This window comes from Stenotrophomonas sp. S4 (assembly GCF_054187805.2).
In genome coordinates this window covers 283,413-339,028 of record NZ_CM196188.1, presented here as the reverse complement: position 1 = coordinate 339,028, position 55,616 = coordinate 283,413, and the positions used below count along the sequence as shown (strand labels likewise).

Genomic DNA, 55,616 nt, shown 5'->3' with positions numbered 1-55,616 from the left:
AACGAATGAACGCTTCTGCCGAGCTGTTGAAGGAACTCCGTATCGACCGCAAGTCGCCCCCGCCGGCCTCCGGAGGCAATGGTGGTGGCCGCCGCTGGTTGTGGATCGCGATCATCGTGGTCGTGCTGCTGATCGCCGCGGCCGTGGCCTTCCTGTTCGGTCGCGCACCGGCCGTGGAGGTGGAAACCGCCCCCGCCGTGGCCATCCAGCAGGGCAGCGCCAGCAGCTCGGTGCTCGACGCCAGCGGCTATGTGGTGGCCCGTCGCATGGCCACGGTGTCGGCCAAGATCACCGGCAAGGTGCGTGAAGTGATGATCGAGGAAGGCATGCGGGTCGAGGCCGGCCAGGTGATGGCCACGCTGGACCCGATCGATGCGGACGCGCAGCGCAGCCTGTACGCCTCGCAGCTGCAGGCTGCACGCAGCCAGGTCGCCGGGCTGGAGGCCCAGCAGAAGCAGGCCGCCGCCGAAGCCAGCCGCCTGCAGGCGCTGGTCGGCCAGCAGCTGGTGTCGCGCTCGCAGTACGACCAAGCCGTGGCCCAGCGTGACAGCCTGCGCGCGCAGCTGGATACCGCGCAGCGCAACGTCAAGGTGGCACACGACCAGCTGTCCATCGCCGACCTCGGCGTGGACAACAACATCGTGCGCGCACCGTTCTCCGGCGTGGTCACCGCCAAGGCGGCGCAACCGGGCGAAATCGTTTCGCCGCTGTCGGCCGGTGGCGGCTTCACCCGTACCGGCATCGGCACCATCGTCGACATGGACTCGCTGGAGATCGAAGTCGAGGTCGGCGAGGCTTTCATCGGCCGCGTGCAGCCGAAGATGCCGGTGGAAGCCACGCTCAACGCCTACCCGGAATGGAAGATTCCCGGCGAGGTGATCGCCATCATCCCCACCGCCGACCGCGGCAAGGCCACGGTGAAGGTGCGCGTGGCGCTGAAGGTGAAAGACCCGCGCATCGTGCCGGAGATGGGCGTGCGCGTCAGCTTCCTGGAGCAGGCGCAGCCGCAGGCGGCCGCCAAGCCGCAGGGCGTGCGCGTGCCGGCGGGCGCCGTGGTGCAGCGCGAGGGCGCCTCGGTGGCCTTCGTGCTGGGTGACGAGAGCCGCGTGCAGCAGCGCTCGGTCGAGGCCGGCCAGGCGATGGGCAAGGACCGCCAGATCCTCAAGGGCGTGAGCGCAGGTGAATCGGTGGTGGTGAACCCGCCGGATACGCTGCGCGATGGCGCCAAGGTGCAACAGAAACAAGCGCAGTAACGGCCTGGCGCCCACGGGCGCCGCCGGCAGCACCGCTCGACGCACGCCTGCGGCCCCCGCCGTGGCGCTTCCCCGTTTCCCGCCTTCCGTGGAGAACCACCCATGTCGACCCTGGTTTCACTGCGCAACATCACCAAGACCTACCAGCGTGGCCCCGAGAAAGTGCAGGTGCTGCACGGCATCGACCTGGACATCGCCAGCGGCGACTTCGTCGCGCTGATGGGCCCGTCCGGCTCGGGCAAGACCACCCTGCTCAACCTGATCGGTGGCCTGGACAACCCCAGCGGCGGCGAGATTAGCATCGAAGGCGAGCGCATCGACCAGATGAGCGGCGGCCAGCTGTCGACCTGGCGCAGCCACCACGTCGGCTTCGTGTTCCAGTTCTACAACCTGATGCCGATGCTGACCGCACAGAAGAACGTGGAGCTGCCGCTGCTGCTGACCCACCTCAATGCCGCGCAGCGCCGCCGCAACGCGGAGATCGCGCTGACCCTGGTCGGCCTGGCCGACCGCCGCAGCCACCGCCCGAATGAACTGTCCGGCGGCCAGCAGCAGCGCGTGGCGATCGCGCGGGCGATCGTCTCCGACCCGACCTTCCTGATCTGCGACGAACCCACCGGCGACCTCGACCGCCAGTCCGCCGAAGAGATCCTCGGCCTGCTGCAGCAGCTCAACCGCGAGCACGGCAAGACCATCATCATGGTCACCCATGACCCGAAGGCCGCCGAGTACGCCACGCACACGGTGCACCTGGACAAGGGCGAGCTGGCCGACGCGCCGCTGGCCCACTGACGGAGGCCACGGCGATGAAATACTTCTCGTTGGTGTGGGCGCAGCTATTCCGCAGCCGAACCCGCACGTTGTTGACCCTGCTCTCCGTGGTCGCGGCGTTCCTGCTGTTCGGCATGCTCGATTCGGTGCGCGTGGCATTCACCTCCGGCGGCAGCGTGGAAGGTGCCAACCGGCTGGTCGTGGCTTCGCGGCTGTCGATCACCCAGTCGCTGCCGATCCGCCTGGAAGCCCAGGTGCGGCAGGTGGCCGGCGTGCGCGACGTGGCCTATGGCATGTGGTTCGGCGGCATCTACCAGGACCCGAAGAACTTCTTCCCGAACTTCTCGGTGTCACCCAACTACTTCGATGTCTACCGCGAGCTGCAGATCGACCCGGCACAGCTGGAAGACTGGAAGCAGACCCGCACCGGCGCCATCGTCGGCGAAACCCTGGCCAAGCAGTTCGGCTGGAAGATCGGCGACACCATCCCGCTGCAGGCAACGATCTTCCCGCGTGGCGGCAGCAACGACTGGCCGCTGGTGCTCAAGGGCATCTACCGCTCCAAGGACCGTGCATTGGCCGCCAACGAAGAACGCCAATTGATGATGAACTGGAAGTACTTCGATGAATCCAACGACTACATCAAGAACCAGGTGAGCTGGTACACGGTGACGCTGGACAACCCGGACCACTCCTCGCGGGTGGCGCAGGCGATCGACGCGATTTCGGCCAACTCGGACCACGAAACCAAGACCCAGACCGAGTCGGCGTTCCAGCAGGCCTTCGTCAAGCAGTTCGCGGATATCGGCATGATCGTCACCTCGATCATGGGCGCGGTGTTCTTCACCCTGCTGCTGTTGACCGGCAACACCATGGCGCAGGCCGTGCGCGAGCGCGTGCCGGAGCTGGCCACGTTGAAGACGCTGGGCTTCAAGGACAGCACCGTGCTGACCCTGGTGATGGTGGAGTCGGTGCTGCTGATCGGCCTGGGTGGCCTGATCGGCATGGGCCTGGCCGCCCTGATCCTGCCGGCCATCGGCCCGAAGAGCATGGGCATGCTGCCGCCGCACGTGCCGACGCCGACCTGGCTGATGGGGCTGGGCCTGATCGTGGTGATCGGCATCATCGTCGGCCTGTTGCCGGCGCTGCGTGCCAAGCGCCTGAAGATCGTCGACGCACTGGCCGGCCGCTGAGGAGAACACAGACATGTTCAAGAGCAAACTCAAGAAGTGGCTGGGCAACGGCGTGACGGTGCTGCTGCTGGTGATCGGCCTGGTGCTGTGGATCAGCCTGCCGTGGATCGGCGTGCTGGCCGTGGCCGTGCTGGTGGCACTGTGGCTGCTGCTGACCCGCGGTGGGCGACTGGCGCTGGCCGCCACCCGCATCGGCGTGGCCAGCCTCCCGCAGCGCTGGGGCGCCTCCTCGGTGATCGTGGTCGGCATCGCCGGCGTGGTCGGCGTGCTGGTGGCGATGCTGGCGATGGGCGAAGGCTTCCAGGCCACGCTCAACAACACCGGCGATGACACCACTGCCATCGTGCTGCGCGGTGGCTCGCAGGCCGAGACCAACTCGGTGATCACCCGCGAGCAGGTACCGATGCTGTCCACCCTGCCCGGCATCAGCCGCGATGCGCAAGGCCGGCCGCTGCTCTCGCCGGAGCTGTCGCAGGTGGTCAACCTGGTGTCGAAGTCCGATGGCACCGACGTCAATGCGCAGTTCCGCGGCGTGGGCCCGCAGGCGTGGGCGGTGCATGACAAGGTCAAGATCGTCGAGGGCCGCAAGTTCGCCACCGGCCTGCGCGAGATCGTGGTCGGCCAGGGCGCCAAGGGCCAGTTCCGCGATATGGAGGTCGGCAAGACGCTGACCCTGGGCAACCAGACCTGGACCGTGGTGGGAGTGTTCGCCACCGGCGACGCGCATGATTCGGAACTGTGGACCGACGCCGATACGCTGGCCACCACCTACCAGCGCAGTGCCTGGCAGTCGATCAGCGTGCGCACCGATGGCAAGGCCGGCTTCGAGCAGTTCAAGACGGCCGTCGCTGCCGACCCGCGCCTGAAACTGGACGTGGAAACCACCCGCGTGTACTACAGCAAGCAGGGCGGCGGCCTCACCAAGCTGATCGACATCCTCGGCAAGGTGATCGGCACGATCATGGCGGTGGGTGCGGTGTTCGGCGCCCTCAACACCATGTATGCAGCGGTGGCCACGCGTGCGCGTGAGATCGCCACCATGCGTGCGATCGGCTTCCGCGGCCTGCCGGTGGTGACGGCGGTGATGCTGGAGACGATGCTGCTGGCCCTGCTCGGCGGCCTGCTCGGTTGCGCAGTGGCGTGGCTGCTGTTCAATGGCTACAGCGTGTCCACCATCGGCAGCAATTTCAGCGCGGTGGTGTTCAAGTTCCACGTATCGCCGGAACTGCTGTGGACCGGCTTGAAATGGGCATTGGGCATCGGCCTGGTCGGCGGCCTGTTCCCGGCGCTGCGCGCGGCACGTTTGCCGATCACCACAGCGCTGCGCGAAACCTGAGCATCACGCAGCGACAGACTGCGCATCACGCAGGGGGACGGAGCGAAAGCTCCGTCCCTTTTTCGTTGGCGGGGTCAGATCCCGGTGCAGTAGATCCACGCCATGCGTGGATGGATGCATGCGTACATGCGCTGCTACAGATTGCAGGAATTCCGCCGCTATCGATGCCTCTGCCCATCGCAAACGCAGCGCACGTGACGCTGCGCACAGCGCATCTGTGGATTGTTGGTTGCGATTCATTTTCGCGCACATCGCACAGCGCGGAGACAAACAGTTACGAATGGAAACATTCTAGAATCGCGCCCCCCACGTTGGTTTGCAGCACCCCACGCGCCCATAGAACGGGCGCTTGTTTTTACTGAAACACGAGATTTCACGGATGTCCCTGAAAACCAATCCGCTGCGCAACGCGATCGTCATCGCGCTGGCCGCCAGCTGCACCACCCCCGCCTTCGCACAGAGCGCCGGCGATACTCCGACCAACCTCGACCGCATCGAAATCACCGGCTCCCGCATCCGCCAGGCCAGTGTCGAAACCGCACAGCCGGTGGTCGCGCTCAACCGCGCCGAGATCGAGAAGAAGGGCTACGTCAACGTCGCCGACATCCTGCAGGACATTCCTGCCGCCGGTGCGCCGAGCATGAGCCGCGCGTCTTCGCTGACCTCTTCGCGCGATTTCGGCGGCATGTACGTCAGCCTGCGCAACCTGGGTCCGGAACGCAGCCTGGTGCTGATCGACGGCCGTCGCATGGGTGTCAGCGCCGGCGGTTACTCCGACCTGGCCTCGATCCCGTCGTCCATCGTCGAGCGCGTGGAAGTGCTGACCGACGGCGCCTCCGCGCTGTACGGCTCCGATGCCATCGCCGGTGTGGTCAACATCATCACCCGCAAGAATTTCGATGGTGGCGAAGCCAGCGTCTATGTCGGCCAGTACGGCCAGGGTGACGGCCAGAAGCGCGCCTACAGCGCGACCTTCGGCAAGACCTTCGAGCGTGGCTGGTTCAGCGTGGGCGCCGAGCGCACCAAGGAAGACGAGGTGCTGGGCAAGGACCGCGAGTTCAGCCGTTACACCAATGGCCCGCGCCACCCCAACGATGGCCTCAACGGCAACACCCCGTGGGGCTACGTCACCGTCGGTGGCAAGAACCTGACCGTGGGCCCGGGCGGCGACCCGAGCAAGGCCGGCAACTTCCATGCGCCGGATCCGGCCGATGGTGCCAACACCAAGTCGAACATGAGCCTGCTGACCGGCCTGGAGCGCACCTCGGTGTTCGCCAACGGTGGCTTCTCGATCACCGACAACCTGCGCATCGTCGCCGACGCGCTGTACAGCAAGCGCGAGTCGACCAAGCACCTGGCCGGCTACCCGTACTCGGTCAGCGCCGCACAGGCCCGCAATGGCAGCCGTGCCGCCCTGTCCAAGGACAGCGCGTTCAACCTGTGGGGCCAGGATGCGCTGTTCGCGCACCGCACCGAAGAACTGCCGCGGGGCACCGAGAACAACCTGGAAACCAAGCGCGCCAGCATCGGCCTGGAAGGCAGCTTCGAAACCGGTTCGCGGTACTGGGACTGGAACGTCAACTACATGTACAACCGCAACGAAGGCGAGCGCATCGGTACCGGCAGCATGTACCAGCCGCACGTCAATCTGGCCGTCGGCCCGTCCTTCATGGACGGCAACGTGGCTCGTTGCGGTGCGCCGGGCGCGGTGATCGCCGGCTGCGTGCCGTGGAACCCGGCCGCCCCGATGGGTTACACCGGCCCGGGCTCGCTGAGCAACCAGGATGTGCAGGACTACCTGTTCACCCGCTTCGTCGACAAGATGCAGAGCACCACCAAGGTCGCCAGCGGCAACATCTCCGGCTCGCTGTTCACCCTGCCGGCCGGCGACATCCTGGCCGCGATGGGCTTCGAGCACCGCAGCGAGGAAGCCAGCTACACGCCGGACATGATGGTGCAGAAGGGCGAGATCGCCGGCACCGGCGGCCAGCCGACCCGCGGCAACTACTCGCTCAACGAGGTCTACCTGGAACTGCAGGTGCCGCTGCTGGCCGACCTGCCGTTCGCCCGCGAACTGTCGCTGGACGTGGCCGGTCGCTACTCGGACTACAACAACTTCGGTTCGACCACCAACAGCAAGTTCGGCCTGAAGTGGAAGCCGATCGACAGCCTGCTGGTGCGCGCCACCTACGGCACCGGCTTCCGTGCGCCGACCGTGGATGACCTGTACGGCGGCACCGTCAGCAGCCGCGACTCGTTCACCGACCCGTGCGATACCTCCTTCGGTACCGCCGCCACCAGCCCGACCGTTGCTGCCCGTTGCCAGGCGCTGAAGGTGCCGGCCAACTTCCGCCAGCTCAACAGCGATGGCAGCGTGGCCACCAAGCCCGGCCAGCAGGCCACCACCGATTTCAGCTCGGGTTCCAACCCGAACCTGAAGCCGGAAACCGCCAAGACCTGGACCGTGGGCCTGGTCTACAGCCCGGACTTCGTGCAGGGCCTGGACGTCAGCCTGGACTGGTGGAAGATCCGCATCGACAACGCCATCGTCGGTGAGTCGGCCACCAACATCCTGGAACAGTGCTACGTGCAGGGTTCGGATGCCGCCTGCGGCCGCTTCACCCGTGGCAGCAACGGCCAGGTCAACGCGCTGGACCGCTCGCTGGTCAATGCGGGCTACCGCGAAACCGCCGGCTATGACATCAACGTGCGCTACCGCCTGCCGGACACCGCGTTCGGCAAGTTCGCCGTCAACTGGAACACCACCTACACCGACTACCTGGAGCAGCGCAACGACAGCGCCGCCACCACCCCGGTGGAACAGCGTACCGGTTGGGCGGGTGACTTCCGCGTGCGCTCCACCTTCAACCTGGATTGGCAGTACGGCGACCTCGGCATCGGCTGGACCGCGCGCTACTACTCCAGCATGAAGGAGAAGTGCTCGTACATGGACGAGTGCAACATGCCGGGCTTCAACTCGTCGTACACCAGCGCATCGCCGACCAACAAGGTGGGCTCCAACACCTTCCACGACCTGCAGGTGCGTTACAGCCTGCCGTGGGATGGCACCGTGTCGCTGGGCGTGAACAACGTGTTCAACCACCAGGGTCCGATCATGTACAGCCAGCCGAACAGCAGCTTCACCTACTACGGTGGCTTCGACATCGGCCGCTTCATGTACATGAAGTACCAGCAGCGCTTCTAAGCCTGCAACCGCGTTCCCGCCACGGCCATCCCTCTCTCCTGGCCGTGGATGGAAGCAGAACGGCGCCCCTCGGGGCGCCGTTCTTTTTTCGGGAAGCGGGGTCGGATCCCTTCGCCCCGCGAAGGGCCCTGACCCCATTCCATGCGACCCCCTCCCGGTCAGCGCCTCGCGGCGCGCATCGTGCGGATGTTGTCGCCGACGAACAGCACCAGGCCGGCCCAGATCGCGGCAAAGCCGATCGCCTTGGCGGTATCGAACGCTTCGTGGAAGAAGAACACGCCCAGCAGCAGCTGCAGGCTCGGCGCGATGTACTGCAGGATTCCGACCAGCGACAGCGGAATGCGCTTCACGCCGTAGGCGAAGCCGATCAGCGGCACTGCGGTCACTGCGCCGCCGAAGATCAGCAGCAGGTCATTGCGCCAGCCCCAGCCATGGAAGAACGCACCGCCATGGCCGTTCTCGGCCCAGATCGCGAAGGCCAGCGCCGGCAGGAACAGGTACATGCTTTCCACGCCCAGGCCGGCCACCGGGTCGACCGAAACCAGCTTGCGCAGCAGGCCATACAGGCCGAACGAGCAGGCCAGGCCCAGCGCGATCCATGGCGGTGTGCCGGCGTCGATGGTCAGCCAGGCCACGCCCACCGCCGCCATCGCCACCGCCACCCATTGCAGCCGGCGCAGGCGTTCCTTCAGCACCAGCACGCCCAGCAGCACGTTCACCAGCGGGTTGATGAAGTAGCCCAGGCTGGTCTCGATGACATGGCCGGCGTTGACCGCCCAGATGTACAGGCCCCAGTTGAAGGCGATGGTCAGGCTCGACACCAGCAGGATCGGCAGCGCGCGCGGCTGCGCGGCGATCTTCTGCCACCAGCCCAGGCGCGAGCTGATCAGCAGCCAGCCCAGCACCAGCACGGTGCTCCAGATGATGCGGTGGGCGATGATCTGGAACGAAGGCACCTCGTTGAGCAGATGCCAGTACACCGGCACCAGGCCCCAGATCACGAAGGTGGACGCGGTGACCAGCAGGCCCCGGCGTTGTTCTTTCTCGTCCATGCTCATTTCTTTCTCGTCCTTGCCATCGTCAGCACCACCACACCCAGAAGAATCACCGCCATCGCCAGCAGGTCGCGCCAGCCGAAGCGTTCACCGTTGAGCAGTGCGCCCAGCAGCACCGCGATCACCGGATTGACGTACGCATAGCTGCCGGCCAGCGCCGGGCGCACGTTCTGCAGCAGCCACACGTAGGCGGTGAACGCGACGATGGAGCCGAACACGCACAGGTAGGCCATCGCCAGCAGGCCGCCGGTGTCCGGCAGCGTGGTCGGGCGCTCGCCGAGCGCCAGGCCGATCAGCACCAGCAGCACGCCGCCGCAGATCATCTGCCCGGCCGCGGTCATGAACGGGCCCGGCAGGTCCAGCCCGCGTGCCCACACCGAACCGAACGCCCAGCCGATCGGCGCGATCAGCAGCAGCACCAGCCCGGTCGGCGAGGCGGTCAGGCTGCTGCCGGCGTTGAGCCAGACCACGCCCAGGAAGCCGATGGCGATGCCCAGCCACTCACCGCGGCTGGCATGCTGCCCGCGCAGTGCCGAGAACAGCGCCATCCACAGCGGCACCGAGGCCACCGCCGTAGCGGCCAGCCCCGAAGACACCTCGCGCTCGGCCAGCACCACCATGCCGTTGCCCAGCACCAGCATGGTCACGCCCATGATGACCAGGTTGCGCCATTGCCGCAGGGTTGGGTTCGGCAGCTTCCAGAACAGGCGCAGCGCAAGGAACATCAGGCCGCCGGCAATGATGAAGCGGCTGCCGGAGACCATCGTCAGCGGCAGTGCGCCGCCGTGCAGGGCCTTGGCGATGCCCAGGTAGGTCGAACCCCAGACCACGTAGACCAGCAGCAGTGCCAGCGCGACAAGGCCACCCCGGGGGGCAGCCGCAGACGAAGAGGGGGGAGCCGACATGACACACCAGGGAGCCGGGGGAAGGCGGATTCTAGGACGTTTTGAGTATGGTCCGGGACCCCAGACGGTGGCACGCTGTCATCCATCCATGCACCCTGCTCTGGTCTGCTACCCCGTGTTGACGGTCGATGCAGTACCAAGAGGGCTGCCCGGCCGCGCCGCCCCAAGGCCGGGCGCCGTTTTCCCTGCGCACGGACGCGCCGCATCGAGGATTCCCACCCAGATGAGCACCACGTCCCAACCCGCCGTACCCGCGAACGACCGCGCCGCCCTGCGCCGGTCGATCTCCAACACCCTCAAAGGCTCCGCCGGCAACCTGGTGGAGTGGTATGACGTCTACGTGTACTCGGTGTTCGCCGTGTACTTCGAATCGCAGTTCTTCTCGCCCGACGACAAGAACTCCACGATGTACGTGTGGGCGATCTTCGCGGCGACCTTCCTGATGCGCCCGATCGGCGCCTGGTTCTTCGGCCGCTTCGCCGACCGCCATGGCCGCCGCCTGGCACTGACCGTGTCGGTCACGCTGATGGCGCTGTGTTCGTTCCTGATCGCCATCACCCCCACCGCCGCCAGCATCGGCATCTGGGCCGCCGTCATCCTGCTGTTCGCACGCCTGCTGCAGGGCTTCGCCACCGGTGGCGAATATGGTGCCAGCGCGACCTACATGTCCGAAGCCGCCATTCCCGGCCGCCGCGGCTTCCTGTCGTCCTTCCACTACGTCACCCTGGTCGGCGGCCATGTGCTGGCCCAGCTGACCCTGCTGCTGATGCTGACCTTCTGGGGCAAGCCGGAAATCTCCGAGTGGGGCTGGCGCATCGCCTTCGGCATCGGCGGCATCGCCGCGGTGGTGGTGTTCTGGCTGCGCCGGGGCATGGACGAATCGCTGTCGGAGTCGTCGATCGAGGCCGCGCGCGAAGGCAAGGCACAGAAGTCCGGCTCGATGTACGAACTGTTCGTGCACCAGTGGCGGCCGCTGCTGCTGTGCTTCCTGATCACCGCGGGCGGCACCGTGGCCTTCTACACCTACTCGGTGAACGGCCCGAAGATGATCCAGAGCGCCTTCGCCGGCAACGACCCGATGACCGGCACCCTGATCAACCTGGGCGTGCTGGCCTTCCTGATGGTGCTGCAGCCGGTCGGTGGCTGGCTGTCGGACATCATCGGCCGCAAGACCCTGCTGGTGTTCTTCGGCGTCGGCGGCGTGCTGTACAGCTGGTACCTGATCACCCAACTGCCGCACCAGCATGACGCCACCCTGGCCTTCCTGACCCTGGCCATGGCGTTCGTCATCCTCACCGGTTACACCTCCATCAACGCGGTGGTGAAGGCCGAGCTGTTCCCCACCCACGTGCGTGCACTGGGCGTGGGCCTGGGCTATGCGCTGGCCAACTCGCTGTTCGGCGGCACCGCCCCGCTGCTGTACCAGGGCGCGCTGAAGACCGGCCACGTCGACTGGTTCGCCATCTACGTGACCGCGACGATCGCGGTATCGTTGGTGGTCTATGTGTTCTTCCTCACCAACAAGGGCCCGAACTGGCTCGACGGCACCCGCAAGTAAGCGCGTTGCCATGATCGCGGCCACCGGTGCACTGCCGGTGGCCGCAGCGTCCCCCGCCACGCCATTGATGTGGATCGCGGCGACGCTGGCCGCAGCCACGGCACTGGCCTGGCTGCTGCGCCGCCCCAGCGCGCAGGCCGCGTGGCCGCGCATCGGGTTCGGGGTTGCCCTGCTGGTGTTCTGCGCCGCGCTGGTGCTGCAACTGGCGGTGGACCTGGGCAGCGGCCACAGCTCGCTGCATCTGCGCCTGCATCGCGGCATCAATGCGGGGCCGCCGGTTGGACTGCGTACGATGGTGGCGTGCTATCTGGCAGCGCTCGCCGCCAGTGGCTGGGGCGCCTGGAAGCTGCTGCGCCAGCGACGGTAGTGCCGGCCGCTGGCCGGCAACTCCACCTTCTTTCGGTAGTGCCGGCCGCTGGCCGGCAACCTCATGAACCTTCGGAAAGAGCTGGGCGTTGCCGGCCAGCGGCCGGCACGACCTCAACGACGGGCCGCTTCGCTCTTGTCACGCGCGCCGCGGAACTCCGATTCCTTTTCCCACGTCGGCCAACGGCGGCTGTTGGCCAGCTCGGCGCCCAGGTCGTAGACCAGCAGGGTGTCGGCGGCGTGGCCACTCGGGTCCCAGCTCGGCGTCCACGCATCGCAGGCCTGGTGGTAGCAGTCAGCGAAGTACTTCTCGCGCAGCGCGCGGCCGGCTTCAACCCCACCGTCCAGCTTGTCCAGGCCCGGGCCGATGGTGATCGCCGGCACGCCCAGGCGGGCGAAGGCGAAATGGTCGGCGCGGTAGAAGAAGCCAGCTTCCAGGTTCGGGTCCGGGCTGTAGCTGCGGCCACGGGCCTTGGCCACGCGTTCCAGGTCGCCTTCCAGCGAGACCCGGCCCTTGCCCCACGACGCGATGTCGCAGGTCGGGCCATCCGGGCTGAACATCTCGATGTTCAGCACCGCGGCGGTCTTGTCCAACGGCGCCAGCGGGTGCGCGGCGTAGTAGCTGGCACCCAGCAGGCCCTTCTCTTCGGCGGTCAGCGCCACGAAGTACAGCGTGCGCTGCGGCTGCGGACCGGCGGCGAACACCCGGCCCAGTTCCAGCACCGTGGCCACGCCGGTGGCGTTGTCGATCGCGCCGCGGCGGATGCGGTCACCCTTGGCGTCGGGCTGGCCGATACCGAACGCATCCCAGTGCGCGGAGAAGATCACCGCCTCGTCGCCATGCTCGCCACCGGGCAGCTTGGCCACCACGTTGCGGGTCACCACCTGCTCGCGCTTCAGTGCGAAGTCCACGCTCAGCTTCGCGTTGTCCAGTGCCACCGGGCGGAAGTCGGCGCGCATCGCCTTGCGCTTTTCCGCATCGAAGTCGAGGCCGGCGTCGGCGAAGATCGCCTCGGCCAGCTCGCGCTGCATCCAGCCACGCAGCGGCGTGTGCTGCGCCATCGCCTCGGCCTGGCCGCGCTCGATGTCGAACAGCGGCGAAGTACCCGAGCTCTTCACCGTGGCCCAGCCATAGGCGGCCGGCGCGGTCTCGTGCACGATCAGCACGCCTTCGGCGCCACGGCGTGCGGCTTCCTCGAACTTGTAGGTCCAGCGGCCGTAGTAGGTCACCGCCTTGCCGTCGAACGCGCCCGGTGCATCGGCTTCGAAATCGGCATCGTTGATCAGTACCACGGCGATCTTGCCGTGCAGATCCACGTCCTTGTAGTCGTTCCAGTGGCGTTCCGGCGCGTCGATGCCGTAGCCGACGAACACCAGCGGCGCGTCCTTGATCTGCACGCGCTTGCGCGGCTGCAGGCTCTGCAGGGTCACGTCCACGCCATTGGCCAGCGCACGCTTGCCCTGCTTCAGCGACAGGCTGGCCTTGGCCGCGCCGTCCAGCTGCGCGCGCACCAGCGGCACCGGCTGCACCCAGCTGCCGTCCACGCCGCCCGGCTGCAGGCCATAGCTGCGGAACTGCTCAATCAGGTACTGCACCGTGCGCTCTTCGCCCTCGGTGGCCGGCGCGCGGCCCTCGAATTCATCCGACGCCAGCACGCGCACATGGCGCGACAGTGCCTGCGGATCGATGCCGCCGCCCGGCAGGTCGTTGGCCGCATGGGCCAGGCCACCGACGAACAGGCAGGACGACAGCAGCAACACGCGCATCGGATTCACGGCAGTACCACGGCTAGCTTGGAAGTCACCAGAGTGTAACGTGGTCGTGACATCACGGCGCGGCCTGGGCCTGCGTCATCCGCGCATGGCGTGGATCTACCTGCTGATGCGGTCCAGCCAGCAGGCCAGGCCCTGTGCGTTGAGCTCGATGTCCATCGCCAGCACGGCGGTCACTGCCGCCTCGTCCAGCGCACAACCATGCAGCTGTGCACGTTCCAGGTACAGCGCCTGCAGTGCGGCCAACAGACAACGGTGGCGGTCCGGACGGCCATCGCACTGGCGGCCGATGGCGGCCATCGCATCGATCTGCTCGAACAGGTCCCCTGCCAGTTTTTCCACCTGCTCCACGCGCCCATAGTGGGTCAGGTACATCGCCTGCGGCGCGTAGCCCAGCATCCGCCGGATCGAGGCCTTCATCGCCTCCGGGTCGAACTGCACCGGCGAGGAGGTCGGGAAGATGAAAGCGCCCTGCGCGCTGTCCAGCTCGCGGTAGGAGATGCCGAACGTATCGCCGGTGAACCAGGCGCCGCTGCGCGCATCCCACACGCAATAGTGGTGCAGCGCATGACCCGGCGTGTGCAGCAGCACCAGCTCGCGGCCGGCCAGATCGATGCGGTGGCCGTCTTCGGCCACCACTACGCGCTGTTCGGGAATCGGTTCGATGCGGCCATAGCTACGCGTGATCTCTTCGGCGCCATACACCGCCGTCGCACCGGCGATCAGCCGGGTCGGGTCGATCATGTGCGGCGCACCGCGCGGGTGCAGCACCGCCTTCGCATTCGGCAGCTGCTGCATCAGCAGGCCTGCGCCGCCGGCGTGGTCCAGGTGCACGTGGGTGAGCAGCAGCCAGTCCACCGCTTCCACGCCCAGGCCGGCGTCTGCCAGCGCCTGCAGCATCGCCGGCACCGACAGCCCGGTGCCGCAGTCGACGAAGGCCGCGCGGCCGTTCTCAACGATCAGATAGGCCGCGTCGAAATCGGGACGCTGGAAGCCGGTATCGATGGTGTGGATGCTGGGGTCGGCGGTCATCGGCACGCACCTGGCAGGATCGGGAACAGACCCCCATGGTAGGCGCGCAGGCGGCCCGGATTCGATGCGGCTTTGGTCGGGTAGTGCCGGCCGCTGGCCGGCAACCTCGGGATAGCCGGGAGAAAGCATGTGCCGGCCAGCGGCCGGCACTACCGATCAGCCGGAGCGCAATGCGAACCGCGGCCGCAGCAGCAACGCCAGGACCAGCACCGCCAGGAACGCGCCATAGGCATACAGCACCGCCAGCACCTGCGGCCAGATCGGGCCGGCGCCGGGCTGCACCACGCCGATGCGGTAGCCCCACAGCATCGACACGATGCTCAGCGCAAACGCCAGTAGCAGGGTGGTGCCATCGAACAGGCGCCGCCGCGCGGTGCGCGGCTGGCGCGGGAACAGCCAGTACAGGCTGCCCAGCAGCAGGAACCAGGGCAGGAACAGCAGCAGCGACAACCAGGCCATCGCAGACTCCATGTCATCGCGCCGGAGGCGCGCGGACATCATGCCATGGGCGCTGTGCCGCGGTCGTGTCGGCCGCTGGCCGGCGTTTCCTATGCAAATGCCGGCCAGCGGCCGGCACTACCTTTACTCGGCGCGCAGCACGGCCAGGGCGGCCAGCACCACGTCCGCCTCGGCCTCCAGCTTGAACAGCTCGCTCTGCAGCTGGTCGCCCTGCTCGGCCTGCTTGATCACCGCGATCAACTGGCCGGCGTCACGCGGCGAATCGAAGCCTTCGCTCTGGATCAGCAGCGTGCCGTCACCGGCGGTCAGCTTGAAGTAGAAACGGCCGTCCTTCTCGCGATACTGCTTGAACAGCGGCGGTGCCACGCGGGCCACACCGGCGTCCTCGCTGGCGATGTCGCCCGCAGTGGACAGGTCACGCAGGCCCACCGCATGGCGCAGCTCGTCCAGCAGCGGGGCCGCCAGCTGCTCGCGCAGCTGCTGGCCACGGCGCTTGAGCAGCGCTTCAATCTTTTCCGGCTCGGCCATCAGCGCGTTGTAGCGCTCGCGCAGCGGCGACAGCTCGCTGTCGATGCGCTCGAACAGCTGCTGCTTGGCATCGCCCCAGCTGATGCCAGCGGCGAACGCCTTGGCGAACTCCGCCGTCTGTTCCGGCGTGGCGAACGCCTGGTACATCTGGAACAGTGCCGAGCCTTCGGTGTCCTTCGGCTCGCCCGGTGCGCGCGAGTCGGTCAGGATCGAGAACACCAGCTTCTTCAGCTCCTCGCGCGGCACGAACAGCGGAATGGTGTTGTGGTAGCTCTTGCTCATCTTGCGGCCATCCAGGCCCGCCAGCGTCGCCACCTGCTCGTCGATCACCACGTCCGGCAGGGGGAAGTACTCCTTGCCGTACACGTGGTTGAAGCGCTGGGCGAAATCGCGCGCCATCTCGATGTGCTGGATCTGGTCACGGCCGACCGGTACCTGGTTGGCCTTGAAGATCAGGATGTCGGCGGCCATCAGCACCGGGTACATGAACAGGCCGGCGCTGACGCCTGCATCCTCGTCCACGCCTTCCTCGCGGTTCTTGTCCACCGCCGCCTTGTAGGCATGCGCGCGGTTGAGGATGCCCTTGCTGGCGATGGCGGTCAGGAACCACATCAGCTCGGTGGTCTCGCGGATGTCGCTCTGGCGGTAGAACCACACGTGTTCCGGGTCCAGGCCGCAGGCCAGCCAGCTGGCCGCGATCTCCAGGGTCGCGCGCTGGGTGCGCTGCGGGTCCTGCGACTTGATCAGGCTGTGCAGGTCGGCCAGGAAGAAGAAGCTCTCGATCCCCGGCGCGCGGCTGGCCGCGATGGCCGGACGGATGGCGCCAACGTAGTTGCCCAGGTGGGGCGTGCCGGAGGGGGTGATGCCGGTAAGGACTCGGGTCGTCATGACTGCGTGGGGTAACCTTCGATGAACGGGGCCAGTTTACCTTGCACGCCACCAACCCCGTCAGGGCCTGCGGCGCGTTCATTCACGCAACCCCGCTGGAGACGCCCGATGAAACGCCTGCTGCCCCTGCTGCTGATCCTGCCCCTGGCCGGCTTCCGCCCGGCTCCGATGCCGCCGCCGGTGTACGAGGGCGGCCCCGTGCGCATGGCCCTGGTCGACCGCGACCGCGGTACCGAACTGCGCAGCTACCCGGCCGAAGGCCAGCGCTGGGTGGCCGGCGAGCGCGGCCACCGCTATGCCGTGCGCCTGTACAACGACAGCCCGCGCCGGGTGCTGGTGGTGCTGTCGGTGGACGGCGTCAACGCCATCTCCGGCGAAGATGCCGATCCCTCGCAGACCGGCTATGTGCTCAATCCCGGCCAGCGCGCCGACATCACCGGCTGGCGCAAGAGCCAGGACGAAGTAGCGCAGTTCGTGTTCAGCAGCCCCAGCGGCAGCTATGCCAGCCGCACCGGCCGCCCGGACAACATCGGTGTGGTGGGCGTGGCCGTGTTCGAGGAAGCGCGCCGCTGGCGGCCCGAGCCGATCCTGCGCCGTGGCCCGCCGCTGCCGGCCCCGGCACCGGCGGCGGAAGCGGCGGCCGATGCCAGCGCCAGCCGCATCGAGGGCTACGCCAGCAAGTCGCAGGCGCCGGCGCTGGGTACCGGCCATGGCGCACGCGAGCAGTCCTCGGTGCGCGACACCGACTTTGAACGCGCCAGCCGCAGCCCCGCACAGGTCCTGCAGCTGCGTTACGACAGCGCCCGCAACCTGCGTGCGCGCGGCATCCTGGTGGATTCGCCCTCGCGCCTGCCGCGCGAGCCGCAGGCCTTCCCGAACCGCTACGTGCCGGACCCGCCGGCGCGCTGATCACCCCGCCCAGACAACACAACGCCCGCAACCTCTCGGTGCGGGCGTCGTGCTGTGGGGGAAACCGAAGCGCTTACTTGTAGTCCGGGTAGTCCTTGCTCACCGCGTCCTGGAACTCACGTACTTCCTTCTCCGCGCGGTCCTTGGCCCAGCCATAACGTTCCTGCAGGCGGCCGGCCAGGTATTCGGCATTGCCTTCGGCCACATCGAAGTCGTCGTTGGTCAGATCGCCCCACTTGGCCTGGGCCTTGCCCTTCAGCTGCGACCACTTGCCGGAAATGATGTCTTTGTTCATTGCTGGGAGTCCTTGGTTGCAACGGCGTTCTTACCGTGGCTCCAGCTTCGCGCAGCGGCTGTTGAGTGCCGGTCAACCGGCAATGAAATACATGCTCACGTGCTTGAATGGTTCACTCCGCTTCGACAGACGCAGCGAAACGCACGCACAAAAAAAGGCCGGGGATGTCCCCGGCCTTTTCTCTTTCAGTTGCGTGCGGGGCTCAACGGCCCTTGGCGGTGTCTTCAACCTTTTCGCCCGCCTTCTGCACGTCCTTGCCGGCGCCGGCAATGGTGTTGCAACCGGCCAGCAGGGCCACCGAGAACATCGACAACAGCATCAGGGCAACTACGCGCTTCATGGGCTTCTCCTTGGGTTCGCCGCTATACCGCTTCATTCGCGGATGGGATTCTTTCGCTCGGCGGGAGGGCACCAATGCCCACTGCCGCCGCGTGAAGTGCAATCTGGCGGCAGGGGCGTGGAGCGGGTGTGAACGGTTCGAGATTCCGTTCAGCAGGGGCGCTCAGTCGCGCATCAGCGTGGACTTGCCAAACAGGCTTTCCACCAGGTCCACGGCCAGTTCGGCGGTGGCATTCTGCTTGTCCAGCAAGGGGTTGAGCTCGACGATATCCAGCGAACCCATGCGCCCGGTGTCGGCAATCATCTCCATCACCAGCTGCGCCTCGCGGTAGTTCACCCCGCCCGGCACGGTGGTGCCCACGCCCGGCGCGATGCTCGGGTCGAGGAAGTCCACATCGAAGCTGACATGCAGGTGGGTGTTCTCGTCGATGCCGGCCAGCGCCGCTTCAACCGCGCGCTTCATGCCGTTCTCGTCGATGTAGCGCATGTCGTACACATCGACCTTGTGGGTCTTGATCAGGCGCTTCTCTTCCGGGTCCACCGAGCGGATGCCGATCTGGTGCATCTGCGCCGGGGTGATCGCCGGCGACGTGCCGCCCAGGCGGGTCAGCGCGTCCGGGCCGAGGCCACACAGGCACGCCACCGGCATGCCGTGGATGTTGCCCGACGGGGTCACATCGCTGGTGTTGAAGTCCGAATGCGCATCCAGCCACAGCACGCGCAGGGTCTTGCCCTGCTCGCGGCACCAGCGCGCGACAGCGGTGATCGAACCGATGCCCAGGCAGTGGTCGCCGCCGAGCATGATCGGCATTCGGCCGGCCTGCAGTTCGGCGTAGCTGGCTTCCATCAGTGCGTGGTTCCACGCCACCACTTCATCCAGATGGCGGTAGCCTTCCACCGGCGCGGTCCACGGGTTGCGCGGGCCATCCAGGTTGCCCAGGTCGCGCACGTCCACGCCGCGCGCCTCCAGCGCCTCCGGCAGGCCCGCCACGCGCAGTGCTTCCGGCCCCAGCCGTGCACCGCGATGGCCCGCACCCACATCAGTGGGAACGCCAATCAGGGATACGGAAATGGGATGGGCCATGGGTGCCTCCTGCGGTGGGGAAAAAGAAGCACAGTCTAGCCAGAGCTGTGTGACACCACTCGCGGCGGTGCAGCAGGCGGTGATCCAGAACACCGGGGCCACGCTGGCGTTCCTGGTCAGACATCCCAGCGCTGGTCCGTAAGGAAACCGACCTTTCTTGACCGACCTCACAGCCAGGTCGGTATCGCCTCTTATCCACGGCGGCCATTGTCTCCACGCTGCGCCGGCACCCCAACGGTGCCTCTTCAATTCCCCAACAAAGGAGAACGACGCGCATGAAACATGCACTCACTGGATGTGCGGTATTGGCGATTGCCCTGGGCGGACTGGTTGCGCCAGATGCCCGTGCGTCTTCCCAGCGCATCACGCATACGGTGACCTCCGATGCGCTTGCAATGCACACGCAAGGCGCACGCCAGGTGCTCGACTGGGTGGCGCAGCGTGTAAAGCCAACGTTCGCCCCGCAGGGCTATGGCAACGTGCAGGTGGAACGGCGGGCGTTCTCGGTAGGGCGCGCGTCCGCACGCTCGGACGGATCGATTCCCGGAAAGCTGCCGGAGCAGGGCATTCCCGGTGAGATCTGCCGGGTGGAAAACCTGCTTCCCGACGGCTCCCTGCAGACATGGGAATTCACCTGGGTGGAACCCTCATCGGGCCATGGCGGTGGCTGGGATGTCACGGGGTACACCTACAAGAAGGGCAATGACCCGGTAAACCAGCAGTAACTGCTCGCTGCCCTGCCCCGCATCAGACACGCTGCCGCGGAATCTCGGCAAACCGGTGTCAGGCGCCGCATGTGAACGTTGTTGCGTGCGGCAGGGCCTTGCTGGCTGTCCATGAGGACGCTCAAGATCCGGACGGAACGCGTTGGGATTCACATCTGGTAGGGTGTTCTGGCAACGCCGCCAGGACAGTTAAGCCAGCTTTACTTCGCGGGCCATCATGGGCCGCGCGGCAGCGAAGGTGTGGACGGATTCATCGATGGCGACGGCACTGCGCAATATGTCGCTTCTGGCATTGCACTGCTCGAAACAGGCCAAACGCAATAATTCATTTTTCCTTTCAGATCACTCGATGCCATCGAAACAAACGACTGGCAGGCAGTGATTTCGCGTGCGCATGATGAATCGCCACCTGCAAAGGTGGCCGGGACTTCCAAGCCCGTGTTGTCAACGATGTATACGCTTGCCAGTCGGCGTCGTCTTTTCAGGGGCGGCGCCGGCTGGCAATCCGTTCGCCGATCGACGGCGGGCGGTGCGTGGGGGCCTCGTGCCCGCCGATTCGTTGACCCGGTCTTGGAAGCCACGCATCGCCCGCCACCCTACCGTGGCGGCACCTCTGTTCCTGACGAGGATGCCCGCATGTCCAGAACCCACCACCCGTACCTGACCGCCACCCTGGGCGAGGCCGCCCTGCGCCTGCCGCCCGAACTGGCGCAGCCGTTGGAAGCCGCTTTTGCCGCTGCGAACGAGGCACCCGCGCCGATCAATCTTACCGGCTGCCTGCAGCGCATCCGCGCCGGTGATGCCGCCGACGGACAGCCGTGGCAAGGGCCGGCCAGCACACCCGGCCATGCCGTGGCAGCCGCACGCAGGGACCGCGCCGCGGTGGGTTTGGTGTCGCTGTTGGAGCTGTACCACGCCACCGAGCGCGTGCGCGTGGACGGGGAAGAGAAGGACGACATCGGCGACGGCACGCGCGAAGGGCTGATGCTGGCCTGCCGGGGGCTGGCGGAGTATGTGGCGTTGCAGGTGGGTACGAGGTAGTTGGCGAGAAGATCTGCACAAATGCCTGAATTCTACTTCGTTGTGGAGTGTTTCCTTGCACTCGCACACGCGCGACTCATTACCGAGGGTGATACTCGACGACGCCGAGGGATACTCAATACCAAGACCGAAGTCACATCTACCCCTGTCGATCTCATGTCAACTGCTCCGCGTGGCTTCGAAACCACGGTGCACCACGCATCCTTCTAGACCAAGGAGAGATCTAGCATGAGAATGAATTCCAAGAGCATATTGGCCGCCTCCACTATCGCATTGGGAAGCGCACTCCTTTTCACAGGTTGCAATCTGAAGAGTGTTCGGGCTTATGGCGAGTGCAGCGGAAAACAAGCGGGTGGCGGAGAGTGCAAGGCGGGCATGGAAGTTATCTGGGAAGGGGACGGCGGTGGGAAGAAGGGCATTTACAACTCCCTGCTGTCTTCGCTCAGCGCACTCCCAGATGCCGCGACGTTTGAGCTGGATACATCCGGATCAACCATACCGTATCCTGCCACGGGCAATGCGGTACTCCGGGTAAAGAACGTCGCTACCGGCGTAATCAGCGCGTCCCAGACGTTTTCATGGATCAGGACAGGCACTGTGATCCGAGTTGCGGACCCTAACGCGGTGAATGCCTGGGTATACGCAAATGTGGGTAATGGCGATGCCTTGAGCTACGACCTACTCCCCTTCCATTCGGCATACGGAAATGGTCCGCAGGTTATCGCTGGGCAAGCCAAACAGGAAGGCATTACCAAGGCGAGCTACTACTTGGAGTTCGAAGGACGGGATTGCGTCAACCACCCGTCGCCGCACTTGTGCATGGAGATGTAGTAAACAACAGGAGATGCGGGTGCACCTTGAGCACCCGCACCTTTGGGAGAAGCGATGAAAGGAGTCGTACTCGCCGCATTCGCCGCCTACATCCTGGCAGGCTGCGCCACAACGATTGGATTGCCACAAGGCATCCCTCCGGATGGCTATACCGAGCTGGTGTCCACGCCTCTCGGGCCATTCCGCTACTTCCGGTCTCTCTCCATTGTTCCAGGGCGCAAGGACCTGCCCGCTCTGGAATCGTTTCACTGCACCAACACCCAGCACGAAATCCTGCTCTTGACGGCTGCAGGATCACCGGTTGACGTTGCCGATACCTGCATGCGCATTGATGCAGCAGCGAAGTTCTCCGAATCATGGATAGAAGCAAAGGCTAACAGATACCGGATTCTTCTCGCGCCAACGGATACCGCCGCGACGATACAGTCGCGTGCTTTGGGATCGTTCTCGGGTGGGAAGACATTGGCACTTGCGGCTTCGATACATGACGACCGCGGACGGACAGTTGCAAACCTTGTCGATCTGGTCGCACACGAGACATTCCATGCGCTAGGTCATGCTACAAGGCACCCTCAGGCGCTTGATGAACGCATCGCCTACTACGCCGGACTCTGCGCACAGCTTCAGGTAAATGGCGTTGTTCGAGAGGATTCGCTGCCTGGAGCCGCCATCGGTACGGACGAAGCTGCAGTGCAGCTGTCTTCGCAAGCAGCCTATCGTGTCCGTCTCGAGACCTATCCCCTTCTCGCCGATGGCCGCATTCAAATGAATGAGCAATCTGGCGAACGTATGCTCCAGCGTTGCAGCCAACTCAGAAGGAGTCTTACGAGGTCGCGTTGAACACGCCTGCAGACCCACATTCTTTCCAGAACGGCAACGCACAAAAAAACCCGCCATTGCAGCGGGTTGATTGTTCCCAGTGGACATGTGCGGATGCCAAGGGATCGAAGATGGTGCCGCTTATCCGAATCGAACGGATGACCTACTGTTTACAAGACAGTTGCTCTACCAACTGAGCTAAAGCGGCATGGGTGGTGCACCGGCGGCAGCGCCGCGGTCCGGGGATTCTAGCGCAACCGCGTGCATTCCAGCGACCGGCTCTGTGCCGCCCCGCTGCGCTGCTGGGCCTGGGCCGGCTGCGTGCCCGCCGCCAGCTGCCCTTCCAGCCACCATTGGCCGGCGTCGCCGCTGGCGACCAGGCGCGGCTGGAAGCCGGCGGCCTGCACCGCCGCCATGCGCCGCTCTGCGCCTTCGCGGTTGCGGTACTGGCCCAGCGCCACGGCGTTGGCCTCCTCGCCCTGGCTGATGATGTAGTAGTCGCTCAGGCCGGCGGCGACGATGCGCTTCACGGTGGCCTGCGCTTCGTCGCGGTTGGCGGCGGCCGGCAGCATCACCCGGTAACGGGCACTGCCGCTGGCAGCGGGCTGTTCGCGCAGGCGCACCTGGCTGAGCTGCGTGCCAGCCTTGCCCTGCGCGCTGCTCGCGGCGGCGCGGTCGGCGAACGGGCCCAGTGCGACGCAGCGCGGCGGCTCGGCGGCTGCGGGCGGGGTTACGGGTTTTTCCGGTGCCGGTACGGGTGCAGGCGGCGCTACCGGCTTGGCAGCGGCAGCAACCGCCGCAGCGTCAGCCGTCTGCGGCTTGGGAATGTCCGGCTTGGCCGGCACGGCCGGCACCGGCGCGGGCGTCGCAGCCACAGCCGTCTTCGCGGCCGGTTCGCGTTCCACCAGCGGCGCGGTCGGGGCAGCGGCCGTCGCTTCGGCTGCGGCATTGGCATCCACACCACTGGGCACCCAGCGCAGCTCGGCCACGCCGGCCGGTTGCGGCGGCGGCGCGGGCAGTTGCGGTGCATCGCGCAGCAGCCACCAGCAGGCGACGCCAAGATTGAGGATGGCCAGTACGACGATCAGGGCACGGGTCAGCATGCGCGGATACTAGCCTGCGGGCTGGTGCACCGCCCAGCGGGCGAGGCCATCCAGCACCAGCGAGGGGTGGTAGTCGGCGCCGGGCAGCAGCGGCATCAGCGCCGGTGCGCCGCCACCATGCACCAGCAGCGACGGTGCCACGCCCAGCAGCGTGTGCGCCTGCTGTGCACTGCGTTCGATCAGCGCCACGGCCGCGCCGTCGCAGCCAGAGGCCAGCGCGTCGGCGGTGTCGTTGGCGAATTCGCTGTAGTCGCCGCCGGTCGCCGGCAGCTGCACCGCACGCGCGTGCAGTGCTTCGCGCATGGTGGTGGGCGATGCGGAAATGCGGCCCCCGTGGTGCTGGCCATCGGCGTCGAGCAGGTCAATGGTCAGTGCGGTGCCCACGCCGACCACCAGCACCGGGCGCTGCGCCTTGGCCGCAGCCAGCAGGGCCAGGAAGCGGTCAACGCCGAACTTTTCCGGCTTGGCATAGGCAATGCGCACGCCCGCGCATTCGGCGCTGGTGCGCACGACATGCACGTGCTCGAAGCGGCGCTGCAGCTGGTCCAGCATGGCGCTGGTCAGCGAGGGTGCGGCCACGCTGGCCACGAACGCGGTGCGGCCGCTGGGCAGGCTGTGCGGCGGTTGCCCGGCCATGCCTTCGGCGCCATGCGCCCAGGCCTGCACGTCACCGGCGCGGTCGCCCTGCAACGGCGCGAACTTGAAGCGCGAGTTGCCCAGGTCGAACAACCAATCGCTCATGCTGCCCTCACGCTGACTTCGCCGGCGTGCAGCAGGCGTTCCTGGCCATCGATGCGCACGCGCAATGCGCCGTCATCGGCCAGGCCTAGCGCGGTACCGTGCTGCCACTGCCCATCCAGTTCCACGCGTACTTCGCGGCCGGCCAGCATGTCGAAGGCGGCGTAGCGCGGCAGGAACGGAGCGAGGCCTTCGCGATCGAATTCTTCCAGCGCCGGCAGCAGGCGCGTCAGCACGGCCGCAACGACCACGTTGCGGTCCACCGGCGTGCCGGCCAGCGTGTCCAGGTCCACCCACGGCTGGGTGATCTGCTCGGCGAACGACGGCGGCATGTGCGTGTTGATGCCGATGCCGATCACCGCGCGCGCCGGGCCGGCGTATTCGCCACCACCTTCAGCGAGCAGGCCAACCAGCTTGCGCTTGCCATCGACGATCAGGTCGTTGGGCCACTTCAGCTGCGCCTGGGTGTAGCCCAGGTCGTGCAGCGCTTCGGCCACGGCGATGCCGGCCACCAGGCTCAGCCCGGCCAGGCGGCCGAGGCCACCGGAGTACAGGCGCAGCACCGACAGGTAGATATGCGCGGCCAGCGGCGAGGCCCAGGTGCGGCCACGACGGCCGCGGCCACCGGTCTGGCGTTCGGCCAGCAGGACGCTGACCCCGCGCTGGGGCGCGCTGCAACGCAGCAATTCGGCGTTGGTCGAATCCACCGTCCAGGCCACCTGCAGGTCGTGCAGCAGCGGCAGAACCCCTGCCGGCAGGCCGGCGCGGATCGCGTCCGGGTCCAGCAGATCGACCGCCCGGGTCAGGCCATAGCCTTCGCCGGCGCGGCCCTCTACGTCCACACCGGCGGCCCTAAGCCCTTGAATGCGCTTCCAAATTGCCGCCCGGGTCTGGCCCAGCTCACGGGCCAGGGCGTCGCCGGACAGGCGACCGGCAGCGAGTTTGGCCAGCAATTGGCGATCGTCCACGGCAGCTTCCACGAAGTCAGGAAGGAATTATGCGGGAAAGCCGCCAGCGACGCCCGCCACGCTGGGTTCCGCGGGGGCTTCCAACGGGGCGGCGAGTTCGGGCTAGAATCGGGAACTCACCTTCCCTTAACGTGGATGTCGTCAATGCGCCGTTATGCCCATTGCCTGATCCTGCTGATGATGCCCTTCGCGGCGTCTGCGACAGCAGCGCTGGACGACAGCCGCGGCGCCTGCGTGTCGTCCAACGGTGATGCCGCCTCGCAGCGCGCACCGACCGCGACCGCCTCGGCCGCCACCACCAAGCCGGCGGCGGTACGCCCGGCCGCCAGCAGTGCCACCAGCACCGGCGGCGGTGGCAGCGACGATGACGTGCTGCAACGCATCCGTGCGCCGAAGTGGCACAGCTACCTGCCGGGAATGTTCCGCTGATCAAGTCGTTGCTGCAGTGGCTGCGGCCTGCGCCGCGGCCGATCGACGATGCACTGTGGGAAGACGCCTGCGGCCGCGCGGCCTGGTTGCACGGACTGGACGACGAACGCCGTGCGCGCCTGCGCGTACTGGCCACGCGCTTCCTGCACGAGAAGACCATTACCCCGATCGGCGAGCTGCAGCTGCAGGCCGGTGACGGCGTGCTGCTGGCGGCACTGTGCTGCCTGCCGCTGCTGGAGTTCGGCGAGGTGGGGCTGGAAGGCTGGTCGCAGCTGATCGTCTACCCCGATGCGTTCCGCGTGCACCGCAGCCACATGGATGCGGCCGGCGTGCTGCACGAGTGGGATGACGAGCTGATCGGCGAGTCGTGGGACAGTGGTCCGTTGATCCTGTCCTGGGCCGACGTGCAGGCCGACCTGGCCGCCCCCCACGAGGGTTACTGCGTGGCGGTGCACGAGATGGTGCACAAGCTGGATGCGCTGGATGGCGCGATGGACGGCACCCCGCCGCTGCCACGCGAATGGCAGCGCGAATGGGCGGGCATTTTCCAGCGCGCCTACGATGCCTTCTGTGCGCAGGTGGATGCGGGCGAGGAAACGCTGATCGATCCGTATGCGGCCGAGGCGCCGGAAGAGTTCTTCGCGGTGGCCAGCGAGTACCACTTCTCGGCGCCGGATCTGCTGCAGCAGGCGTTGCCGGAAGTGGCCGCGCAGCTGCGGCGGTTCTATGGCGAGCCACCGAAGATCGAACTGCGGTAGTGCCGGCCGCTGGCCGGCAACCTGACACTGCCACCGAAGCTCATGAGGTTGCCGGCCAGCGGCCGGCACTACCGGAACACCACGCGTTGTTGCGCCAGGCGAAGCCCGGCGGACGGGAACGCGCAGCTGCGGCGGTTCTATGGCGAGCCACCGAAGATCGAATTGCGGTAGTGCCGGCCGCTGGCCGGCAGCCTGGCACTGCCACCGAAGATCATGAGGTTGCCGGCCAGCGGCCGGCACTACCGGAACACCAGGCGTTGTTGCGCGAGGCGATGCCCGGTGGACGGGAATGCGCGGCTTACGGCCCCGGCGGCAGGCGCACTTCGAAGCGGGCACCGCCCAGTTCGGCCGAACGGCCCACGGTCAGTTCGCCGCGGTAATCCTTGATCAGGTCCTGCACGATCGACAGGCCGATGCCGTGGCCCTGCACGCGCTCGTCGCCACGCACGCCACGCTGCAGCACCTTGCCGATGTCGTCCGGGGCAATGCCCGGGCCATCGTCATCCACCGCCAGCAGCAGGCCGGCACGGCGTGCGTTCGGGGCCGGCAGCGGCTGCGCGGTCAACAGCACGCGGCGGTTGGCCCATTTGAAGGCGTTCTCCAGCAGATTACCGAGCAGTTCCTGCAGGTCGCCCGGTTCGCCGTGGAAGCGCGCCGCCGGGTCGATATCGAATTCGCACAGCACGCCCTTGGAGGCGTAGACCTTTTCCAGGCCACGCACGATTTCCTCGGCATTGGACTCGATCGGCAACGGCGCGGAGAACAGCTTGTGGCCCGACGAGGCCGCGCGCGCCAGCTGGTACGAGACCAGGTTGTTCATGCGCTGCAGCTGCACGTCCAGCTCCTCGCGCAGTGCGGTGTCGCCGGCACCGCTGTCCATCTGCGTGCGCAGCACCGCGATCGGCGTCTTCAGGCTGTGCGCCAGGTCGGCCAAGGTGTTGCGCTGGCGCTCGAGGTTCTCGCGCTCGCTTTCGATGAAGGCGTTGATACTGTCGGTCAGCGGTTCCAGCTCGCGCGGGTGGCGCTCGCTCATGCGCTCGGTCTCGCCGCGCTGCACCTTGGTCAGCTCGGTGATCACGCGGCGCAGCGGGCGCAGGCTCCACTGCAGGATGACGGTCTGCAGCAGCAGCAGGATCAGGCCGATGCCGCCCAGGTAGAACCAGACGCGGCCACGGAACACGCGCAGCTGCGCACCCAGCGCGCGCGAATCTTCCATCACGTAGATGGTGTACGGGAATTCGGTGGCGGGATCGGCGTCGGCGCCCCACACCAGGCCCAGGCCATAGCGGTAGACCGAGCCCTGGCTGCCATCGATCTGGATCATCGGCAGCGGGCCTTCGAACACTTCCTGGCGCGGCGCCAGCAGGCCACCACCGACGGTGGGCAGCATGGGACCTTCGGCGGACATCGAATTGCCCTTGCCGTGCGGCATCACCACCTGCAGGTACAGGCCACTGCCCGGCACGTCGAAGCGCGAATCCGGCGGCTGCTCGCGGATGTACAGCGAGCGGTCGCGGGTGAAGTCGATGCCGGCCGCGTAGGAGGTGGCGTAGTTCTTCAGGCGCTCACGCAGGTTCGCCTTCGCCGTATCGGCGAAGGCGGCGTCGAGCGCGTAACCGGCCAGGGCCAGGAACGCGACCAGGCCCACGGACGCGGCGAGCATCTGGCGCGCCTGCAGTGAGCGCGGCCGCCAGCGTCGGAAGAACCACAGACGGCCGGACATCGTGTTATCGCCAGGGTGAGCCGGCTCAGCCCTCGTTGCGCGGGATCGCGAAACGGTAGCCGCGACCGCGTACGGTCTCGATCGGCTTCAGTTCGCCATCCGGGTCCAGCTTCTTGCGCAGGCGGCCGATGAACACTTCCAGCACGTTCGAGTCGCGGTCGAAGTCCTGCTGGTAGATGTGCTCGGTGAGGTCGGCCTTGGAGACCAGTTCACCGGCATGCATCATCAGGTACTCCAGCACCTTGTACTCGTAGCTGGTCAGGTCGACATTGCTGCCGGCCACGCTGACGGTCTGGGCGGCGAGGCCCAGGGCGACCGGGCCGCATTCCAGAGTCGGCTTGCTCCAGCCGGCGGCGCGGCGCAGCAGCGCGTTGACGCGGGCCAGCAGCTCTTCGACGTGGAACGGCTTGACCAGGTAATCGTCGGCACCCTGCTTCAGGCCCTCGACCTTGTCCTGCCAGCTCGAACGCGCGGTCAGGATCAGCACCGGGAACTTCTTGCCTTCGTCACGCAGGGCCTTGATCAGCTCCATGCCCGACATCTTGGGCAGGCCGAGGTCGATGATGCCGACATCGAACGGAACTTCGCGCCCCATGTAGAGGCCTTCCTCGCCGTCCTGCGCAGCATCGACGGCAAAGCCTTCGCGCTTGAGCCGGGCTGCCAGGGTCTCACGCAGCGGGGCTTCGTCTTCGACCAGAAGGATACGCATGAACTCTCCCTAGTGTCCTGGGTGTGGCCCGGAGGCCTGTGGGGTACGGGTTGATAGCGACAACTATCCCTGTTCAGGGGTTATCGCCGCGTAGTGATGACATATCCGACCGCGGCGTGCGCGGCTGTGAACGCGACGGGGCAGGGTCGTCCATGTAGCGGACCCGGCCCCGGTCGTCCATGTACTTCACCCGGTTGATATCACGACCATCGAACGGCACGCGCTCGGCACCGAGGATGTGGCCGCCGGTGGTGCGCTGCACGCGGCGCACGGCATCGGACAGCGAACGCTCGTCGCCACGGTTGCCACGCTCGCCCCGCTCCATCATCTCCGCACGCCCCTGCTCACCGCGCTGCGGCTGCTGTGCCAGCGCCGACGACAGCGGCGCAGCCGCCAGCACAACGCAGGTGGCCAGGGCAATGCGGCAATGGAGGGAAGCGGAAGACATCGATGCGATCCTAGCCGAGCACGGCGATTCGTTCAAAAGTCGTAAATCCGGATGCCGGGTTTCGGGCCCGGCGCTTTACAAATCCTTTGCAAATTCTTGGTTTGGGGCAGTGAATCCGGTCTGAACTTTTCCGGCCGCGACCCCGCGATGTTCAGCTATGTGAACATTCGGGACGAATCGCCGCGCCTTGTCAAGTCAGGAATGTGACGGCGGTCACGCTGCAACGCGATCAGCGTCGCGTTCGGTCACGGCCAGTGCCTGCTCGACCAGGCTCCAATCGGCACCCGGGCGGTGTGCGCCCTCGCTCAACACCTGGCGGAATGCGCGGCCACCGGGCTGGCCATGGAACAGGCCGAGCAGGTGACGGGTGATGTGCTTCAGCGCCAGGCCTTCGCCCAGGCGCGCTTCCACATACGGGCGCAGCGCGCGCAGCAGGTCACCGCGGGCCTGCAGCGGGGCGCCGGTCTGCAGCGCCTCCAGCTGATGCAGCAGGTAGGGGTCGTGGTAGGCCGCACGGCCCAGCATCACGCCATCGACGTGCGCGGCCTGCGCCTGCACCGCCTCGAGGCTGGCCAGGCCACCATTGAGCACCACGGGCAGCGCCGGGCGCTCCTGCTTCAGGCGGTAGGCCCAGTCGTACTTCAGCGGCGGAACCTCGCGGTTCTCCTTCGGCGACAGGCCCTTCAGCCACGCGTTGCGCGCGTGCACCACCACCATCGCGGCACCGGCGGCGACCTGGCGGTCGACGAAGGCGGCGAACACGTCGTAGTCGTTGTCCTCGTCCACGCCCAGGCGGCACTTCACCGTCACCGGGATCTCGACGGCATCGACCATTGCCGCCACGCACTCGGCCACCAGCACCGGCTCGCGCATCAGGCAGGCGCCGAAGCGCCCGGCCTGCACGCGGTCGGACGGGCAGCCGCAGTTGAGGTTGACCTCGTCGTAGCCCCACTCGGCGGCGACGCGCGCAGCCTGCGCCAGCAGTGCGGGATCGCTGCCCCCCAGCTGCAGCGCCAGCGGCTGCTCGCTGCGGTCGAAGCCGAGCAGTCGCTCGCGATCACCGTGGATGACCGCGTTGGCATGCACCATTTCCGTGTACAGGCGCACACCCGGTGCCAGCACGCGATGGAACACGCGGCAATGGCGGTCGGTCCAGTCCATCATGGGGGCGACAGACAGGCGCAGGGAATCGGCGTAACGGGCGGTGGCGGACGTCATCGGGGTGTTGATCGTGGAGACTGGCATTGCCAGTGAGATCAATAGTTTACACCGGACGGCTGAATGGCGGCGGGTGGCTCCGGGGTCGGTCGACCGGCCCCGGGACGCCGCGTGGGCTTACAACCCGCGGTTGCGCACCTGTTCCTGCTGCTGTTCCTGCGCACGCTGGTTGAACTGGCTGTCCAGCGCCTCGCTCTGCCGGCTGCTGGCCTCGACCGAGTGCGATACCGCCTGCTGGCGGTCGACGAAGGTCCGCTGCGCCGCCGGATCGCCCAGCTCGCCCTGCACCGCGAACAAGCCGGTGCCGTCGGGGCGGGCCACCACGTGGTCGATCTGGCGCATGCCCGACACCTTGCTTTCGTAGGCCAGCTGGCCGGCTGCACGCTCGGCCTCCTGCGGGTTGTCGAACAGCGGCTTCAGCCCGGCCTGGGCACGCTGCTGCTCCAGCGCCTGCAGCTTGCCCAGCGCCTGATCGAAGCGCGCGTTGTCGGCATGCCCGGGGTCGCGCATGCTGGCCGGCGCTGCAGGCTCGGCCCGGGCCGGAGCCTCCGGCGCGGTACCGGCCTTCACCGCGTTGGGGGCATCGACCTGCGCCAGGGTCTTGCGGCCTGCCTTGCCATCGTCGTCCAGGCCGTTGTTGGCTTGGAACTGCTTGACCGCTGCGAGCGTGTCCTTGCCATACACGCCATCGGCGTGCAGCGGCTTGCCATCGGCACCGGCATAACCCAGCGCCGCCAGCTTGCCCTGCAAGGCCTTGACCTCATCGCCCCGCTCGCCCTGCTTCAACACGCCATCGGCCATCGGCGCCTGCTGCGCACTGCGTGCGGCCTGCGCGGCCTCGGGACCCTGCGCGTGGACCTTGCCGCCCAGGGTGATGCGGTCGTTGAGGATGTCGCCCAGATAGCGACGGTACTGGTCCGGCTCAACTTCGATGTGCGCGTGCACCGCACCCGGCGAGCCTACGTCCGACTGCCGCACCAGCGGCGCACCGTACTCGACGAAATCCCCGGTCTTGTACGGAATGGATCCGCGCGCGCCGTGCAGCACTTGGCCCACCAGCTCGCGGCGCGCATCGCCGACCGGATGGCTGTAGATGCTGATGGAGTTGGTGCCGTCGTTGTTGAGCTTGACGTAGCCGGCGACCGGACTGGGAACCATCAGATTGCGCCCGCCTGACCGGTCGGTCAGGATCAGGTCCTTCTGCACCAGCGGGATGTTGTTGACGTCGCCACGCCGGCGCACGGCCTCCAGCTCGCCCTCGACCATCTCCGCGCTACGGTCGACCCGGCTGGCATCGCCCGCGCGAACGGCAGCTGCGTTGGTGTTGGGGTGGTGGATCTTCAGTTCGCGGAACGCTTCTTCGCCACTGATGCCGTGGCGCAGGATGCGGTTGCTGCCGCCGTTGCCGAACGGCTCCACCACCGAGATGCGCTCGCCGCCGGGTGCAGCGGCTGCGGCTGGCCCGCTGTGGCGTTCGGGTGCAGGTGCTGCGGCCGGTGCAGCAGGCGCAACGGGTGCGGCCGGTGTCGGCGTTGCAGAGCGGTGCTGTGCCGCTTCGGCCTGGATCGCACTGCGCGTGCCTGCGTCGGCCATGCCGGTGGCCGGCAGATGGTGCTGCTGCTGGAAGGTATTGAGGGCTTGCTGGCTCCCTGCCCCCAGGTAACCATCGGCGGTAATCGCTTTGCCCCGTGCATCGGTGAGCCCCAACGCCGCCATGTCAGCCTGCAGCGCGCGTGCCTCGCGATCGATCGCGCCCAGCGTTGCCGGACCGGCCTTGCCATCCACCGGGGTCAGGCCATGATCGCGCTGGAAGGCTTCGACGGCCTGCCGGGTAGTGGCATCGAACTGTCGGTCGGGATGGATGGCCTGCGCGCCTGCGCCGCCATAGCCCAGTGTGTGCAGGTTGTGTTCCAGCTTTTCCACCGCGCGGCCGCTTGAGCCCTCCTTCAGCACCTGCGGACCACCGCCACCGTGGCCGTGCGCTCGCGCCTGTTGCAGCGCGACCTGGATATCCGGGTCGCTGCCTTCGGTGGCGGGCGCGAAATCGCGGCGCCCCACCTTCAGGTGCGCGCGATCCATTTCGGCGGAATGCTGCGCATAGGCATCTTCATACCCGGCAGCGACGTCGGCGGCAGTCAGCCCGGCATAGGAAGGGGTGCGATGGCGGATGGCAGCGGCTTGGTCGCGCAGTTCCTGGTAGTCACCTCCGCGCTTGAGCACCGCTTCCAGGCCATCCAGCCGACCCGGCAGCTGGTTGGCGGTCTTGGCGATCAACGCGATGGCCTCGAAGCGCTTGTCCTCGGCAATGCCGCTGCCATGCTTGTCCAGCATGGTCATGGCGATATTCGTGGCATTGCGCACCTGTGGGTAATCGATGTGCGTGTGGATCCACTGCTTGCCTTCCGCCGAGCCGGCCCAGGCATTGATGCTGTCACGCGTCGGTGCATCGATGAAGCGGATGGATGAGCGCTTTCCCTCGCCATTGCCGTGGCTGAGCAGATCCGCACGCAGGTCAGTGCGATCATGCGTGAAGGGCAGGTTGTGTGCCTTGGCGTAAGCGCTGGCCTGGTCGATGACCCCATCGACATACGTTGTCTCGCCCGGCTTCAGTTTGCGCTCCTGCGTCGCGCCCAGCGGCCACTCGCCACGTTGGCCGAAATCCACCTGGATGGTGCCCAGCGAATAGCCGCTGTTGTCCCTGACCGCGCTGACCGTGCCCCATTGCGGCTCATTAAGGTGCTTGGTGATGCCGGCGATGCTGAGGTGGTACGAAGATCCACCACCTTCAGTACCGCGTCCGACAGCAAAGAACACCGCGCCGGCAGTGGCGTCCAGGTTGCGGGTGTCAATATTGTTTGGCATGTCTCACTTCCTTGTCCGTGGAGGAATGACCGGGTGCAGTTGCCTGCTGGCGACCGTGGATCAGGGCGTCAGCACGCGCGTGTGCAGCTCGACGGCGCGGTTGGCATACCGGTTGATGCGGCACGACTGTGCATCCAGCATCGGCCCCACATGGTCGCTGGCAGGTGCACAGCGCTTTTCGGTATCTGCAGCCCAGTTGGCCTGCTCGTCCATCCAGCGGTCCTTGGCCGGGCCATCGGGGCCGTCCATCAGTCGCGCGACCTGTGCTTCCAGCAGCGCCTTGTGGTGGGCGAGCTCGGCCGTATCGCAGGCTTCCAGCTGGTCGTCCATGCCGCGGGCGTCCTGCACGCAGCGGGTGTATTCCGGACGCAGCGTTGCCTGGGTATACGAGGTATCCGGCGGCGCGCTCTGCGCCAGCAGCTGGTCGGCACGGTTGGCGACACGGTACAGGCGGCATTCCTGCGCGCCCTGCAGCTGCTGCACGCTGCCGTTGGGGACATCGCGGCAATAACGGTCTGTATCGCTGCGCCAGCTCGCCTGGGTGGCCTGGAATGCCGTCCGGGCAGCGGCGTCGAGCCCGGCCAGCGCCTTGCTGGCCGCCGCTTCGAGGCGCGCTTCCTGGTAGGCGAGTTCGTCCTTGCCGCAGGCCTGCAGCTTGCCGGCATCTTCCACCCCATCCACACACCAGCCATAGGCTGGGCGCAGGCGACCCTCGGTATAGGACGCATCCGGGTAGTGGGGGGAATCTGCCGATGCCGGGCCGGAAGGTGCTGTCGGCGATGCCGCAGCAATCGACGCGGGAGCCGCCGTTTCGGTCGATGCCTGGGAAGAAGGCGCCTGGCATGCGGTGAGCGCCAGGCACAGGGCCAGCACCTTCCAATACCCACGGCCGACGCCGACCCGTTCGTTGCGCCCAAGCGCGTCCATTGCCTGCATTACCTGTTTCTCCCTTGCGTGTCGCCAGCGGGTGCCGGCAGGGAGGGGCCGTCCGTCGACCCCCATCACGCGGGCAATGCTACGACAGCGCCGGTTTCAACTGCCTGACTGGATTCAGAATGCGTGCACGTCGTCTCAGACGCGGACGCTGGAACCTCAGTGCCCGCCCCCGCGCCCACCCACCTGTTCGATCAACGTCAGGCTGGCCGCATTCAGGCCCACCACCGTCACCTCCGTCCCATGCGCGGCCAGCTTTTCCTGCGCGCGTTCCAGCGCGGCCACCGCAGTGAGGTCCCACAGGTGGGCGTCACGCAGGTCGATCTGCACCTTCGACGCCACGTGCTGGTAGTCGAACGCGGCGCCCAGCTGGCCGGCCGAGGCAAAGAACACCTGCCCACGTACACGGTAGGCCTGCGTGTCTCCGGCATCCTCGCGCTGCACGTCCAGCATGCGGCCAACCTTGTGCGCGAAGAACAGCGCCGACAGCAGCACGCCACTGAGCACGCCCTTGGCCAGGTCGTGGGTGGCCACGGTGACCACCACGGTCAGCAGCATCACGGCCGAAGAGCTGCGCGGGTGCGTGCGCAGGTCGCGCAGCGAGCGCCAGCTGAAGGTGCCGATGCTGACCATGATCATCACCGCCACCAGCGCGGCCATCGGGATCTGCCGCACCAGGTCGCTGCCGTACACCACCAGCACCAGCAGCAGCACGCCGGCCACCAGGCAGGACAGCCGGCCACGTCCACCGGACGTCACGTTGATGACCGACTGGCCAATCATCGCGCAGCCGGCCATGCCGCCGAGAAAACCGGTGACCGTGTTGGCCACGCCCTGACCGACGCATTCTCGGTTGCGCTCGCTGGGCGTCTCGGTGATGTCTTCGACGATCTGCAGGGTCATCATCGATTCGAGCAGGCCAACCACGGCCAGCGTGGCCGACACCGGCAGCAGGATGCGCAGGGTCTCCCAGCTGAGCGGCACATCGGGGATGAGGAACTGCGGCAGGCTGTCGGGCAGCTGTCCCATGTCGCCAACACTGCGCACGTCCACATCGAAACCGATCACCACGGCTGTAAGCACCACGATCGCCACCAGCGGTGACGGCACGGCGCGGGTGAGGCGCGGCAGCAGGTAGATGATCGCCAGGGCGGCGGCACACAGCACGTAGACCGTGGGACCGCGGCCAATCAGCTCGGGCATCTGCGCCAGGAAGATCAGGATCGCCAGCGCGTTGACGAAGCCGGTGATGACCGAGCGCGAAACGAAGCGCATCAGCGAGCCAAGCTTGAACACGCCGGCCAGCACCTGCAGCAGGCCGGCCAGGATGCTGGCGGCGAACAGGTACTGCAGGCCGTGGTCCTTGACCAGGTCGACCATCACCAGCGCCATCGCGCCGGTGGCGGCGGAGATCATGCCGGGGCGGCCACCGGCAATGGCGGTGACCACCGCGATGGAGAACGCGGCGTACAGGCCGACCTTCGGGTCGACGCCGGCGATGAGCGAGAAGGCGATGGCCTCGGGAATCAAGGCCAAGGCGACGACCATGCCGGACAGCAGATCACCACGGATGTTGCCGAGCCATTGCTGGCGCAGCGGATAGGACGTTTGCATGGGAAAACTCCGCGCGCACGCGGGCGTGGCCGCATGGCGCTGCAGTGGAAAGACGCGGGTTCCTGAGCCGGGCGGGCCGGCTGCCGATGTGCGGCAAGGGTCAGGGTGGCGTGATCACTGCAGTGCGTCGTCGGGGAGCGTGGGAACGGCGCAGTCTACGGGAAGGGCCCGGGCGGCTCAAATGGCTGCCCGGGCCGGCAATCCCCGCTCAGTAGGTGTAAGCCGCAAGGACGAAACTTGGCAGGCGCGAAGCGAACGTCTGGTAGGACGCTCCACTGAGGGAACGCTGGCGATTGGCAGCCCGCCGGGTGAAGTTGACCCGCATCTGCGATGCATTCGGCGTACTGATGGCTGCCGAATAGCGCATGTTGGTACGGATGGTGGGGTTGCCGCTGGGCATGGCGTAGACGTCGTGGCAGAGGCCGATGTCTGACAGCAGGTAGGCAAGATTGTCGCCTGGGCCGTTGATCAGGTCACCGGTGAGGATGTTCTCGTTGGACGTCTCGCTGGGAAGTGGCGGCCGGGCGCCGGTCGTATTGACCAGGCCCGCCATGCGCAGCGGGCGGCTGCTCATGTCCCACTGCAGCGAGCCATCAGCGTTGTAGACCTGCATGCCGGTGTTGTTGCTGGGAACCGCATGTCCCCATGCCCACCATTCGAAGCTGGTGGTTCCCTGGGCCATGTTCCAGCCGAAACCCGCAGTGCCGGTGGAAATCCGCGTGGAGCCGCCATTGCAGCGGATGAACACCAGGTAGGGCACGCTCTGCGCCGGAAGGCTGACCGAGCCGTTCTGGCCCAACGGCGACGTGTTGCTGCCGATGGTTTCCACGCCCTTGCCTGCCGCGAAGAAGGCAAGGGCGTGTGCGTTGACCAGAACGGGGACACCGCTGTCGTTTGTGACTTCAAGGCCGACGGTCATCAGAAGCTCCCGTAGAAGACATAGGCATTGGGATTGGTGGTCGTCATGAACGTGAAGTTGAGTGTGAGGTAGTCGCCCTCGGCGGCGCCTGGTTTATTGAAGGACATGAATGCCATGTTCGGCGCGGAGAACTGGTTTCCATTCATGTCCTGCCAGCTGTCCCAGAAGGTGCTCGGCAGAATCGCGAATGGCTGCCCCATGCCCGCCATGCCCACATAGATGCTGTCTCTGGTGCTGACGTGCATCTCACCCATCACCTTGCCGGCACGATCATTGGTGTCGAACCACATCTGCCCATCCGGGCCGAATATCTGCATACCGGTTGCCATTACCAGATCCCCATGCGGACGCGGACGCGGCCGTTGTTGTCGTAAACGTGGATGACGCTGTCGTTGATGGTCAGGCGGCCGCCATTCTCGGGGCCGTTCATCGTCAATGTGCCGTTCTTGTCGAGCCTCCAGCGCGGTTGCCCACCGGCGCCGACCGCATTGGACTGGATCACGTCGCCGATCATGGCGTTCTGGATCCAGCCATTGCCGATCAGTGCCTGGCTGATGAAAGTCTGCCCGCCCTGCACCACGAAGGGCGCACTGACCTGGCCGCTGTTGGTGTTGAACAGCGCGAAGCGATCGGCCTGCATCAGGATCTGGCTCTGGTAGCTGCCATCCGGCTGCTGCTCGACGCCAAGCCCCATGCCGGCCATGTAGATCTGCCCGGCACTGCTGATCTGCGCCTTGACCGTATAGGTTGCGCTGACCTTGCCATCCAGGTTCACCACGGCCTGCGAGACCTGCTGGACCGCGGCACTGACACCTTCGATCCTGCCGGGCACACCCTCGATGGACGCTTCAACCGTATCTACACGCCTGGCCAGTGCCGCGTCCTTCTCGGCCATCACGCTGTAGACGGTGATGGCACCGGCGCTGACATCGTTCTCGCCGACGTTGTAGTCCTCCTCACCGGCGGTGTGGTCGCTGACCTGGGCGAACAGGCCATCGACCTTCTGCCCCTGCGCGGTCACCTTGCCATCGACATCGGTGACGTCCAGTTCCAGCTGGTCGACGCGGCCGACGATGGCGCCAGCCTCGGCGATGGCGTCGCCGATGTTCTTCCAATGGCTGCCCGGCGGCGTCTCGTTGCCTGCGGCAGTGCCCTGCCAGCTCCAGATCCGACCGTCGTGGATGACAGTCTGACCCGGGGTGTAGGTTGCCGCGGCATCCCAGACCAGCGGCAGCACTTCGGTGACGCGCTCGATCTTGCCCTTCAGCTGTTGGCCCAGCGCGCTTTCGTTGATGCGGCCGGCGAAATAGGCATCGTAGTCCGACGGGTTGCTGCTGGACTCGCCCAGAACACCCGCCTCCACCGGATGCCACGGACCCACGTTGCCGCTGCGATCGACCAGGCGCCCCCAGAACCAGAAGCGTGCACCCGCCGCGAGACCGTTCATCTGGTGCCGCGACTGTGGATAGGCGAAGTCGCCGAGCTTGATGGCGGCTGCACGATCCGGGCTGGTGCTGTACCAGAGTTCAGTGCGCTCGGTATCCGTGGCGCCTGCCGGGAACTGCCAGGCCAGCTCGATGCCGAACACCCGGCTGCGCGCGGTCAGCGAGGTCAATGCCGGTGGCGGCGTCGTCTTGCCTTCAATGGTGGTGAGCACACTGAGCGTCGGCTGCGATACCGCGCCCAGCGCATTGACCGCGCGTACCCGGGCCAGATACTCGCCCGCATAGACGCCCCGCACTTCCAGGCTCTGTGTGCCGACGCGGCCGGCGCGGACCCAGTTGAGATCACCACGGCGCCATTCCACGTCATAGCCGATCGCCTTGTCCGCCGCATCCCACTCGATGGTGAGCACGGACGTGGCAATACCCTGGTCCACCACCACATGCGAGGCCATCCGCACGTTGGCCGGTGCCGGCTGCACGCTGGGCGGAATGATGCTGATCGGCGGCTGCTCCAGGCGCGTGCCGTCGTCGATGGCGGCGTACTTGCCCGGCACGTGCTTGAGCGCGGTGATCTGATAGGTCAGGTCCTCGCCTTCGCTGATCGACAGCACGCGATAGTGCTGCAGGGCCAGCTCCGGCGATTCCAGTGCCCAGACCGACTGCGCCACCGGCACCGCCGACCACGGCGCGGTGACCGTTATCGTCTCGCCGTCCACCGACTGCACGGTGCGTGCTTCGGTCTGCCCGCTGGGCAGCGTGGCACGCAGGGTGTCACCGGCCGCGATCTGTTCCGGCACGCGATCCAGCACCAGGCTGCGCGTATCCGCACTGCGGATGCGACCCGCATTGCGGCGGCCAGCGCGGTTCGGGTCGGCCACCTGGATCACATCGCCAGGCATGCAGCCCAGCGCGTCCAGGCCCACCGAGAAGCTGATGGTTTCGGTTTCCAGCATCTCGGTGTGCAGGATGTGGTTGCCCACGCGCTGCGCCTGCGAACGCGAGTGGCAGCCCACCGCCGTCACTTCGGTCTGGTTGATGCCGTAGCGGGCCACACCGGGCAGGTGCTGTACCACTTCGACCTTCTGCCGGCCGAAGTCATCCGGATCGATCCACGACACCAGCGCCACCGTGTGCCGCGCCGTGCGGCTGCTGCCGGCATAGTGGAAGCGCCCTTCGATGACGTTGGCCTGGCTGTAGGTCAGCACCGGGTCCTTGGGCATGTCGGCCGAGGCCATCACCTGCCCCGCCGCATAGAAGCTGATGCCGCGGAACATGGTGGCGATGTCCTGCAGCACGCGATAGGCCTCGGCGCGGGTCTGCAGATACAGGCTGCAGGTGAAGCGCGGCTCTTTGCCGCCCTGGCCATCGCTGACCAGTTCATCGCAGTAGCGCGCGATCTGGTACAGCCGCCACTTGTCCACCCAGTCCAGCGGAACACGATGGCCCAGGCCAAAGCGATCGTTGGTGACGATGTCGAAGAACACCCAAGCCGGGTTGTTGGTCCACCCGCTCTTGAAGGTACCGTCCCACACGCCGCTGTAGAGACGGCTGAGCGGATCGTAGTTGGAGGGGATGCGCACGATGCGCCCCCACAGCTGGTAGGACCGGGTGGGGATGTTCTGGAACTGGCTGGCGTCGACCTGCACCGCCGCCAGCGCGCAGTTCGGATAGCGCAGCTTGGCATCGATGATCTCGGTCATCGACAGCACGTTGATGGTATCGGCGATGGTGCTGCTGTTGGCGTTGGCGGTCAGCCGGCGGATCCGCACCTGCCACTGGTTGCCGGCAGGCAGATCGATGCGGCGGCTGCGCTCGTACTGGCTGGTGGTCTTGCCACTGAAGGCATCGGTCAGCACCGTGCTGAACGGGCCGCCGTCGGTGGACAGATCCACCGCGTACATGATCCGGTAGCCTTCAGTGTCACCGTTCTCGGTGTTGGTCTTCTGCAACGCCGGTACCGCAAAGCGGATACGGACGGCCGACAGGTCAGCACCGGATACGGTGCGTACCACCGGCGCATCACTGCGCAGCTCGACATTGACGCCAACTTCGTTCTCGATGGAGGGGAAGCCGCTGATGTGCTCCTGGTCCTGGGTGCCGGAACGCGTCTGCACGTCCACGCCGGAGAAGTTCAGCGTGCCGTCGGGATTCTCGATCGGCACCTGGTCCAGGTAGATCGACTGCTTGCCGGCGACCAGTCCGCGGATCTCGCCTTCGCTGGCGAGGTCGATGATGCGGGCCACCGCCATCGAGTGCAGGCTGTCGGCGGTTTCGACCGGGGTTCGGGCGTTGCTCGCGCCCTTCTTGGCGCCCGCCAGTACGGGCGCAGCTGCACCGCGCGTGCGCAGCGTGGAATGAGTGATCTGGTTCAAAACTGGTCCTCCGCCAGGATGCCGCCGCTGATCACGGCCGAGCCGATGAACATGCCCTTGCTGTCATGGCCGCCATAGGCGACCGGAACGGGGTTGCCCTGCGCCTGCGTGTTGACGGTGCCGTTCATGCTGTAGCTGGGCGCGTTTTCGGGTGTGTCTTTGGCGCCCAGGCCTTTTGGCTGGGGGGAGAGCATCTGGGTGATCCCGCCAACCACCATGCTGACGCCGGTTGATACCAGTGCAGCCCCACCAGCCCAAGATGTGTAGCTCCCCACAACGATCAGCACGATGCCAATGATGGTTTGCAGTACGCCTCCCCGCTTGCTACCCACCATCACCGGCGCGATGCGGATGTCATCCTGCCCTGGCGGGTCGTGCAACTGATCCCGCGACAGGTTCTGCCTGCCAGCGAACACGGCAAATTCCATGCCCTTGGCTTTGGCACCCATCAGGTACTGCTGGAACCCCGGCAGCATCGTGCACAGCGCATGCACGGCCTCGGCCGGGCTGTTCACCGCCAGCCGGAACCTGCGTCCGAAGCGGGCACCCAGCTTGCCGTACAGGCGGATCGTACGAAGACGGTCAGTCATGGCGCACCTCGCGATGGCGGACGATGCAACGGGTGCGCTCGGCCCACATGCCGCCGTAGGGCACGGTCTCGGACAGGCGGCCATGCAGGTGATGCAGCATCTGCCCGTCACCGAGGTAGATGCCTGCGTGGTTGGTAACCGGCGAGCGGATCTGCATCAGGATCATGTCGCCCCGCTGCGGTTCGCCCTCGATCAGGTCGAAGCCCTCGGCGTGCAGCCGTTCAAGGCTGTACAGGTCCTGGCCATGGCTCCACCAGTCATCCTGGCGCTCGTACTCGGACAGCCGGATGCCCAGTTCGCGCGCGTGGAAATCGCGGACCAGGCTGTAGCAGTCCAGTACACCGTGGGCGAACTGGCGACCGACCAGCGGTGCCATGTAACCTGAGGGATGCAGGGTCTGCAGATCAGCGCACAGCGGTGGCTCGCCGGTTACCTGGCCGACGCTGACAATGTGCCAGGTCAGCCCGCTGCGCTCGCACATGACCCGATCGGCATCGGACGGCGTTGCAGCGGCATCGGGGTGGCTGTGCACCAGGGCCAGCACCTCGCCCTTGTCCTCGGCCACGGCATAGTCCTCAGCCGGCAGGCGGAAATGCTCGCTGGGCGTGGCGGCCACGTTGCGGCAGGGAAGATAGCGTTCGTGGCCTTCAATGGCCACGATCAGCCCGCAGCATTCGCGCGGGTACTCGGCCACGGCGTGCGCCTGGATGGCCTGCAGGGTTGTCGGTTGCATGTTTCACCCATGAAAAAGGCCCGCGCGGGCGGGCCTGGAAAGTGGAGTCGGGAAGGGGTCGATCAGGAGCGCAGCAGGCCTGCGGCGGGGAAGCCGCCATAGGGCAGCGGCTTGTCCTGGCCAAACCGCAGCTTGCAGCTGCGCACCCGGCCGCCGCACTGGTCGCGTGCCGGATCGTCGGTGGCGACGTCGTCGCTGTCCGCTACCGCCGGACCGTTGTAGCCGCAGTACGCGCCGCGATAACCGCCACGCACCAGCCAGCCACACATGCCGGCGATGATCTGCCTGCCCGGCAACTGCTGGCCATTGAGATCAATCGCGGTGGTCAGCTCGAACTCGACCATCTGCTTGTCTTCGCCGATCTTGCGCTCGATGAACCAGACTTCGTCGGGGAAATGCTCGGCAGGATCCGCACTGGGATTGCCTTCCTCGAAGTTGGTGGCATCCAGGTACTTGGCCAGCGTCTGCCGGCGGATGATGCGGGCACCGACCAGGTCATCGAACAGCAGGCACATGGCGGTGATGCGGCCATCGATGTTGCTCACGCGCAGGCGTGGGTTCGGTGGCTGGTCACTGGTGCGTTCGAAGCCACTGGCCTCGATCGGCCAGGGGCCATACTCCTGGCCCTGCCACCAGATGACACCACTCTGCAGGTGTGCGTGGAAGAAGAGCTTGTCGGCGCCGAAACTGCTGGCGTCGAGCTCGTAGACGGTGATGCGGCCACCCGGCTCAAGCTGCTGGGCATCGGCGGTGATCATGGGGTGTGCTCCTGTGCGGCAATGGGAAGAGGGGGTGGTACGGGATACCGCTCCTGGCCGCGCGGTACGATGACGTGGTGGCCCGGGCGCAGCGACGTAGTGGTAGTGAAGCAGGCGTGCTTTGACGCCTGCGGAAGCATGGTTGTCATGGCTCAGAGCTCCGCATCGGCCTGCACCAGCACCTGTGAGGTGGTCGACCACACCACCACCGCGCCCCACTGCTGCATGTTGTTGGACATCGTGGACAGCACGGCCGCGTCCACGGTGGACTGCCAGCCCGGATCGCCACCGTTGAAGTTGATGAGGCTACCTTCGGAGCCGAAGCCGACCAGGTTGAGCGCGGCAGAGGGCGAGGTGACCCTGGGCGCCACGCGCTTGCGTACCTTGAACGGAATGCACGCGCGCGTGTCGCCGTTGGCGGTGTAGGTGATGCCCAGGATCCGGTTCACATCCACCGTCTCGTAGTAGCGCTGGCACAGCAACAGCTCCAGTGCTTCGGGCCGGCGATCGAAGTCGGTCGCGGTATCGCCTTCTTCGATCTGCACTTCGGCCAGCTGCACGCTGCCGCTCTTCTGCCCGGCGGCGAACGCCCGCCCGCCGAAGTCGGCACCGGCATCCAGCCAGAAGCTCAGTTGCAGGTAGCTGTCCGGGCCCAGCGTCTTGCCGGCAAGGCCCGGAACTTCCACGGTGACCTGGTGCCATCGCCACAGCGTATCGAGCACGACCGAGGCGCCGATACTATCGCGCGCGGTGGACCCGCCCGTTCCGTAGGACTGCTGCAGTTCCACACCGATGCGGAAATCGTCCACTGAGGACCGCGCCTTGAAGCTGATGGTGACGGTGCGCCCGGCCAGGCTCCGGACGTCCTCGATGCGCTGTTGGACCAGTGCCATGTGGCCAGCACCGGCCACGCTCTGCACGTCCAGCCGGAGCAGGTGGCGTGATCCGGCCAACAGGCGCCCTGCCTGGCCGCCGCCTGCAGGCACATCCTCGCGTGTGGCAGCTACCTTGGTGCCGATGGCATTGGCCTGCCAGCGGTCGGCGATGTAGCGAGTGCCCACGGATGCAGGGAACACTGCACCACGCTGCCAAAGGCGGAAGTCGCCGTTGATCAGGCAGTTGCGGCCAGCCATTCGGCCATCCAACCCATCCACCGCAGTCTGCACGGCATCCAACCCGCCATACACTTCGGCGAAGTTCTCGTTGATCTTGGTGAATGCCGGGCGCTGTGTTTCACCCCGCTTACCGTTCGCCTGAACGGTATCGAGGTCGATTATCTTTCTGCTCATTTAGCTTCCCATTCCGAATCAGCAAAGCCCAGAGACAGGTCGTTGCCACGCCTGAAAAAGACGGCGGAACGCCATACCTGATACTCAGTAAATCTCTGCATCCGCCGTCCAGTGGAACCAGCCCCCCCAGCGCCCGGGGGAATTGCCCCAGGCCACTTCGAAGACGTTCGTCGCGATCGTGGGAACCGATGCGGGCGTTCGGCTGCTGTCGTCCTGATTGACATATCCGGGCTCGACCACATTGTTGTTGGGCCTGACGACAATCACCGGCGTCACTCGCTTGCACGTCTTGAATGGCACCGACAGGTAACTGGTTGCGCCGCTCGCAGCCGAGTTGCCCCAACTGTAGCGACCGCTGTTGGTCGGAGTTCCAGGAACGACGTCATTGTCATAGGACTTTTCGTAGTAGCGCTGGCACAGCTGCAGCTCTTGGGCCAGCGGGCGCAAGTCGAATGCCGTTGCCCGGCTACCGCGCTCCAACTGCATCATCGCGATACCGAACTCTCCGTTCTGGCCGGAGATGACACCGCCATAGGCATCCGCGCACAGATCCACCACCAGCCACAGGAAATCGCTGTCGGCATTGCTTCCCAGCGTCTTCCCCTTCACCGATGGCAGTCGCGCACTGAGCTGGAAATAGGTCCAGGACGCGGCGGTGACCGCTACGGTTCCCAGCTCCACGCTGATCGCGGCGGACGGCGAACCACCGGTGCCAAAGTGCTGGATGAGACGAACACCGATGCGTTTTCCTGGCGGGCCATAGGCGAAGCCGGAAACGGTCACCTCGCCGTCGGACAGGGTGACCGCCCCTTCGATTTTCTGTGCGACGTAGGCGCTGCTACCTGCACTGGTCTTGGAAACGACGCTGTTGAGGAAACGGCGCGATTCCGGCGCGGCGCCGCCGGCAGGCAGATTGGCCCCGCGATTTGCGGTATGCGTGCAGCCCAGCGCTGCCACCGTCCAACGATCGGCCACATAGATCTCGCCGCCCTGGGTGGTGCCGGTGGTGCCCCGCTGCCAGAAATCGAAGTTGCCGTTGATCAGGCGGTTCCTGCCTGGAACTGCGGTCTGAAGAGCACGCTCCAGTGAATCCACACGCTGTCCGATCGCGGTCACGCCATCCAGCGCGCCATACACTTCTGCGAAGTTCTCATTGATTTTTGTGAACGCTGGGCGCTGCGTTTCACCCCGCATCCCGTTCGGCTGAACGGAATCGAGGTCGATGATCTTTCTCGTCATTGCTGTCGTCCTGAAAGTCCTGGGGGCGCCCAATCACAGCTCGGCTTCGGCCCACCAATGCCACCACCCGCCCCAGCGACCTGGATTGTTGGTCCAGCTCACTTCGTAGCAGGAGGGTGATGCATAGTTGACGAGGCAGGGCACGCGGGACACGTCATCCTCGGCGATGTGTCCGTTCTGCTGGGTGGTATCGGCCGAGATGATCATCACGTAGGGATGGGCACGCTTTGCCGTCTGGAATCGCACACTCTGGTAATGCGCCATTCCCGGCGAGTTGACCGAGAACGCCTCTCGCCCTTCGTTGTTTGCCGTGTTGGGTAGGATGTCGAGGTTGTAGCTCTTCTCGTAGTACCGCTGGCACAACGCGAACTCCATGCCCAGCGGGCGCCAGTCGAAGCGCGTGGCCACACGTCCCGGCTCGACCTGGAATTGTGTGAAGCCAAACGAGCCGTTCTGCGCCACCAACTCACCCTTCTGGCCGGTGCCGCACAGGTCGAACACCACGTAGAGATGGTCGTTGCCATGGGTGCCCAGCACCTTGCCCTTGGTGCTCGGTAAAGTGACGGTGACGCTGTGGTGTGTGGCCGAGGTGCCCAGTGTGAGCACACCTGCTTCGATCACCACCTCCGGCGCGGGCGAGCCGCCCGTGCCGAAGTTCTGGATGACGCGCACGCCGACCTTGCGGTTCGGTGCATCGCTGTTTGCCCACACAGAGATGGTGATGTCGCCGCTCGCGCTGCGCACCCCCTCGATCTTCTGTCCCATCCAGGCGCCACTGCTGGCAGCGGCACCGGACACGGTACATACCAGGATCGACCGCGTGTCTTCCGGGTAGCCACTCTGCCCCTCGTAGGCCACGCGCTGGACGTCATGGTTGCAGATCAATGCCGAGTTGGTGAAGCGATCGGCAAAGAACGTCTCTGCCCCCAGGGTGCCAGACCCGCTACCGACACGGCCGGAGGTCCGGCGTTGCCAGAACTGAAGGCCACCATTGATAAGCAGATTCCTTCCCGGAACGCGCTCGGTGATGGCATTCCCCACGGTCTCCGGAATCTTCGCGACATCGGTCAAGGCGTCGTAGACCTCGGCGAAATTCTCGTTGATCTTGGTGAACGCCGGGCGCTGTGTTTCACCCCGCTTTCCGTTCGGTTGAACGGAATCGAGGTCGATGATCTTTCTTGCCATTAGTGGCTCCTTGAACGAGGTGAATCGGTGGCGGCCGATCGGAGTTCGAGTACTTTCATTCAGTCACGGCTTCCCGACTGGTCCCGCAGGTGTAGGAATGCACTCAGAGTTCGGCATCGGCGGTGTAGTGGCCTGCCAGCAGAACAGATCCGCTTACCAGGAAACCTGCGCCGCCCACGTCCGCCATGAACGCCTGGCTCGTTGCCATGACTACATTGGTCAGGGTTCCCGCGCGCCATGCTCCGCCAGCGGCGTCGTAGTACCTCCAGAAGCTCGGCGATCCGATGTCACCACCTTCTCCGCCTGCGTGGAAAAGCAGCTGTGGCGTGCCGCGCATCGTGCCCTTGAACTCTGCAACAACGCGGCAGGTGCCACTGTTGAAGGCCACTGCATTCCGGTGGACGGCGGAGCTGCTCCTGCTGTTGGGCACCTCTGCAACAGGGAAGGACTTCTGGTAGTAGCGCTGGCACAGCGCAAGCTCGTGGGCCGGTGATCTCCACTCGAAGCGGGTCGCCCGTGCGCCGGCTTCCCACTGCATTTCACCGAAGTACAACTGGCCTGCCTGCGCGCCGAGCCCTCCTGTGCGCGCGTTGAAGTCGCTGCCTGCCGAGAGCCATACCGCACAGATGACCGAATCATCGCCACCGCCAAGCGTCTTACCGTAGATGGAAGGAAGACTGACGGTCTTGCTGATCCGGTTCAGGCCCTGTGCGAGCGTAAACACTTCCGGCTGTATCCCCGTGACAGTGGGGCTTCCGCCTGTTCCGAAGCGCTGCAGGAATTCGACTGCGATCTTTCTCCCTGCAGTGCCTGCGTTGTAGACCAGGAAGGATAGCGTGCTCTCTGATGCGGCAAAGGTCCGCACACTTTCCACACGCTGCTCGAACAGGAAATGGTGTCCGGCAGCGTTGTGGTTCCCGTTGCAATTGGCGGCCAACGTGAACAGGCTTTTCGGGAAGTTCGCATCGCCCGGGGCAACGGGTGATTTGAATATGCCTGCTCCGTCCATCCCTCCCTGCTGTGCAAAGAATCTGTCCGCACAGTAGGCAGCAGCAGCGGTGAAGTTGTCCCCACGCTGCCAGAAGTCGAAATTCCCGTTGATCAAGCGGTTCTTTCCCGAGACAGAGTCTGCGATGGCACCGGGGATTCCCTCCAGCGCCAACGCAACATCCTGAAAGTTCTGGTTGATCTTGGTGAAGGCGGGCCGCTGGGTCTCTCCACGCTTTCCGTTGGGCTGGATGGTATCCAGGTCGATCCGTTGAAGATCCATGCTCATGCCTACGCCTGGAAGGTCTGCTCGAACGTCGCGGTGATGGTCGAGACCTGTCCACCGAGATGGCTGTCGGTGTAGGAATCACACATGTACAACCCCTGCCCCAGTGGCCCCTTCCACAGGAAGCTGCGGCCGGCATGACCATCCAGGAAGGCCACGATCTCGCTGATGGTCCTGCGGTTGCCTACGAACTGCAGCTGGTAACTGCGCGAGGTGGCGTTCAGGCCATCAGCGGCGGCCTGCGCATAGTCATCACCGAACTTCGCGCGCTTCACGGCGGCGGTGGTGGTCCCGGTGCTCTGGCTGGTTGCCGGCCAGGTGAAAGTCTCGGTCATTACATGGCACTCCTGCTGAGCACACCACCTGCCTTCAGGTCACGACTCTGCAGTTCGCGGTACTTGCGTTCCACGAACTGGCCGATCTCGTTGCCGAACTGCTGCAGCATGCTTTCGTTGGTGGTGACTTCCTTGCCACCGTTGTTGTCGATGCGGATGCTCACACCCACGCCACCGCCACTGCCTCCACCGCCATGCGCGGCCACGCCGAGACGGCCGTCCGGCCCGCGCTGCAGCGGCATGATCGCTTCCGGTCCCGCTTCGCCGAATACGCCGGCACCCTTGGCGAAGGCGAACAGCTGCGGGGTGTCATAGACACCGCCGGAGTAGACGGAGAGGCCGGGCGATCTGAAGGTGCCTCCCTTTGCAAAGCCGGAGATCGGAATTGATTCCTTCTGCACGGGCCCCACACTGCCACCGAAGAGCATCTTCACGCCCCAGACGATGGCCTGCTGGATCGCAATCTTCTTCAGATCCGCGATCAGTGCCTTGGTCAGTTCATGATGGTTGGATTTGCCGGTGGTTACGAAGTTGTAGAGCGCCGTTCCGGCGGCATCAAATGCCTTGGTGAAGACAGTCTGCGTGTTCGTCGCGGCATCCTGTGCCTTCGCGGTATAGGCCTCGAACGCATCCTGGAATCCGTTCTCGATACCCTTCATGCCCGTCTTGATCTTCCGCGAATCGTCTTCCTTCTCGTCCTTTTTCGCGCCCGTCTTCTCGGGCTTCGCGATGTTCAGGTACGTACCCCTGGCCGAACGCCGCGCATCAGCGAGGAAGCCGCTGCGACGTTCACCATCGGTGGACAGTCTGTCCAGGTTGCGCGCGGTAGCATCAGATGCGACTTCTCCGGGTGTCCTGCCATCACGCCGGGCGTCCTCTGCAGAACTCTGCGCCTGCTCCAGCGCAGCTTGTACGACTGCCAGCGTTCCAGCCAGCTTCTGAACCATGGTATCGGCGAGGGAGATGCTGCTTTGAAGTACACCGTTGAGTGCGGACTGAAGCACCGTGCTCTTCTGCGCATACTGCTGCTGAAGCTGCGTCAGTGCATTGAACTCGGCCATGCTGCGCGTCGCGGCCTGGACGGCGGAATCCAGCCTGGCGTTGATCTCAACAGCAGCAGCCGTCGCTCCGAGCGTTGTGTCGGCCATGAAATTCTCCTGGCTTGAATGGGGCCTCACGTGCTGCCGAGGCCGTTGTCTGGCATCGGCGTTGGCCGCTGCCTGCTTATTCGTGCTGCATGTGCTTCAGGGCCGCATGCTCGATGACGCGGATGCCCGCCATCACTTCAGCGTGCCGCTCCGGCACAAGCGCTTCGCGCTGCAGCTCCTGATAGACCACGTTGTAGTCCAGCCCGATCGGGCCACCTGCGCCAACGCGCCACTGGGTGGAAACCCGTGAGAAAACCTCGATGGGAAGCACACACTCCGGCCACAGCTCGACCTGCGGCGGTGGAAAGTGCTTTGCCTTCAATCCAAGCTGCATCAGCTCGGACTCGGTGGGGGCCCGCCAGTACAGGGCCCCCACCGCCTCGATCAGTTTCCCTTGCGTGCGACCTGCAGCGCCTGGGTGTAGCCACCGATGATGGCGCCATCCAGGCCGGCCTGCTGCTGCAGCGCCAGCTCGACGCCGGCGGTATCCAGCGCCACATCGGCATCCCAATCCACCACGATGTCCAGGATGGCCTGGGCCACGCTCAACGTGTCATCGCCCAGACGCTCCAGCAGGCTGGCGTAGTCGGCCACCGACAGATGCCGGTAGGTCAGGTTGAGCTTCTGCTCGCGACCGTGACCGACGATGGTCAGGGTGCTCTTGAAGCTCTCCGGCGCCTTTACCTGGAACATCAGGCGCCCTCGACCAGGATGGAGTCGGCCAGCGCGGTGAAGGTCGCGGTGGTGCCCATCGGGGTGTTGGCAGCCATGGTCGGGTCGCCGTTGTAGCTCAGGTAGCCGTACCAGTACAGCACGTCGCCGCCGACCAGCTTGGCGCGCAGGATCACCGGCTCGCCCTTGGCATCAACGTTCTTCAGCGCCGGGTACCACGGCTTCTTCGGATCGTAGAACAGCGGCAGGGTAATGGTCTTGGCGTTCTTGAAGGTCGGCAGCTGGACCTGGCGACCGGTCGGGTCTTCCAGCAGCGTGCCGCTCCAGTACTGCTGCTCGCCACCGGCGGTGGTCGGGTCGCCCTGCTGGTCCAGGTCGACGAAGGCGCCTGCCTTGCGCAGCACGCCGGCACCGCTGGTGCCCGGGAACAGCACGGTGTCGGTGGTGTCGATGCCCAGCAGTTCAACGCTGCCGGTGGCTTCAGCACCCGCGCGGGTGGCGCGGTTGTTCAGGGCCGGCCAGCCCGGCAGTTCAATGACCACCACATCGCCGGTGTCGACGCTGTTGGCGGCAACGCTGGCCAGTGCCGGCGCAGCCTTGGAGATCGCGGTGGTGGCGATCGCGGTGGAGACAACCGGTGCGAAACCGAACTGGGTGCCCTTGGGAAGCTTGAGTGCCATGGTGTATTTCCTCGTTGGATAAAAAAAAACCCGGCGGTTGCCGGGCTGGGGTGTTGCACGGGTGAAGGGGTTTACGGGTCGGCGTACCACAGGCCGAAGTCGAGCCGCGCGCCGTGTTTGTGCAGCACCGGCTCATGCACGGCGATTGCAGCGCCGAACGACTCGGCGGTCGGCAGTCCCGCGCAGACCTGGTCCTCAATGGTGCGGATCAGGGTGTTGGCCTGGGCACGACTGTCTGCCCAGACGGTCAGCTGCACGCGAGCGTGCTTCTGTTCGGGAGTGGAACCTTCGTTGAACCACACGGACTGTCCACCCATCTGCTGGTAGACGGCACACGGGTAGAGGACCGGTTCCGGCGGAACGTCGGGATACAGCCGGCCCTGCAGCAGCGGGGCCAGCAGCGCGTGCAGCTGTGCTTCGTAACTCATCGCGGTGTCCTGGTTGGCGTCGCTCAGGCAATGCCTGAAGACTGTTCGGTGAACAGCACCGTGGTCTGGCGCCGGCTGAAGTCCGGAGCAACGCCGGTGATGTTGAAAGCGCGACCGTCATGCACGATGCGCATGCCGACATGGATGCCGGCCTGTCGCGCGGCCGCCAATCGGACATGGAAGCGCTGGCGGCGGATTGTTGCCGGGAGGCGGCTTTCCAGCGTCAGCCGCTGCACGCTGTCTGTAGGATCGGCAGTGACGGCGGCCCACAGTTCTGCCACCGGCTGCCAGGCGTCCAGCGGCTGCCCCCAGGCGTCGAGCTGGCCGTCCTGGCGCTCGATACGGATGCGGCGATTGAGGTGGCCGGCGTTCATGGCGTTGCGGCCGGTCGGTACGGATCAAGCAGCGCGGCCACGCCGAACGGCAGTTCCATTGCGATGGCAGTGGCGCCTGCCGGTGCATCGAGCGTCTGTGCAGAGACGACTACGGCTTCGCGATGGGCGTACAGGTGGCCCAGCAGCAGGCGTACCGCTGCACGGATGCTGTCATTGGCGGGCATGCCCAGCAGCAGGCGTGCACTGCGCGCGGTGGCCACGGCCAGGCGACGATCGGCCACATCCCGCATGGCCTTGGCCTTGGCCGCGTTGGTCTCGGCATTGGCGGCGGCAACCGCGGCTTCATGCCCGGTCACCGCCGCCGCCATGTCTTGCGGCAGCTGGTCCAGCGCCTGGTCCAGCGCGGCCTGGTCGGCGTACAGTTCGCGGCCCAGGTAGGCTGCGGCCGCGTCGCTGGCTGCTGCCAGCAGGTCACCCAGGATGGCGTCGTCAAAGTCGCCGTCGATACGGCAGTGCGCGCGGCACTGCTCAAGGGTCAGCAGGGGCATCGAATCCTCCTTCGTTGATGGATGTGGAGTGCCCCGACCCTGCGCGCACGGCGGCGCCCCACGCGGTCACCAGGACGGCGCGGGAAAAGCAGGATCGGGGCGGAAGACAGAACGGCCGCGACGGGAACGTCAGGGCCGGTGGCGATGGCGTCGCAGCGCGCGATGGCGCAAACGAAAGAAGCCCCCGGGGTCACCGGAGGCTTCTATGTCATCGTGGTACAAACGATACGCTTCGGGTGTGCACCCGTCAATCCGCAATCGGTTACCAGTCTGGTGACTTTTCCAGGCGCTGTGCGGCTGCGGTCACGGCGGCATGCTGCAGGCTGGATAGAATGGCGACGCGCTGCTTCCGCAGCCCATTTCCCGCTGGATTCCCGCATGCCTGCCACCACCGAACGCTTCTTCGATGCGCGTACCGAACAAGGCGTGCTGCGCCTGTCCATCGCAGGCTCACTGCTGCTGGCCGCGGCAGCGGTGGTGTTCGGCCTGCTGGCCAATTCCTCGCTGATCATCTTCGATGGCATCTACGGCCTGATCGATGTGGTGATGACCTGGCTGTCATTGCTGGTCGCACGGCTGATCGCTCTATCCACCAGCAGCGATGCGCTGCAGTCGCGTCTCAACCAACGCTTCACCATGGGCTTCTGGCACCTGGAGCCGATCGTGCTGGGCGTGAGCGGCACGCTGATGATCGGCGCGGCGCTGTATGCACTGGTCAATGCGGTGGATGCGCTGATGTCCGGCGGTCGCCACATCGCGCTTGGCCCGGCCATCGCCTTCGCCGGGTTGTCGATCGTCGGCGAAGGTGCGCTGGCCTGGTTCGTGCTGCGTGCCAACCGCCGCATCGGTTCGGAGTTCATCGCGCTGGACGCGAAGAACTGGGTGATCGCCGCCAGCATGTCGGCCTGCTATCTGCTGGCCTTCCTCGGCGGTGTGCTGGTGCGCGGTACCTCGCTGGCCTGGGTCGGGCCCTACATCGACCCGGCCATCCTCGCCTTCGTCTGCGTGCTGGTGATGATCGCCCCGCTGGGCACCGTGCGCCGCGCGCTGGCGGGCATCCTGCTGGTCACCCCACCAGAACTGCAGGCGCACGTGGACGCGGTGGCACGCGCGATCGTCGCCAAGCACGGCTTCGTCGAGCATCGCAGCTATGTCGCGCAGGTGGGGCGTGGCGAGCAGATCGAGCTGTTCTTCGTGGTACGCGAGGACGACCCGCCGCGGCCCCTGCTGGAATGGGACCAGCTGCGCGACGAGATCGGCGATGCGCTGGGCGAGGCCTCGCCGGACCGCTGGCTGACCATCATGTTCACCACCGACCGTGAGTGGACGATCTAGGCCAGCAGGACGATCAATCAAGTTTTTCGTACGAACTGCAACCCAACGTACGCAGAAACCGGGCAAAGTAGGCTCCAACGCAACACCCACCCACTGACCAGGAGCATCACGATGTCCATCGAAAAGGTTCTGTATACCGCCCAGGCCACCTCCACCGGCGGCCGTGAAGGCCGTTCCGTCTCGTCCGACAACGTGCTGGACATCCAGCTGTCGACCCCGCGCGAGCTGGGTGGCGCCGGCGGCCCGGGCACCAACCCGGAACAGCTGTTCGCCGCTGGCTACTCGGCCTGCTTCCTGGGCGCGCTGAAGTTCGTGGCCGGCCAGGCCAAGGTCGCGCTGCCGGCCGACACCACCGTCACCGGCAAGGTCGGCATCGGCCAGATCCCGACCGGTTTCGGCATCGAGGCCGAGCTGACCATCAGCGCTCCGGGCGTGCCGCGCGAGCAGCTGGAAGAGCTGGTGCAGAAGGCGCACATCGTGTGCCCGTACTCCAACGCCACCCGCGGCAACATCGACGTGACGCTGGTCGTTGCCTGATGCAGCGCCGGGGTCGGATCCCTTTGCCAATGGCAAAGGGCTCTGACCCCAACCGCGGCGTCTTCGGGGGTCAGAGCCCTTTCGCGATGCGAAAGGGATCCGACCCCCAAAAAAAATGGGCGGATGCCGGTCGAAACCGAACATCCGCCCATCCCACCTTCGTTGTCCCACATGGGGGCATGAGGTTGCCGGCCAGCGGCCGGCACTACCAGGTCACTTCTCGCTCGTGATGAGCTGCACGACGCTGGAGAAATCCAGCTTGCCGCGGCCGGCCTGGTGGTTCATCGAGTACAGGTTGCGGGCCACTTCGCCCAGCGGGATCGAGGCGCCGACACTCATCGCCGCTTCCACCGCCAGGCCCATGTCCTTGAGCATCAGATCGCTGCCGAAACCGCCGCTGTAGCCACGCGAGGCCGGCGCATTCTCCAGCACGCCCGGCCACGGGTTGCACACTTCGGTGGCCCAGCTGCGGCCGGTGCTGACCGCCATCATCTGCGACAGCACCTTCGGGTCCAGCCCGTGCGCCACGCCGAGGGCAATGGCTTCGCCGGTGACCGCCATGATCACGCCCAGCGCCATGTTGTTGCACAGCTTGGCCACCTGGCCGGCACCGCTGGCGCCGACGTGGAAGATGTTCTTGCCCATCGCCTGCAGCACCGGGCGCGCGCGTTCCAGCGCGTCCTCCTCGCCACCGACGATGAAGGTCAGGGTGCCGGCCTGGGCACCGGCGGTACCGCCGGATACCGGCGCGTCGATCATCTGCAGGCCACGTGCGGCGGCGGCTTCGGAGACCTTGCGGGCGCTGGCCGGGGCGATCGTGCTGCAGTCGATGACCAGCGCACCGGCCGGGATCGCGGCGAGGATGCCGTCGTCGCCCAGGTACACGCCTTCGACGTGGCGGCTGGCCGGCAGCATCGAGATCACCACTTCGGCACCGGCCAGTGTGTCGCGGGCCGACGATGCGGCGCTGGCACCGGCATCGACGGCGGCCTGCACCGCGGCCGGAACCAGATCGAACACGCGTACGCTGTGGCCGTTCTTGACCAGATTGGCGGCCATCGGGCCACCCATGTTGCCCAACCCGATGAATGCAATGTGGCTCATGCAAGGCTCCTTTCAACAAGGGGAGTGCCCAGGTCGGCCAGCGGATGCGCGGCATCGGCCCAGGGGGAAGCGAAGAAGGTGTCGGCCCACGCGGCGATGGCCTCGGCCAGGGTGGCCGGATTCCACTGTGGATTGCGGTCCTTGTCGATCAGCAGTGCGCGGATGCCTTCGGCGAAATCACCATGGGCGGCGCAATGCAGGGCGACGATGTACTCCAGGCGGTAGATCGCGGCGAGGTCCTGGCCGGCACTGCGGCGCTGCAGTTCGTACGACAGCCGTGCCGAGCCCGGTGCACCGGCGGCGAGGGTTTTCTGTGCCGCCTGCAGCCAGGCATCATCGGTCTGCAGGCCGGCAATGCGCGCAACGATCGCTTCAAGGTCATCGCCTTCGCACAGCGCATCGACCTGCGCCGCATTGGCCAGCAGCGGACCGGTCGCTGCATCGCTGGCATGCGATTGCAGCAGATGGCTGAGCCGCTCGTGGTTGTGCGCTGCGTTACTGGACCACGCGACCTGCAGCAGCGCATCGAAGACCGCGCTGCGGCGTTCTTCGGCCACATGCACGTCGGCCAGGCCGGCGTAGATGGCATCGCCCGAGTTCAACAGCGCGCCGGTCAGGGCCAGGAACAGGCCGCCCTTGCCCGGAACGCGCGGCAGCAGCCAGCTGCCACCCACATCGGGGAACAGGCCGACGGTGATTTCCGGGAAGGCCAGCTTGGAGCGCTCGCTGACCACGCGGTGGCTGGCGCCGGACATCAGTCCGATGCCGCCGCCCATCACGATGCCGTGGCCCCAGCACAGGATCGGCTTGGCGTAGGTGTGGA

General features: G+C 66.1%; 55 protein-coding genes and 1 tRNA gene (1 of these 56 only partly in view). 16 read left to right on the top strand and 40 right to left on the bottom strand.

Going from position 1 to position 55,616, the window contains the following annotated elements:
• Positions 1 to 5: 5 nt before the first annotated feature.
• From ACUZUJ_RS01460 to ACUZUJ_RS01440, 5 genes are all read left to right on the top strand, one after another.
• Complete coding sequence (locus ACUZUJ_RS01460; protein WP_049444560.1) at positions 6 to 1,253, top strand: efflux RND transporter periplasmic adaptor subunit; 1,248 nt, start codon at positions 6 to 8, stop codon at positions 1,251 to 1,253.
• A gap of 102 nt (positions 1,254 to 1,355) precedes the next feature.
• On the top strand, positions 1,356 to 2,045 hold the full coding sequence (locus ACUZUJ_RS01455) for an ABC transporter ATP-binding protein (protein ID WP_004137569.1): 690 nt from the start codon (positions 1,356 to 1,358) through the stop codon (positions 2,043 to 2,045).
• A gap of 14 nt (positions 2,046 to 2,059) precedes the next feature.
• Positions 2,060 to 3,217, top strand: a complete 1,158-nt coding sequence (locus tag ACUZUJ_RS01450; RefSeq protein ID WP_014035671.1) for an ABC transporter permease — start codon at positions 2,060 to 2,062, stop codon at positions 3,215 to 3,217.
• 13 nt (positions 3,218 to 3,230) lie between these two features.
• Complete coding sequence (locus ACUZUJ_RS01445; protein WP_049444557.1) at positions 3,231 to 4,553, top strand: ABC transporter permease; 1,323 nt, start codon at positions 3,231 to 3,233, stop codon at positions 4,551 to 4,553.
• 379 nt (positions 4,554 to 4,932) lie between these two features.
• Positions 4,933 to 7,758 carry a TonB-dependent receptor gene (locus tag ACUZUJ_RS01440; protein ID WP_049444555.1) on the top strand — a complete coding sequence of 942 codons (2,826 nt, stop codon included), beginning with the start codon at positions 4,933 to 4,935 and terminating at the stop codon, positions 7,756 to 7,758.
• A 158-nt stretch (positions 7,759 to 7,916) separates the two neighbouring features.
• Here the strand turns inward: ACUZUJ_RS01440 and rarD are convergent, their stop codons facing one another.
• Positions 7,917 to 8,816, bottom strand: a complete 900-nt coding sequence (rarD, locus tag ACUZUJ_RS01435) for an EamA family transporter RarD (protein ID WP_014035667.1) — start codon at positions 8,814 to 8,816, stop codon at positions 7,917 to 7,919.
• A complete protein-coding gene (gene yedA / locus ACUZUJ_RS01430; RefSeq protein WP_049444553.1) occupies positions 8,813 to 9,718 on the bottom strand; it encodes a drug/metabolite exporter YedA in 906 nt (301 codons plus the stop codon). The genes rarD and yedA overlap by 4 nt, the downstream gene beginning before the upstream one ends.
• 223 nt (positions 9,719 to 9,941) lie before the next feature.
• On the opposite strand from yedA, the gene ACUZUJ_RS01425 reads away from it, so the two are divergent.
• Positions 9,942 to 11,276, top strand: coding sequence for an MFS transporter (locus ACUZUJ_RS01425; RefSeq protein WP_010486964.1), 1,335 nt, complete (start codon positions 9,942 to 9,944; stop codon positions 11,274 to 11,276).
• Between the two features lie 10 nt (positions 11,277 to 11,286).
• Complete coding sequence (locus ACUZUJ_RS01420) at positions 11,287 to 11,643, top strand: hypothetical protein (RefSeq protein ID WP_235434893.1); 357 nt, start codon at positions 11,287 to 11,289, stop codon at positions 11,641 to 11,643.
• 113 nt (positions 11,644 to 11,756) lie between these two features.
• Here the strand turns inward: ACUZUJ_RS01420 and ACUZUJ_RS01415 are convergent, their stop codons facing one another.
• The 4 genes from ACUZUJ_RS01415 to ACUZUJ_RS01400 form a co-directional block, all read right to left on the bottom strand.
• Entirely contained in the window at positions 11,757 to 13,409 is a 1,653-nt protein-coding gene (locus ACUZUJ_RS01415) for a M28 family metallopeptidase (RefSeq protein ID WP_049444551.1), read from the bottom strand.
• Positions 13,410 to 13,514: 105 nt separating this feature from the next.
• Positions 13,515 to 14,447, bottom strand: a complete 933-nt coding sequence (locus ACUZUJ_RS01410) for an MBL fold metallo-hydrolase (RefSeq protein WP_049444549.1) — start codon at positions 14,445 to 14,447, stop codon at positions 13,515 to 13,517.
• A 156-nt stretch (positions 14,448 to 14,603) separates the two neighbouring features.
• Positions 14,604 to 14,906: a hypothetical protein gene (locus ACUZUJ_RS01405; protein ID WP_101764767.1), complete on the bottom strand. Its 303-nt coding sequence runs from the start codon at positions 14,904 to 14,906 to the stop codon at positions 14,604 to 14,606.
• Between the two features lie 123 nt (positions 14,907 to 15,029).
• The gene (locus ACUZUJ_RS01400; RefSeq protein WP_049447200.1) at positions 15,030 to 16,322 is read right to left on the bottom strand and encodes a tryptophan--tRNA ligase; all 1,293 of its coding nucleotides are present in this window, start codon (positions 16,320 to 16,322) and stop codon (positions 15,030 to 15,032) included.
• A 108-nt stretch (positions 16,323 to 16,430) separates the two neighbouring features.
• On the opposite strand from ACUZUJ_RS01400, the gene ACUZUJ_RS01395 reads away from it, so the two are divergent.
• Positions 16,431 to 17,231, top strand: coding sequence for a hypothetical protein (locus tag ACUZUJ_RS01395; RefSeq protein ID WP_049447202.1), 801 nt, complete (start codon positions 16,431 to 16,433; stop codon positions 17,229 to 17,231).
• 73 nt (positions 17,232 to 17,304) lie between these two features.
• Here ACUZUJ_RS01395 and ACUZUJ_RS01390 read toward each other — a convergent pair whose 3' ends face one another.
• From ACUZUJ_RS01390 to rocF, 3 genes are all read right to left on the bottom strand, one after another.
• Positions 17,305 to 17,526, bottom strand: a complete 222-nt coding sequence (locus ACUZUJ_RS01390) for a CsbD family protein (RefSeq protein ID WP_004153772.1) — start codon at positions 17,524 to 17,526, stop codon at positions 17,305 to 17,307.
• A 202-nt stretch (positions 17,527 to 17,728) separates the two neighbouring features.
• Positions 17,729 to 17,866, bottom strand: a complete 138-nt coding sequence (locus ACUZUJ_RS01385) for an entericidin A/B family lipoprotein (RefSeq protein ID WP_008266021.1) — start codon at positions 17,864 to 17,866, stop codon at positions 17,729 to 17,731.
• A gap of 162 nt (positions 17,867 to 18,028) precedes the next feature.
• A complete protein-coding gene (gene rocF, locus ACUZUJ_RS01380; RefSeq protein WP_004153767.1) occupies positions 18,029 to 18,949 on the bottom strand; it encodes an arginase in 921 nt (306 codons plus the stop codon).
• A 305-nt stretch (positions 18,950 to 19,254) separates the two neighbouring features.
• On the opposite strand from rocF, the gene ACUZUJ_RS01375 reads away from it, so the two are divergent.
• The 4 genes from ACUZUJ_RS01375 (at position 19,255) to ACUZUJ_RS01360 (ending at position 22,386) form a co-directional block, all read left to right on the top strand.
• On the top strand, positions 19,255 to 19,674 hold the full coding sequence (locus ACUZUJ_RS01375; protein ID WP_235434967.1) for a hypothetical protein: 420 nt from the start codon (positions 19,255 to 19,257) through the stop codon (positions 19,672 to 19,674).
• Positions 19,675 to 20,310: 636 nt separating this feature from the next.
• Positions 20,311 to 20,715, top strand: a complete 405-nt coding sequence (locus ACUZUJ_RS01370; protein WP_458220219.1) for a hypothetical protein — start codon at positions 20,311 to 20,313, stop codon at positions 20,713 to 20,715.
• A 228-nt stretch (positions 20,716 to 20,943) separates the two neighbouring features.
• A complete protein-coding gene (locus ACUZUJ_RS01365) occupies positions 20,944 to 21,546 on the top strand; it encodes a hypothetical protein (RefSeq protein ID WP_147416459.1) in 603 nt (200 codons plus the stop codon).
• Between the two features lie 54 nt (positions 21,547 to 21,600).
• Entirely contained in the window at positions 21,601 to 22,386 is a 786-nt protein-coding gene (locus ACUZUJ_RS01360) for a hypothetical protein (protein WP_152682166.1), read from the top strand.
• A gap of 111 nt (positions 22,387 to 22,497) precedes the next feature.
• Here the strand turns inward: ACUZUJ_RS01360 and ACUZUJ_RS01355 are convergent.
• From ACUZUJ_RS01355 to birA, 4 genes are all read right to left on the bottom strand, one after another.
• Positions 22,498 to 22,573 (bottom strand) — tRNA-Thr (locus ACUZUJ_RS01355).
• 40 nt (positions 22,574 to 22,613) lie between these two features.
• Positions 22,614 to 23,468 carry an SPOR domain-containing protein gene (locus ACUZUJ_RS01350; RefSeq protein WP_049447211.1) on the bottom strand — a complete coding sequence of 285 codons (855 nt, stop codon included), beginning with the start codon at positions 23,466 to 23,468 and terminating at the stop codon, positions 22,614 to 22,616.
• A 9-nt stretch (positions 23,469 to 23,477) separates the two neighbouring features.
• On the bottom strand, positions 23,478 to 24,209 hold the full coding sequence (locus ACUZUJ_RS01345; protein WP_049435511.1) for a type III pantothenate kinase: 732 nt from the start codon (positions 24,207 to 24,209) through the stop codon (positions 23,478 to 23,480).
• Positions 24,206 to 25,174: a bifunctional biotin--[acetyl-CoA-carboxylase] ligase/biotin operon repressor BirA gene (gene birA / locus ACUZUJ_RS01340; protein WP_049447244.1), complete on the bottom strand. Its 969-nt coding sequence runs from the start codon at positions 25,172 to 25,174 to the stop codon at positions 24,206 to 24,208. The genes ACUZUJ_RS01345 and birA overlap by 4 nt, the downstream gene beginning before the upstream one ends.
• Before the next feature lie 144 nt (positions 25,175 to 25,318).
• On the opposite strand from birA, the gene ACUZUJ_RS01335 reads away from it, so the two are divergent.
• Both ACUZUJ_RS01335 and ACUZUJ_RS01330 read left to right on the top strand, forming a co-directional pair.
• A complete protein-coding gene (locus tag ACUZUJ_RS01335; RefSeq protein WP_014035646.1) occupies positions 25,319 to 25,603 on the top strand; it encodes a hypothetical protein in 285 nt (94 codons plus the stop codon).
• Complete coding sequence (locus ACUZUJ_RS01330; protein ID WP_201370092.1) at positions 25,570 to 26,361, top strand: M90 family metallopeptidase; 792 nt, start codon at positions 25,570 to 25,572, stop codon at positions 26,359 to 26,361. The genes ACUZUJ_RS01335 and ACUZUJ_RS01330 overlap by 34 nt, the downstream gene beginning before the upstream one ends.
• 298 nt (positions 26,362 to 26,659) lie before the next feature.
• Here the strand turns inward: ACUZUJ_RS01330 and ACUZUJ_RS01325 are convergent, their stop codons facing one another.
• The 25 genes from ACUZUJ_RS01325 to ACUZUJ_RS01205 all read right to left on the bottom strand — a co-directional run bounded on the left by ACUZUJ_RS01325 (position 26,660) and on the right by ACUZUJ_RS01205 (position 51,817).
• Positions 26,660 to 28,084, bottom strand: a complete 1,425-nt coding sequence (locus ACUZUJ_RS01325) for an ATP-binding protein (protein ID WP_075675605.1) — start codon at positions 28,082 to 28,084, stop codon at positions 26,660 to 26,662.
• 25 nt (positions 28,085 to 28,109) lie between these two features.
• Positions 28,110 to 28,793 (bottom strand): response regulator transcription factor, encoded by a 684-nt coding sequence (locus ACUZUJ_RS01320; protein ID WP_458220218.1) that lies wholly within the window; start codon positions 28,791 to 28,793, stop codon positions 28,110 to 28,112.
• A gap of 73 nt (positions 28,794 to 28,866) precedes the next feature.
• Positions 28,867 to 29,241: a hypothetical protein gene (locus tag ACUZUJ_RS01315; protein WP_430346934.1), complete on the bottom strand. Its 375-nt coding sequence runs from the start codon at positions 29,239 to 29,241 to the stop codon at positions 28,867 to 28,869.
• Positions 29,242 to 29,454: 213 nt separating this feature from the next.
• Positions 29,455 to 30,486 (bottom strand): tRNA dihydrouridine(20/20a) synthase DusA, encoded by a 1,032-nt coding sequence (gene dusA / locus ACUZUJ_RS01310; protein ID WP_458220217.1) that lies wholly within the window; start codon positions 30,484 to 30,486, stop codon positions 29,455 to 29,457.
• A 90-nt stretch (positions 30,487 to 30,576) separates the two neighbouring features.
• Entirely contained in the window at positions 30,577 to 33,321 is a 2,745-nt protein-coding gene (locus ACUZUJ_RS01305; protein ID WP_119007304.1) for a peptidoglycan-binding protein, read from the bottom strand.
• Between the two features lie 60 nt (positions 33,322 to 33,381).
• Positions 33,382 to 34,248, bottom strand: coding sequence for a lysozyme inhibitor LprI family protein (locus tag ACUZUJ_RS01300; protein WP_101764758.1), 867 nt, complete (start codon positions 34,246 to 34,248; stop codon positions 33,382 to 33,384).
• A 165-nt stretch (positions 34,249 to 34,413) separates the two neighbouring features.
• The gene (locus tag ACUZUJ_RS01295) at positions 34,414 to 35,868 is read right to left on the bottom strand and encodes a SulP family inorganic anion transporter (RefSeq protein WP_458220216.1); all 1,455 of its coding nucleotides are present in this window, start codon (positions 35,866 to 35,868) and stop codon (positions 34,414 to 34,416) included.
• A 208-nt stretch (positions 35,869 to 36,076) separates the two neighbouring features.
• Positions 36,077 to 36,787, bottom strand: coding sequence for a hypothetical protein (locus ACUZUJ_RS01290; protein WP_101764756.1), 711 nt, complete (start codon positions 36,785 to 36,787; stop codon positions 36,077 to 36,079).
• The gene (locus ACUZUJ_RS01285) at positions 36,787 to 37,116 is read right to left on the bottom strand and encodes a hypothetical protein (protein WP_101764755.1); all 330 of its coding nucleotides are present in this window, start codon (positions 37,114 to 37,116) and stop codon (positions 36,787 to 36,789) included. The genes ACUZUJ_RS01290 and ACUZUJ_RS01285 overlap by 1 nt, the downstream gene beginning before the upstream one ends.
• Positions 37,116 to 40,604: a TipJ family phage tail tip protein gene (locus ACUZUJ_RS01280; protein ID WP_458220215.1), complete on the bottom strand. Its 3,489-nt coding sequence runs from the start codon at positions 40,602 to 40,604 to the stop codon at positions 37,116 to 37,118. Before ACUZUJ_RS01280 ends, ACUZUJ_RS01285 begins: the two co-directional genes overlap by 1 nt.
• Positions 40,601 to 41,194: a tail assembly protein gene (locus ACUZUJ_RS01275; protein WP_458220214.1), complete on the bottom strand. Its 594-nt coding sequence runs from the start codon at positions 41,192 to 41,194 to the stop codon at positions 40,601 to 40,603. Before ACUZUJ_RS01275 ends, ACUZUJ_RS01280 begins: the two co-directional genes overlap by 4 nt.
• Positions 41,187 to 41,927, bottom strand: coding sequence for a C40 family peptidase (locus tag ACUZUJ_RS01270; protein WP_119007309.1), 741 nt, complete (start codon positions 41,925 to 41,927; stop codon positions 41,187 to 41,189). Before ACUZUJ_RS01270 ends, ACUZUJ_RS01275 begins: the two co-directional genes overlap by 8 nt.
• A 62-nt stretch (positions 41,928 to 41,989) precedes the next feature.
• Positions 41,990 to 42,685 carry a phage minor tail protein L gene (locus ACUZUJ_RS01265; protein ID WP_101764751.1) on the bottom strand — a complete coding sequence of 232 codons (696 nt, stop codon included), beginning with the start codon at positions 42,683 to 42,685 and terminating at the stop codon, positions 41,990 to 41,992.
• A gap of 152 nt (positions 42,686 to 42,837) precedes the next feature.
• Positions 42,838 to 43,974, bottom strand: a complete 1,137-nt coding sequence (locus ACUZUJ_RS01260; RefSeq protein ID WP_458220213.1) for a hypothetical protein — start codon at positions 43,972 to 43,974, stop codon at positions 42,838 to 42,840.
• An 84-nt stretch (positions 43,975 to 44,058) separates the two neighbouring features.
• A complete protein-coding gene (locus tag ACUZUJ_RS01255; protein WP_119007311.1) occupies positions 44,059 to 45,213 on the bottom strand; it encodes a hypothetical protein in 1,155 nt (384 codons plus the stop codon).
• 33 nt (positions 45,214 to 45,246) lie between these two features.
• Entirely contained in the window at positions 45,247 to 46,398 is a 1,152-nt protein-coding gene (locus ACUZUJ_RS01250) for a hypothetical protein (RefSeq protein WP_119007312.1), read from the bottom strand.
• Between the two features lie 103 nt (positions 46,399 to 46,501).
• Positions 46,502 to 47,674, bottom strand: coding sequence for a hypothetical protein (locus tag ACUZUJ_RS01245; RefSeq protein WP_119007313.1), 1,173 nt, complete (start codon positions 47,672 to 47,674; stop codon positions 46,502 to 46,504).
• Between the two features lie 2 nt (positions 47,675 to 47,676).
• The gene (locus tag ACUZUJ_RS01240) at positions 47,677 to 48,006 is read right to left on the bottom strand and encodes a phage tail protein (RefSeq protein WP_458220212.1); all 330 of its coding nucleotides are present in this window, start codon (positions 48,004 to 48,006) and stop codon (positions 47,677 to 47,679) included.
• On the bottom strand, positions 48,006 to 49,154 hold the full coding sequence (locus ACUZUJ_RS01235) for a phage tail tape measure protein (RefSeq protein WP_119007315.1): 1,149 nt from the start codon (positions 49,152 to 49,154) through the stop codon (positions 48,006 to 48,008). Before ACUZUJ_RS01235 ends, ACUZUJ_RS01240 begins: the two co-directional genes overlap by 1 nt.
• Positions 49,155 to 49,230: 76 nt before the next feature.
• Positions 49,231 to 49,488 carry a DUF1799 domain-containing protein gene (locus ACUZUJ_RS01230; protein ID WP_119007403.1) on the bottom strand — a complete coding sequence of 86 codons (258 nt, stop codon included), beginning with the start codon at positions 49,486 to 49,488 and terminating at the stop codon, positions 49,231 to 49,233.
• Between the two features lie 50 nt (positions 49,489 to 49,538).
• The gene (locus tag ACUZUJ_RS01225; protein ID WP_014645599.1) at positions 49,539 to 49,847 is read right to left on the bottom strand and encodes a phage tail assembly chaperone; all 309 of its coding nucleotides are present in this window, start codon (positions 49,845 to 49,847) and stop codon (positions 49,539 to 49,541) included.
• A complete protein-coding gene (locus tag ACUZUJ_RS01220) occupies positions 49,847 to 50,506 on the bottom strand; it encodes a phage tail protein (RefSeq protein WP_119007316.1) in 660 nt (219 codons plus the stop codon). Before ACUZUJ_RS01220 ends, ACUZUJ_RS01225 begins: the two co-directional genes overlap by 1 nt.
• Before the next feature lie 71 nt (positions 50,507 to 50,577).
• A complete protein-coding gene (gp17, locus tag ACUZUJ_RS01215) occupies positions 50,578 to 50,934 on the bottom strand; it encodes a tail completion protein gp17 (RefSeq protein ID WP_458220211.1) in 357 nt (118 codons plus the stop codon).
• A 23-nt stretch (positions 50,935 to 50,957) separates the two neighbouring features.
• Positions 50,958 to 51,308, bottom strand: a complete 351-nt coding sequence (locus ACUZUJ_RS01210) for a head-tail adaptor protein (RefSeq protein WP_119007317.1) — start codon at positions 51,306 to 51,308, stop codon at positions 50,958 to 50,960.
• Positions 51,305 to 51,817 (bottom strand): head-tail connector protein, encoded by a 513-nt coding sequence (locus ACUZUJ_RS01205; protein WP_069138078.1) that lies wholly within the window; start codon positions 51,815 to 51,817, stop codon positions 51,305 to 51,307. The genes ACUZUJ_RS01210 and ACUZUJ_RS01205 overlap by 4 nt, the downstream gene beginning before the upstream one ends.
• A 378-nt stretch (positions 51,818 to 52,195) precedes the next feature.
• On the opposite strand from ACUZUJ_RS01205, the gene ACUZUJ_RS01200 reads away from it, so the two are divergent.
• Together ACUZUJ_RS01200 and ACUZUJ_RS01195 are read left to right on the top strand one after the other, a co-directional pair.
• On the top strand, positions 52,196 to 53,152 hold the full coding sequence (locus ACUZUJ_RS01200; RefSeq protein WP_101764744.1) for a cation diffusion facilitator family transporter: 957 nt from the start codon (positions 52,196 to 52,198) through the stop codon (positions 53,150 to 53,152).
• Positions 53,153 to 53,263: 111 nt separating this feature from the next.
• Positions 53,264 to 53,689, top strand: a complete 426-nt coding sequence (locus ACUZUJ_RS01195; RefSeq protein ID WP_049399846.1) for an organic hydroperoxide resistance protein — start codon at positions 53,264 to 53,266, stop codon at positions 53,687 to 53,689.
• 213 nt (positions 53,690 to 53,902) lie between these two features.
• Here ACUZUJ_RS01195 and mmsB read toward each other — a convergent pair whose 3' ends face one another.
• Both mmsB and ACUZUJ_RS01185 read right to left on the bottom strand, forming a co-directional pair.
• A complete protein-coding gene (mmsB, locus tag ACUZUJ_RS01190) occupies positions 53,903 to 54,793 on the bottom strand; it encodes a 3-hydroxyisobutyrate dehydrogenase (RefSeq protein WP_075675624.1) in 891 nt (296 codons plus the stop codon).
• Positions 54,790 to 55,616: the 3' portion of an enoyl-CoA hydratase/isomerase family protein gene (locus ACUZUJ_RS01185; protein WP_458220210.1), read on the bottom strand. Its footprint extends 349 nt past the window's final position; 827 of the gene's 1,176 nt are visible here — the last part of the coding sequence; the start codon falls outside the window, past its right edge — the gene reads right to left on this strand; it ends in the stop codon at positions 54,790 to 54,792. Before ACUZUJ_RS01185 ends, mmsB begins: the two co-directional genes overlap by 4 nt.

Bases quoted from the DNA above. Each gene is read 5' to 3' on its own strand.
- ACUZUJ_RS01240 (WP_458220212.1), bottom strand. From the start codon at position 48,006: ATGACCGAGACTTTCACCTGGCCGGCAACCAGCCAGAGCACCGGGACC.
- ACUZUJ_RS01320 (WP_458220218.1), bottom strand. From the start codon at position 28,793: ATGCGTATCCTTCTGGTCGAAGACGAAGCCCCGCTGCGTGAGACCCTG.
- ACUZUJ_RS01205 (WP_069138078.1), bottom strand. From the start codon at position 51,817: ATGCCCCTGCTGACCCTTGAGCAGTGCCGCGCGCACTGCCGTATCGAC.
- ACUZUJ_RS01405 (WP_101764767.1), bottom strand. From the start codon at position 14,906: ATGGCCTGGTTGTCGCTGCTGCTGTTCCTGCCCTGGTTCCTGCTGCTG.
- ACUZUJ_RS01260 (WP_458220213.1), bottom strand. From the start codon at position 43,974: ATGAGCAGAAAGATAATCGACCTCGATACCGTTCAGGCGAACGGTAAG.
- ACUZUJ_RS01350 (WP_049447211.1), bottom strand. From the start codon at position 23,468: ATGCTGACCCGTGCCCTGATCGTCGTACTGGCCATCCTCAATCTTGGC.
- rocF (WP_004153767.1), bottom strand. From the start codon at position 18,949: ATGGCCCATCCCATTTCCGTATCCCTGATTGGCGTTCCCACTGATGTG.
- ACUZUJ_RS01365 (WP_147416459.1), top strand. From the start codon at position 20,944: ATGAGAATGAATTCCAAGAGCATATTGGCCGCCTCCACTATCGCATTG.
- gp17 (WP_458220211.1), bottom strand. From the start codon at position 50,934: ATGAGTTACGAAGCACAGCTGCACGCGCTGCTGGCCCCGCTGCTGCAG.
- ACUZUJ_RS01420 (WP_235434893.1), top strand. From the start codon at position 11,287: ATGATCGCGGCCACCGGTGCACTGCCGGTGGCCGCAGCGTCCCCCGCC.
- ACUZUJ_RS01460 (WP_049444560.1), top strand. From the start codon at position 6: ATGAACGCTTCTGCCGAGCTGTTGAAGGAACTCCGTATCGACCGCAAG.
- ACUZUJ_RS01395 (WP_049447202.1), top strand. From the start codon at position 16,431: ATGAAACGCCTGCTGCCCCTGCTGCTGATCCTGCCCCTGGCCGGCTTC.
- ACUZUJ_RS01225 (WP_014645599.1), bottom strand. From the start codon at position 49,847: ATGTTCCAGGTAAAGGCGCCGGAGAGCTTCAAGAGCACCCTGACCATC.
- ACUZUJ_RS01390 (WP_004153772.1), bottom strand. From the start codon at position 17,526: ATGAACAAAGACATCATTTCCGGCAAGTGGTCGCAGCTGAAGGGCAAG.
- ACUZUJ_RS01305 (WP_119007304.1), bottom strand. From the start codon at position 33,321: ATGCCAAACAATATTGACACCCGCAACCTGGACGCCACTGCCGGCGCG.
- ACUZUJ_RS01325 (WP_075675605.1), bottom strand. From the start codon at position 28,084: ATGTCCGGCCGTCTGTGGTTCTTCCGACGCTGGCGGCCGCGCTCACTG.
- ACUZUJ_RS01230 (WP_119007403.1), bottom strand. From the start codon at position 49,488: ATGCAGCTTGGATTGAAGGCAAAGCACTTTCCACCGCCGCAGGTCGAG.
- ACUZUJ_RS01275 (WP_458220214.1), bottom strand. From the start codon at position 41,194: ATGACTGACCGTCTTCGTACGATCCGCCTGTACGGCAAGCTGGGTGCC.
- ACUZUJ_RS01455 (WP_004137569.1), top strand. From the start codon at position 1,356: ATGTCGACCCTGGTTTCACTGCGCAACATCACCAAGACCTACCAGCGT.
- ACUZUJ_RS01270 (WP_119007309.1), bottom strand. From the start codon at position 41,927: ATGCAACCGACAACCCTGCAGGCCATCCAGGCGCACGCCGTGGCCGAG.
- ACUZUJ_RS01360 (WP_152682166.1), top strand. From the start codon at position 21,601: ATGAAAGGAGTCGTACTCGCCGCATTCGCCGCCTACATCCTGGCAGGC.
- mmsB (WP_075675624.1), bottom strand. From the start codon at position 54,793: ATGAGCCACATTGCATTCATCGGGTTGGGCAACATGGGTGGCCCGATG.
- ACUZUJ_RS01385 (WP_008266021.1), bottom strand. From the start codon at position 17,866: ATGAAGCGCGTAGTTGCCCTGATGCTGTTGTCGATGTTCTCGGTGGCC.
- ACUZUJ_RS01290 (WP_101764756.1), bottom strand. From the start codon at position 36,787: ATGACCGTCGGCCTTGAAGTCACAAACGACAGCGGTGTCCCCGTTCTG.
- ACUZUJ_RS01295 (WP_458220216.1), bottom strand. From the start codon at position 35,868: ATGCAAACGTCCTATCCGCTGCGCCAGCAATGGCTCGGCAACATCCGT.
- ACUZUJ_RS01250 (WP_119007312.1), bottom strand. From the start codon at position 46,398: ATGGCAAGAAAGATCATCGACCTCGATTCCGTTCAACCGAACGGAAAG.
- ACUZUJ_RS01210 (WP_119007317.1), bottom strand. From the start codon at position 51,308: ATGAACGCCGGCCACCTCAATCGCCGCATCCGTATCGAGCGCCAGGAC.
- ACUZUJ_RS01370 (WP_458220219.1), top strand. From the start codon at position 20,311: ATGTCCAGAACCCACCACCCGTACCTGACCGCCACCCTGGGCGAGGCC.
- ACUZUJ_RS01410 (WP_049444549.1), bottom strand. From the start codon at position 14,447: ATGACCGCCGACCCCAGCATCCACACCATCGATACCGGCTTCCAGCGT.
- ACUZUJ_RS01400 (WP_049447200.1), bottom strand. From the start codon at position 16,322: ATGACGACCCGAGTCCTTACCGGCATCACCCCCTCCGGCACGCCCCAC.
- ACUZUJ_RS01445 (WP_049444557.1), top strand. From the start codon at position 3,231: ATGTTCAAGAGCAAACTCAAGAAGTGGCTGGGCAACGGCGTGACGGTG.
- ACUZUJ_RS01300 (WP_101764758.1), bottom strand. From the start codon at position 34,248: ATGGACGCGCTTGGGCGCAACGAACGGGTCGGCGTCGGCCGTGGGTAT.
- ACUZUJ_RS01440 (WP_049444555.1), top strand. From the start codon at position 4,933: ATGTCCCTGAAAACCAATCCGCTGCGCAACGCGATCGTCATCGCGCTG.
- ACUZUJ_RS01425 (WP_010486964.1), top strand. From the start codon at position 9,942: ATGAGCACCACGTCCCAACCCGCCGTACCCGCGAACGACCGCGCCGCC.
- ACUZUJ_RS01195 (WP_049399846.1), top strand. From the start codon at position 53,264: ATGTCCATCGAAAAGGTTCTGTATACCGCCCAGGCCACCTCCACCGGC.
- ACUZUJ_RS01315 (WP_430346934.1), bottom strand. From the start codon at position 29,241: ATGTCTTCCGCTTCCCTCCATTGCCGCATTGCCCTGGCCACCTGCGTT.
- ACUZUJ_RS01415 (WP_049444551.1), bottom strand. From the start codon at position 13,409: ATGCGCGTGTTGCTGCTGTCGTCCTGCCTGTTCGTCGGTGGCCTGGCC.
- dusA (WP_458220217.1), bottom strand. From the start codon at position 30,486: ATGCCAGTCTCCACGATCAACACCCCGATGACGTCCGCCACCGCCCGT.
- ACUZUJ_RS01345 (WP_049435511.1), bottom strand. From the start codon at position 24,209: ATGAGCGATTGGTTGTTCGACCTGGGCAACTCGCGCTTCAAGTTCGCG.
- ACUZUJ_RS01245 (WP_119007313.1), bottom strand. From the start codon at position 47,674: ATGAGCATGGATCTTCAACGGATCGACCTGGATACCATCCAGCCCAAC.
- ACUZUJ_RS01235 (WP_119007315.1), bottom strand. From the start codon at position 49,154: ATGGCCGACACAACGCTCGGAGCGACGGCTGCTGCTGTTGAGATCAAC.
- ACUZUJ_RS01285 (WP_101764755.1), bottom strand. From the start codon at position 37,116: ATGGCAACCGGTATGCAGATATTCGGCCCGGATGGGCAGATGTGGTTC.
- ACUZUJ_RS01220 (WP_119007316.1), bottom strand. From the start codon at position 50,506: ATGGCACTCAAGCTTCCCAAGGGCACCCAGTTCGGTTTCGCACCGGTT.
- ACUZUJ_RS01265 (WP_101764751.1), bottom strand. From the start codon at position 42,685: ATGATCACCGCCGATGCCCAGCAGCTTGAGCCGGGTGGCCGCATCACC.
- rarD (WP_014035667.1), bottom strand. From the start codon at position 8,816: ATGAGCATGGACGAGAAAGAACAACGCCGGGGCCTGCTGGTCACCGCG.
- ACUZUJ_RS01255 (WP_119007311.1), bottom strand. From the start codon at position 45,213: ATGACGAGAAAGATCATCGACCTCGATTCCGTTCAGCCGAACGGGATG.
- yedA (WP_049444553.1), bottom strand. From the start codon at position 9,718: ATGTCGGCTCCCCCCTCTTCGTCTGCGGCTGCCCCCCGGGGTGGCCTT.
- ACUZUJ_RS01335 (WP_014035646.1), top strand. From the start codon at position 25,319: ATGCGCCGTTATGCCCATTGCCTGATCCTGCTGATGATGCCCTTCGCG.
- ACUZUJ_RS01450 (WP_014035671.1), top strand. From the start codon at position 2,060: ATGAAATACTTCTCGTTGGTGTGGGCGCAGCTATTCCGCAGCCGAACC.
- ACUZUJ_RS01200 (WP_101764744.1), top strand. From the start codon at position 52,196: ATGCCTGCCACCACCGAACGCTTCTTCGATGCGCGTACCGAACAAGGC.